The 57176-nt window shown below is 71.6% G+C and carries 54 protein-coding genes and 1 pseudogene (2 of these 55 only partly in view); 46 read left to right on the forward strand and 9 right to left on the reverse strand.

Annotated features, from left to right (window positions below):
• From ACE1OA_RS28735 to ACE1OA_RS28795, 13 genes are all read left to right on the forward strand, one after another.
• Nucleotides 1-382 carry the 3' portion of an MBL fold metallo-hydrolase gene (locus tag ACE1OA_RS28735; RefSeq protein ID WP_356778163.1) on the forward strand. It extends 260 nt beyond the left edge of the window, so the window shows 382 of its 642 coding nt (coding positions 261-642); the start codon falls outside the window, past its left edge; the stop codon is at nt 380-382.
• 11 nt (nt 383-393) lie between these two features.
• Entirely contained in the window at nt 394-936 is a 543-nt protein-coding gene (locus ACE1OA_RS28740; RefSeq protein WP_356600921.1) for a hypothetical protein, read from the forward strand.
• A gap of 116 nt (nt 937-1052) precedes the next feature.
• Nucleotides 1053-1976 carry a pyridoxal 5'-phosphate synthase lyase subunit PdxS gene (gene pdxS / locus ACE1OA_RS28745; protein WP_356600920.1) on the forward strand — a complete coding sequence of 308 codons (924 nt, stop codon included), beginning with the start codon at nt 1053-1055 and terminating at the stop codon, nt 1974-1976.
• Nucleotides 1976-2566, forward strand: coding sequence for a pyridoxal 5'-phosphate synthase glutaminase subunit PdxT (gene pdxT / locus ACE1OA_RS28750; protein ID WP_432753596.1), 591 nt, complete (start codon nt 1976-1978; stop codon nt 2564-2566). The genes pdxS and pdxT overlap by 1 nt, the downstream gene beginning before the upstream one ends.
• Before the next feature lie 62 nt (nt 2567-2628).
• Nucleotides 2629-3381, forward strand: coding sequence for a YebC/PmpR family DNA-binding transcriptional regulator (locus ACE1OA_RS28755; RefSeq protein WP_356600918.1), 753 nt, complete (start codon nt 2629-2631; stop codon nt 3379-3381).
• 169 nt (nt 3382-3550) lie between these two features.
• Nucleotides 3551-4087 (forward strand): crossover junction endodeoxyribonuclease RuvC, encoded by a 537-nt coding sequence (ruvC, locus tag ACE1OA_RS28760; RefSeq protein ID WP_356600917.1) that lies wholly within the window; start codon nt 3551-3553, stop codon nt 4085-4087.
• Complete coding sequence (gene ruvA, locus ACE1OA_RS28765; protein WP_147977122.1) at nt 4084-4716, forward strand: Holliday junction branch migration protein RuvA; 633 nt, start codon at nt 4084-4086, stop codon at nt 4714-4716. Before ruvC ends, ruvA begins: the two co-directional genes overlap by 4 nt.
• Nucleotides 4717-4824: 108 nt before the next feature.
• Nucleotides 4825-5904: a Holliday junction branch migration DNA helicase RuvB gene (ruvB, locus tag ACE1OA_RS28770; protein WP_356600916.1), complete on the forward strand. Its 1080-nt coding sequence runs from the start codon at nt 4825-4827 to the stop codon at nt 5902-5904.
• A gap of 165 nt (nt 5905-6069) precedes the next feature.
• Nucleotides 6070-6537, forward strand: coding sequence for a preprotein translocase subunit YajC (gene yajC, locus ACE1OA_RS28775; RefSeq protein WP_356600915.1), 468 nt, complete (start codon nt 6070-6072; stop codon nt 6535-6537).
• A gap of 146 nt (nt 6538-6683) precedes the next feature.
• Nucleotides 6684-8453, forward strand: coding sequence for a protein translocase subunit SecD (gene secD, locus ACE1OA_RS28780; RefSeq protein ID WP_356600914.1), 1770 nt, complete (start codon nt 6684-6686; stop codon nt 8451-8453).
• A 1-nt stretch (nt 8454) separates the two neighbouring features.
• Nucleotides 8455-9534, forward strand: coding sequence for a protein translocase subunit SecF (gene secF / locus ACE1OA_RS28785; protein WP_356600913.1), 1080 nt, complete (start codon nt 8455-8457; stop codon nt 9532-9534).
• Nucleotides 9531-10082, forward strand: coding sequence for an adenine phosphoribosyltransferase (locus ACE1OA_RS28790; protein WP_356600912.1), 552 nt, complete (start codon nt 9531-9533; stop codon nt 10080-10082). The genes secF and ACE1OA_RS28790 overlap by 4 nt, the downstream gene beginning before the upstream one ends.
• A 209-nt stretch (nt 10083-10291) precedes the next feature.
• Nucleotides 10292-12757, forward strand: coding sequence for a RelA/SpoT family protein (locus ACE1OA_RS28795; RefSeq protein WP_356778161.1), 2466 nt, complete (start codon nt 10292-10294; stop codon nt 12755-12757).
• A 103-nt stretch (nt 12758-12860) separates the two neighbouring features.
• Here the strand turns inward: ACE1OA_RS28795 and ACE1OA_RS28800 are convergent, their stop codons facing one another.
• Complete coding sequence (locus ACE1OA_RS28800) at nt 12861-14090, reverse strand: DUF349 domain-containing protein (RefSeq protein ID WP_432753597.1); 1230 nt, start codon at nt 14088-14090, stop codon at nt 12861-12863.
• A 187-nt stretch (nt 14091-14277) separates the two neighbouring features.
• Nucleotides 14278-15066: a peptidylprolyl isomerase gene (locus ACE1OA_RS28805; RefSeq protein ID WP_356600909.1), complete on the reverse strand. Its 789-nt coding sequence runs from the start codon at nt 15064-15066 to the stop codon at nt 14278-14280.
• A gap of 154 nt (nt 15067-15220) precedes the next feature.
• Between ACE1OA_RS28805 and ACE1OA_RS28810 the strand changes: the two genes are divergently transcribed.
• Both ACE1OA_RS28810 and hisS read left to right on the forward strand, forming a co-directional pair.
• A complete protein-coding gene (locus tag ACE1OA_RS28810; protein WP_356600907.1) occupies nt 15221-15928 on the forward strand; it encodes an MBL fold metallo-hydrolase in 708 nt (235 codons plus the stop codon).
• 11 nt (nt 15929-15939) lie between these two features.
• Nucleotides 15940-17202 (forward strand): histidine--tRNA ligase, encoded by a 1263-nt coding sequence (gene hisS, locus ACE1OA_RS28815; protein WP_386544230.1) that lies wholly within the window; start codon nt 15940-15942, stop codon nt 17200-17202.
• 123 nt (nt 17203-17325) lie between these two features.
• On the opposite strand, the gene ACE1OA_RS28820 is transcribed toward hisS, so the two are convergent.
• The 4 genes from ACE1OA_RS28820 to ACE1OA_RS28835 are packed head-to-tail and all read right to left on the reverse strand — an operon-like array spanning nt 17326 to nt 20901.
• Nucleotides 17326-17970, reverse strand: coding sequence for a response regulator (locus tag ACE1OA_RS28820; RefSeq protein ID WP_386544232.1), 645 nt, complete (start codon nt 17968-17970; stop codon nt 17326-17328).
• Entirely contained in the window at nt 17967-19172 is a 1206-nt protein-coding gene (locus ACE1OA_RS28825) for a sensor histidine kinase (RefSeq protein ID WP_356600901.1), read from the reverse strand. The genes ACE1OA_RS28820 and ACE1OA_RS28825 overlap by 4 nt, the downstream gene beginning before the upstream one ends.
• A complete protein-coding gene (locus tag ACE1OA_RS28830; RefSeq protein WP_432753598.1) occupies nt 19169-20038 on the reverse strand; it encodes an ABC transporter permease in 870 nt (289 codons plus the stop codon). The genes ACE1OA_RS28825 and ACE1OA_RS28830 overlap by 4 nt, the downstream gene beginning before the upstream one ends.
• Complete coding sequence (locus tag ACE1OA_RS28835) at nt 20035-20901, reverse strand: ABC transporter ATP-binding protein (protein ID WP_356600897.1); 867 nt, start codon at nt 20899-20901, stop codon at nt 20035-20037. The genes ACE1OA_RS28830 and ACE1OA_RS28835 overlap by 4 nt, the downstream gene beginning before the upstream one ends.
• Nucleotides 20902-21039: 138 nt before the next feature.
• On the opposite strand from ACE1OA_RS28835, the gene ACE1OA_RS28840 reads away from it, so the two are divergent.
• Nucleotides 21040-21663, forward strand: a complete 624-nt coding sequence (locus ACE1OA_RS28840; protein WP_356600895.1) for a vitamin K epoxide reductase family protein — start codon at nt 21040-21042, stop codon at nt 21661-21663.
• Nucleotides 21664-21781: 118 nt separating this feature from the next.
• Complete coding sequence (locus ACE1OA_RS28845) at nt 21782-23134, forward strand: replication-associated recombination protein A (RefSeq protein ID WP_356600893.1); 1353 nt, start codon at nt 21782-21784, stop codon at nt 23132-23134.
• Nucleotides 23135-23209: 75 nt separating this feature from the next.
• On the opposite strand, the gene ACE1OA_RS28850 is transcribed toward ACE1OA_RS28845, so the two are convergent.
• Nucleotides 23210-23914 carry a DUF2470 domain-containing protein gene (locus ACE1OA_RS28850; protein WP_356600891.1) on the reverse strand — a complete coding sequence of 235 codons (705 nt, stop codon included), beginning with the start codon at nt 23912-23914 and terminating at the stop codon, nt 23210-23212.
• 194 nt (nt 23915-24108) lie between these two features.
• On the opposite strand from ACE1OA_RS28850, the gene rpsD reads away from it, so the two are divergent.
• On the forward strand, nt 24109-24723 hold the full coding sequence (gene rpsD, locus ACE1OA_RS28855) for a 30S ribosomal protein S4 (protein ID WP_147977107.1): 615 nt from the start codon (nt 24109-24111) through the stop codon (nt 24721-24723).
• Nucleotides 24724-24757: 34 nt separating this feature from the next.
• Here rpsD and ACE1OA_RS28860 read toward each other — a convergent pair whose 3' ends face one another.
• Complete coding sequence (locus ACE1OA_RS28860) at nt 24758-26914, reverse strand: ATP-binding protein (protein WP_356600888.1); 2157 nt, start codon at nt 26912-26914, stop codon at nt 24758-24760.
• Nucleotides 26915-27084: 170 nt separating this feature from the next.
• Between ACE1OA_RS28860 and ACE1OA_RS28865 the strand changes: the two genes are divergently transcribed.
• The 14 genes from ACE1OA_RS28865 (at nt 27085) to nusB (ending at nt 40543) form a co-directional block, all read left to right on the forward strand.
• Nucleotides 27085-27516, forward strand: coding sequence for a DUF948 domain-containing protein (locus ACE1OA_RS28865; RefSeq protein WP_356600886.1), 432 nt, complete (start codon nt 27085-27087; stop codon nt 27514-27516).
• A 6-nt stretch (nt 27517-27522) separates the two neighbouring features.
• On the forward strand, nt 27523-27873 hold the full coding sequence (locus tag ACE1OA_RS28870; RefSeq protein ID WP_356600884.1) for a DUF6167 family protein: 351 nt from the start codon (nt 27523-27525) through the stop codon (nt 27871-27873).
• A complete protein-coding gene (alaS, locus tag ACE1OA_RS28875; RefSeq protein WP_356600882.1) occupies nt 27873-30542 on the forward strand; it encodes an alanine--tRNA ligase in 2670 nt (889 codons plus the stop codon). Before ACE1OA_RS28870 ends, alaS begins: the two co-directional genes overlap by 1 nt.
• Nucleotides 30543-30544: 2 nt before the next feature.
• Nucleotides 30545-31009 (forward strand): Holliday junction resolvase RuvX, encoded by a 465-nt coding sequence (ruvX, locus tag ACE1OA_RS28880; RefSeq protein WP_147979172.1) that lies wholly within the window; start codon nt 30545-30547, stop codon nt 31007-31009.
• 101 nt (nt 31010-31110) lie between these two features.
• The gene (mltG, locus tag ACE1OA_RS28885) at nt 31111-32889 is read left to right on the forward strand and encodes an endolytic transglycosylase MltG (RefSeq protein WP_356600880.1); all 1779 of its coding nucleotides are present in this window, start codon (nt 31111-31113) and stop codon (nt 32887-32889) included.
• Nucleotides 32889-33719 (forward strand): shikimate dehydrogenase, encoded by an 831-nt coding sequence (locus ACE1OA_RS28890; protein ID WP_356600878.1) that lies wholly within the window; start codon nt 32889-32891, stop codon nt 33717-33719. Before mltG ends, ACE1OA_RS28890 begins: the two co-directional genes overlap by 1 nt.
• A gap of 209 nt (nt 33720-33928) precedes the next feature.
• A complete protein-coding gene (gene aroC, locus ACE1OA_RS28895; RefSeq protein WP_147977102.1) occupies nt 33929-35113 on the forward strand; it encodes a chorismate synthase in 1185 nt (394 codons plus the stop codon).
• A gap of 44 nt (nt 35114-35157) precedes the next feature.
• Nucleotides 35158-35643, forward strand: a complete 486-nt coding sequence (locus ACE1OA_RS28900; protein WP_384871847.1) for a shikimate kinase — start codon at nt 35158-35160, stop codon at nt 35641-35643.
• Entirely contained in the window at nt 35640-36734 is a 1095-nt protein-coding gene (gene aroB / locus ACE1OA_RS28905; protein WP_356600876.1) for a 3-dehydroquinate synthase, read from the forward strand. Before ACE1OA_RS28900 ends, aroB begins: the two co-directional genes overlap by 4 nt.
• Complete coding sequence (gene aroQ, locus ACE1OA_RS28910; RefSeq protein WP_147977100.1) at nt 36731-37177, forward strand: type II 3-dehydroquinate dehydratase; 447 nt, start codon at nt 36731-36733, stop codon at nt 37175-37177. The genes aroB and aroQ overlap by 4 nt, the downstream gene beginning before the upstream one ends.
• A gap of 114 nt (nt 37178-37291) precedes the next feature.
• On the forward strand, nt 37292-38191 hold the full coding sequence (locus ACE1OA_RS28915) for an AAA family ATPase (RefSeq protein WP_356600874.1): 900 nt from the start codon (nt 37292-37294) through the stop codon (nt 38189-38191).
• Nucleotides 38192-38386: 195 nt separating this feature from the next.
• Nucleotides 38387-39493: an aminopeptidase P family protein gene (locus ACE1OA_RS28920; RefSeq protein ID WP_356600872.1), complete on the forward strand. Its 1107-nt coding sequence runs from the start codon at nt 38387-38389 to the stop codon at nt 39491-39493.
• 49 nt (nt 39494-39542) lie between these two features.
• The gene (gene efp, locus ACE1OA_RS28925) at nt 39543-40109 is read left to right on the forward strand and encodes an elongation factor P (RefSeq protein ID WP_147977098.1); all 567 of its coding nucleotides are present in this window, start codon (nt 39543-39545) and stop codon (nt 40107-40109) included.
• A gap of 2 nt (nt 40110-40111) precedes the next feature.
• On the forward strand, nt 40112-40543 hold the full coding sequence (gene nusB / locus ACE1OA_RS28930) for a transcription antitermination factor NusB (protein WP_356600869.1): 432 nt from the start codon (nt 40112-40114) through the stop codon (nt 40541-40543).
• Between the two features lie 292 nt (nt 40544-40835).
• Here the strand turns inward: nusB and bldD are convergent, their stop codons facing one another.
• Nucleotides 40836-41336 (reverse strand): transcriptional regulator BldD, encoded by a 501-nt coding sequence (bldD, locus tag ACE1OA_RS28935; RefSeq protein WP_030214967.1) that lies wholly within the window; start codon nt 41334-41336, stop codon nt 40836-40838.
• Between the two features lie 246 nt (nt 41337-41582).
• Between bldD and pyrR the strand changes: the two genes are divergently transcribed.
• The 14 genes and pseudogenes from pyrR to ACE1OA_RS29005 all read left to right on the forward strand — a co-directional run.
• Nucleotides 41583-42158, forward strand: a complete 576-nt coding sequence (pyrR, locus tag ACE1OA_RS28940) for a bifunctional pyr operon transcriptional regulator/uracil phosphoribosyltransferase PyrR (protein WP_147977096.1) — start codon at nt 41583-41585, stop codon at nt 42156-42158.
• Between the two features lie 115 nt (nt 42159-42273).
• Nucleotides 42274-43254, forward strand: coding sequence for an aspartate carbamoyltransferase catalytic subunit (locus tag ACE1OA_RS28945; RefSeq protein ID WP_147977095.1), 981 nt, complete (start codon nt 42274-42276; stop codon nt 43252-43254).
• 2 nt (nt 43255-43256) lie between these two features.
• On the forward strand, nt 43257-44543 hold the full coding sequence (locus ACE1OA_RS28950) for a dihydroorotase (protein ID WP_356600866.1): 1287 nt from the start codon (nt 43257-43259) through the stop codon (nt 44541-44543).
• Nucleotides 44540-45109: a hypothetical protein gene (locus ACE1OA_RS28955; protein ID WP_386544076.1), complete on the forward strand. Its 570-nt coding sequence runs from the start codon at nt 44540-44542 to the stop codon at nt 45107-45109. Before ACE1OA_RS28950 ends, ACE1OA_RS28955 begins: the two co-directional genes overlap by 4 nt.
• A complete protein-coding gene (gene carA, locus ACE1OA_RS28960) occupies nt 45106-46263 on the forward strand; it encodes a glutamine-hydrolyzing carbamoyl-phosphate synthase small subunit (RefSeq protein WP_356600862.1) in 1158 nt (385 codons plus the stop codon). Before ACE1OA_RS28955 ends, carA begins: the two co-directional genes overlap by 4 nt.
• Nucleotides 46256-49564 carry a carbamoyl-phosphate synthase large subunit gene (carB, locus tag ACE1OA_RS28965; RefSeq protein ID WP_356600860.1) on the forward strand — a complete coding sequence of 1103 codons (3309 nt, stop codon included), beginning with the start codon at nt 46256-46258 and terminating at the stop codon, nt 49562-49564. The genes carA and carB overlap by 8 nt, the downstream gene beginning before the upstream one ends.
• Before the next feature lie 261 nt (nt 49565-49825).
• Complete coding sequence (locus tag ACE1OA_RS28970; protein WP_356600858.1) at nt 49826-50935, forward strand: quinone-dependent dihydroorotate dehydrogenase; 1110 nt, start codon at nt 49826-49828, stop codon at nt 50933-50935.
• A 113-nt stretch (nt 50936-51048) separates the two neighbouring features.
• A pseudogene (gene pyrF, locus ACE1OA_RS28975) lies at nt 51049-51882 on the forward strand (orotidine-5'-phosphate decarboxylase); the annotation flags it as partial.
• A 309-nt stretch (nt 51883-52191) separates the two neighbouring features.
• Nucleotides 52192-52515, forward strand: a complete 324-nt coding sequence (locus tag ACE1OA_RS28980) for an integration host factor (protein WP_147977088.1) — start codon at nt 52192-52194, stop codon at nt 52513-52515.
• Nucleotides 52516-52564: 49 nt separating this feature from the next.
• On the forward strand, nt 52565-53128 hold the full coding sequence (gene gmk, locus ACE1OA_RS28985) for a guanylate kinase (RefSeq protein WP_356600856.1): 564 nt from the start codon (nt 52565-52567) through the stop codon (nt 53126-53128).
• Between the two features lie 71 nt (nt 53129-53199).
• Entirely contained in the window at nt 53200-53472 is a 273-nt protein-coding gene (rpoZ, locus tag ACE1OA_RS28990; RefSeq protein WP_005319902.1) for a DNA-directed RNA polymerase subunit omega, read from the forward strand.
• Nucleotides 53473-53574: 102 nt separating this feature from the next.
• The gene (gene coaBC, locus ACE1OA_RS28995) at nt 53575-54789 is read left to right on the forward strand and encodes a bifunctional phosphopantothenoylcysteine decarboxylase/phosphopantothenate--cysteine ligase CoaBC (protein WP_384870829.1); all 1215 of its coding nucleotides are present in this window, start codon (nt 53575-53577) and stop codon (nt 54787-54789) included.
• A 259-nt stretch (nt 54790-55048) separates the two neighbouring features.
• Nucleotides 55049-56257 carry a methionine adenosyltransferase gene (gene metK, locus ACE1OA_RS29000; protein WP_147977085.1) on the forward strand — a complete coding sequence of 403 codons (1209 nt, stop codon included), beginning with the start codon at nt 55049-55051 and terminating at the stop codon, nt 56255-56257.
• 161 nt (nt 56258-56418) lie between these two features.
• Nucleotides 56419-57176: the start of a primosomal protein N' gene (locus tag ACE1OA_RS29005; RefSeq protein ID WP_386544068.1), read on the forward strand. It continues 1396 nt past the right edge of the window; the window shows 758 of its 2154 coding nt (coding positions 1-758); it begins with the start codon at nt 56419-56421; the stop codon falls past the right edge of the window.

The raw sequence follows: 57176 nt of genomic DNA on the forward strand, positions 1-57176 counted from the left end.
CGGTGGCAACCCCGCCCTCGCCGGCACGCCCGTCCTCGTCCAGCGGAAGGAACTCGCGACCGCCCGGGCCGGCGGCCACACCCTCGACGCGCTGCTGGACGGCGTGCGGTACGAGGAGGTCGACGGCGAGCACGAGATCGCGCCCGGAGTCCGGATCGTGCCCACGCCCGGCCACACCGAGGGCCACCAGTCCCTCTTCGTCGACCAGGGCGACCGGGTGACCGTGCTCGCCGGGCAGGCGTACGACTTCGCCCACGAGTTCGGCGTCCCGCACCACCCCTGGCTCGGCCGGCTCGCCGAGCTCGCCGACGGCCGGCCCGCGTCCGTCCTGTTCGCGCACGACCGTGCCCGCCGCGAAGGCGTGCTGCCACCGCCCCGGTAGCCTGTGCGCCCGTGACCGAAACCCTGATCTGGACCGTCGTCGCGCTCATCGCGATCGGCATGTACCTCAGCTGGACCGCAGGACGGCTCGACCGGCTGCACTCCCGCATCGACGCCGCCCGCGCCGCACTCGACGCCCAGCTGCTGCGACGGGCCTCGGTCGCCCAGGAACTGGCCACCTCCGGCGTGCTCGACCCGGCCGCCTCGATCGTGCTGTACGAGGCCGCGCACGCGGCCCGCCAGTCCGAGGAGGACCACCGCGAGGTGGCCGAGAGCGAGCTGAGCCAGGCGCTGCGGGCCGTGTTCGGGGAGCCCGAGCAGGTCGACGCCGTACGTCGGGCGCCCGGCGGCGAGGAGGCCGCCGGGGAACTGGCGGCGGCCGTCCGCCGCGTCCCCATGGCCCGCAGGTTCCACAACGACGCCGTGCGCGCCGCCCGGGCGCTGCGCCGCCACCGCACGGTGCGCTGGTTCCGGCTCGCGGGACACGCGCCGTTCCCGCTGGCCTTCGAAATGGACGACGAACCGCCCGTGGCCCTTGCTGATCGTCCCGCCTGAGCCACCCGGCCTGGGAAAACGATCCACCGGCTGAATATTGGCCCTTGCTGTGGCCTGGTGGTGCCCTGTTTCCTCTCTCTTGTCTCAACACCGCTTTCACGAGTGAGGTCGCAGTCGTGTCCACCACGCTTCCCAACACCCCGCAGTCCGCAGAGTCCTCGGCGACTGGCACCTCGCGCGTCAAGCGCGGCATGGCCGAGCAGCTCAAGGGCGGCGTGATCATGGACGTGGTCAACGCCGAGCAGGCGAAGATCGCCGAGGACGCCGGCGCCGTGGCCGTCATGGCCCTGGAGCGCGTCCCCGCCGACATCCGCAAGGACGGCGGCGTCGCCCGTATGTCCGACCCGAACATGATCGAAGAGATCATCGGCGCGGTGTCCATCCCGGTCATGGCCAAGTCCCGCATCGGCCACTTCGTCGAGGCCCAGGTCCTGCAGTCCCTCGGCGTCGACTACATCGACGAGTCCGAGGTCCTGACCCCGGCCGACGAGGTCAACCACTCCGACAAGTGGGCCTTCACGACCCCCTTCGTCTGTGGCGCCACCAACCTGGGCGAGGCCCTGCGCCGCATCGCCGAGGGCGCGGCCATGATCCGCTCCAAGGGCGAGGCCGGCACCGGCAACGTCGTCGAGGCCGTCCGCCACCTGCGCCAGATCAAGAACGAGATCGCCAAGCTGCGCGGCTTCGACAACAACGAGCTGTACGCCGCCGCCAAGGACCTGCGCGCCCCGTACGAGCTCGTCAAGGAGGTCGCCGAGCTCGGCAAGCTGCCGGTCGTGCTGTTCTCCGCCGGTGGTGTCGCCACCCCCGCCGACGCCGCGCTGATGCGCCAGCTCGGTGCCGAGGGCGTCTTCGTCGGCTCCGGCATCTTCAAGTCGGGCGACCCGGCCAAGCGCGCCGCCGCCATCGTGAAGGCCACCACCTTCTACGACGACCCGAAGATCATCGCGGACGCCTCCCGCAACCTGGGCGAGGCCATGGTCGGCATCAACTGCGACACCCTCCCCGAGACCGAGCGCTACGCCAACCGGGGCTGGTGATGACCACTCCCGTGATCGGGGTCCTGGCACTCCAGGGCGACGTGCGGGAGCACCTGATCGCCCTGGCCGCGGCCGACGCCGTGGCCAGGCCGGTCCGGCGCCCCGAGGAGCTGGCCGAGGTCGACGGTCTCGTCCTGCCGGGCGGCGAGTCCACCACCATCTCCAAGCTGGCCGAGCTGTTCGGCCTCATGGGGCCGCTGCGTGAGCGCATCGCCGCCGGCATGCCGGTCTACGGCACCTGCGCGGGCCTGATCATGCTCGCCGACAAGATCCTCGACCCCCGCTCGGGTCAGGAGACCTTCGGCGGCATCGACATGATCGTCCGCCGCAACGCCTTCGGGCGGCAGAACGAATCCTTCGAGGCCGGCGTCACCGTCGCCGGGATCGAGGACGGACCCGTCGAGGGCGTGTTCATCCGCGCCCCCTGGGTGGAGTCCGTCGGCGCCACCGTCGTGGTGCTCGCCGAGCACGGCGGCCACATCGTCGCCGTACGGCAGGGCAACGCCCTGGCGACCTCGTTCCACCCCGAACTCACCGGCGATCACCGCATGCACGCACTCTTCGTCGACATGGTGCGCGCGGCAGGGTGACTCGGCCCCGGTAGGATCTCTGGGGTTCGTTCAGTAATGGGTTACGCGAAGGAGACAGGCAGATGTCCGGCCACTCTAAATGGGCTACGACGAAGCACAAGAAGGCCGTGATCGACGCCAAGCGCGGCAAGCTCTTCGCGAAGCTGATCAAGAACATCGAGGTCGCCGCGCGTACCGGCGGTGCCGACATCGACGGCAACCCGACGCTCTTCGACGCCATCCAGAAGGCGAAGAAGAGCTCCGTCCCGAACAAGAACATCGACTCCGCGGTCAAGCGCGGCGGTGGTCTCGAGGCGGGCGGCGTCGACTACGAGACGATCATGTACGAGGGCTACGGCCCGAACGGTGTCGCGGTCCTCATCGAGTGCCTCACCGACAACCGCAACCGCGCGGCCTCCGACGTCCGCGTCGCCATGACCCGCAACGGCGGCTCCATGGCCGACCCGGGCTCGGTCTCGTACCTGTTCAACCGCAAGGGCGTCATCGTGCTGCCCAAGGGCGAGCTGACCGAGGACGACGTCCTCGGCGCGGTGCTCGACGCGGGCGCCGAAGAGGTCAACGACCTGGGCGAGAGCTTCGAGGTCATCAGCGAGGCCACCGACATGGTCGCGGTCCGCACCGCCCTCCAGGAGGCTGGGATCGACTACGACTCCGCCGACTCCAACTTCGTCCCGACCATGCAGGTCGAGCTCGACGAAGAGGGCGCGCGCAAGATCTTCAAGCTGATCGACGCGCTGGAGGACAGCGACGACGTGCAGAACGTCTTCGCCAACTTCGACGTCAGCGACGAGGTCATGGAGAAGGTCGACGCCTGATCCGGGGATCGACACCGGATCCGGGACTCGTCGCCCGGTCCGGAGGCCGGCCACCACGGGCCGACGGGGACACACCCCCGTCGGCCCGTCGCCGTTCGTGCGGCATTGTCGGTGCGAGCCGATAGCCTGCACGAACAGATCAGCGAAGACGGGTCCAGGGAGGGGCAGCGTGCGCGTTCTCGGGGTGGACCCCGGCCTGACCCGGTGCGGTGTCGGCGTCGTCGAGGGCGTCGCCGGCCGGCCCCTGGCCATGCTCGGCGTCGGCGTGGTGCGGACCGCGGCGGACGCGGACATCGGCGTCCGGCTGGTGGGCATCGAGCGCGGCATCGAGGAGTGGCTCGACCGCTACTCGCCCGAACTGGTGGCCGTGGAGCGGGTGTTCAGTCAGCACAACGTCCGTACGGTGATGGGCACGGCCCAGGCGAGCGCCGTCGCGATGCTCTGTGCCTCGCGGCGCGGCATCCCGGTCGCCCTGCACACCCCCAGCGAGGTCAAGGCCGCCGTCACCGGCAGTGGACGGGCCGACAAGGCCCAGGTCGGCGCCATGGTGACGCGCATCCTGCGGCTCTCGGCCCCGCCCAAGCCGGCCGACGCCGCCGACGCGCTCGCCCTGGCCATCTGTCACATCTGGCGGGCCCCCGCCCAGAACCGCCTGCAGCAGGCGGTCGCCCAGCATGCCTCCGCACTGAAAGGCCGCACCCGATGATCGCCTTTGTGAGCGGCCCGGTGGCCGCCCTCGCCCCCACCACCGCAGTGATCGAGGTCGGCGGTGTGGGCATGGCCGTGCAGTGCACGCCGAACACCATCGCCGAGCTGAGGATCGGTCAGGAGGCGCGCCTCGCCACCTCGCTGGTCGTCCGCGAGGACTCCCTCACCCTCTACGGCTTCGCGGACGACGACGAGCGGCAGGTCTTCGAACTCCTCCAGACCGCCAGCGGCGTCGGCCCCCGCCTCGCCCAGGCCATGCTCGGCGTGCACAGCCCGGACGCCCTGCGTCTCGCCGTCGCCACCGGCGACGAGAAGGCGCTGACCACCGTCCCCGGCATCGGCAAGAAGGGCGCCCAGAAGCTGCTGCTGGAGCTCAAGGACAAGCTCGGCGCCCCGCTGGGCAGCAGCGGCCTGGTCGGCACCCAGCGGGCCGCCGCCTCCGGGCCGCCGCCGTGGACCGAGCAGCTGACCGCCGCGCTGATCGGGCTCGGGTACGCCTCCCGCGAGGCGGAGGAGGCGGTGACGGCCGTGACCCCGCAGGCCGAGGCCGCCCTCGCCGAGTCCGGGTCGGCCCCCGTCCCGCAACTGCTGCGCGCTGCCCTGCAGACGCTCAACCGCGCCCGATAGCCTCGACGGCCCGCGCCCCCGCCGACCGGGCGGAACACGGGGCGGGCGGCGCCGCGCGCCCCCACGACCGCCGAGAGACCACCGCACCACACCGAGAAGGCAGACACCGTGAACTGGGACGACGAGACGGCACCGGCAGCCGAGGACCGGATCGTCGGCGCCTCGGCCGAAGGCGACGACCAGGCCGTCGAGGCGGCTCTGCGCCCCAAGGACCTCAGCGAGTTCGTCGGTCAGGAGAAGGTCCGCCAGCAGCTCGACCTGGTCCTCAGGGCCGCCCGCCAGCGCGGTGCCACCGCCGACCACGTCCTGCTCTCCGGTGCCCCGGGCCTCGGCAAGACCACCCTGTCGATGATCATCGCGGCCGAGATGAACGCCCCGATCCGGATCACCTCCGGCCCCGCCATCCAGCACGCCGGCGACCTCGCCGCGATCCTCTCCTCCCTCCAGGAGGGCGAGATCCTCTTCCTGGACGAGATCCACCGCATGTCCCGGCCCGCCGAGGAGATGCTCTACATGGCGATGGAGGACTTCCGGGTCGACGTGATCGTCGGAAAGGGCCCCGGCGCCACCGCCATCCCCCTGGAGCTCCCGCCCTTCACCCTGGTCGGCGCCACCACCCGGGCTGGCCTCCTGCCGCCCCCGCTGCGCGACCGCTTCGGCTTCACCGGCCACATGGAGTTCTACGAGCCCGCCGAGCTCGAACGGGTCGTCCACCGCTCCGCCGGACTGCTCGACGTCGAGATCGACACGGCCGGCGCCGCCGAGATCGCCGGCCGCTCCCGGGGAACGCCCCGGATCGCCAACCGGCTCCTGCGCCGCGTCCGGGACTACGCCCAGGTCAAGGCGGACGGCGTGATCACCCGCGAGATCGCCGCCGCCGCCCTCGGCGTGTACGAGGTCGACGGCCGCGGGCTCGACCGGCTCGACCGCGCCGTCCTGCAGGCGCTCCTCAAGCTCTTCGGCGGCGGACCGGTCGGTCTGTCCACCCTCGCGGTCGCGGTCGGGGAGGAGCGCGAGACGGTCGAGGAGGTCGCCGAACCCTTCCTCGTGCGCGAGGGACTACTGGCGCGTACGCCCCGTGGCCGGGTCGCCACTCCCGCGGCATGGGCGCATCTCGGACTCGTTCCGCCGCAGGCCGGGGGCCCGGGAGCGGCGGGAAGCGGACAACAGGGGCTCTTCGGGGCGTGACGGCGCGCATACTCGCCGGGGCAGGAACCACGGTGCGATCCTGGACGTTGTTCCATCGATGCGGACTCGCCTAGACTCCGCCGATGCCGCCCTTTCCGGTCGGCGCGCCCACCCCCGAAGATCAGGCCGCGGTTTCTCCGCGACCGTGCGAAGGAAACCCGTCCCGTGAGCATCGTGACCCTCCTCCCCTTCATCGTCCTCATCGGGGCCATGTTCCTGATGACCCGCTCTGCGAAGAAGAAGCAGCAGCAGGCGGCGCAGATGCGCAATGAGATGCAGCCCGGCACCGGCGTACGGACGATCGGGGGGATGTACGCCACCGTCAAGGAGATCGGCGACGAGACCGTCCTCCTCGAGATCGCGCCGGGCACGCACGCGGTCTACGCCAAGAACGCGATCGGCGCAGTGCTCGAGGACGCGGAGTACAACCGCATCGTCCACGGCGACGACGACACCGTCGTGCCGGACGACGCCTCCTCGCTGACCGAGACGGACGAGACCGACGAGGCGGCCGAGGCCGCCGGCACGGACGAGACCGCCAAGGCCGACCTGACCAAGAAGGTGGACGCGGCCGAGGCCGACACCGAGGTCAAGAAGGACGGCAAGGCCGACGGCGAGACCGACGCGAAGTAGTCGCGGCCGGGGATCGCGGTGAACGCCCACCGGCGTCCGCGATCCCCGGGACGGTTCCACGTCTGCGGGGGCAGGTCCCCACACATACTCAGTGGCCGCACCGCGCACACCCGGCGCGGTCCGGTTGGACAGGGAGAAACGACAAGGTGGCAGCACCGAAGAAGGGCCGAAGGCCGGCGGGGGGACAGGGCAGGCCGGGGCGTGCCCTGGCACTGATCCTGATCGCCATGGTCGCGCTCACCGGCGGGATGTTCTGGTCGGGTCACACCACGCCGCGTCTGGGCATCGACCTCGCGGGTGGTACCTCGATCACGCTCAAGGCGAAGGCGGACCCCGGCAAGGAAAGCGCCGTCAACGAGACCAACATGAACACCGCGGTCGGCATCATCGAGCGCCGTGTCAACGGTCTGGGCGTCTCCGAGGCCGAGGTCCAGACCCAGGGCGTCGAGAACATCATCGTCAACATCCCCAAGGGTGTCGACGAGAAGCAGGCCCGTGAGCAGGTCGGTACCACCGCCCAGTTGTACTTCCGGCCCGTCCTGACCTACGCGCCGTCGGAGCAGCCGGCGCCGAGCGCGAGCTCCTCCGCGTCCCCGAAGCCCACGGCTTCCGGTGCGACCGCGGACAAGGGCAAGGACGATGGCAAGAAGGACGAGAAGTCCGCCACTCCCTCGTCGAGCGCCTCCACCCAGGGCCGCGCGGTCTCCGAGGCCCTCAAGGCCCCGAGCCCCACGCCGACGCCGAGCGGGTCCGCCTCGTCGAAGCCGAAGACCTCCGCGAGCCCCGAGGCCACGCCCCCGGTGGACCCCGCGACCGCGGCGCTCCAGCAGAAGTTCGCGGCCCTGAACTGCCTCGACCCCAAGCAGCGCGCAGCCGCGGGTGAGGGCGTCCTGCCGACCGACACCACGGTCGCCTGCGGCAAGAACGGCGCCGGCCAGTGGGAGAAGTACATCCTCGGCCCGGCCGAGGTGGACGGCAGGGACGTCGACGACGCCAAGGGCGTCTTCGACCAGCAGCGCGGCATGTGGATCGTCAACATGGACTTCACGAGCAGCGGCTCGAAGAAGTTCCAGAAGATCACCGGCAAGCTCTCGCAGCAGCAGGAGCCGCAGAACCAGTTCGCCATCGTCCTGGACGGCGAGGTCGTCTCCGCGCCCTCGGTGCGCCAGACGCTGAGCGCGAGCGCCGAGATCTCCGGCAGCTTCACCCAGAAGTCCGCCCAGGACCTGGGCAACATCCTGTCGTACGGCGCCCTGCCGCTGTCCTTCGACACCCAGAGCGTCACGACCGTGACCGCCGCCCTCGGTGGCGAGCAGCTCGAGGCGGGTCTGATCGCCGGTGCGATCGGTCTGGCCCTGGTCGTCCTGTACCTGGTGGTCTACTACCGCGGCCTGTCGCTGATCGCCCTGCTCAGCCTCCTGGTCTCGGCGATCCTGACCTACGTGATCATGGCCCTGCTCGGCCCGGCCATCGGCTTCGCGCTGAACCTGCCGGCCGTCTGCGGCGCCATCGTGGCCATCGGTATCACCGCGGACTCGTTCATCGTCTACTTCGAACGCATCCGCGACGAGATCCGCGAGGGCCGCACCCTCCGCCCGGCCGTCGAGCGCGCCTGGCCGCGTGCCCGTCGCACGATCCTGGTCTCCGACTTCGTGTCGTTCCTCGCCGCCGCCGTGCTCTTCGTGGTCACCGTCGGCAAGGTCCAGGGCTTCGCGTTCACGCTCGGCCTGACCACCCTGCTCGACGTGGTCGTGGTGTTCCTCTTCACCAAGCCGGTCATGACGCTGCTGGCGCGGACCAAGTTCTTCGGCAACGGCCACGCGTGGTCCGGCCTGGACCCGAAGCGGCTCGGCGCCAAGCCGCCGCTGCGTCGCGCCCGCCGTGCCTCCGCCCCCATCGACCCGAAGGAGGCGTGAGATGTCGAAGCTCGGCAATCTCGGCGCCCGGCTCCACCGTGGTGAGGTCGGCTACGACTTCATCGGGAACCGCAAGATCTGGTACGGCCTGTCGATCCTGATCACCATCACGGCCATCCTCGGCCTGACGGTGCGCGGCCTGAACATGGGCATCGAGTTCCAGGGCGGCGCGGTCTTCACCACCCCGAAGACGTCCGTGTCGGTCTCCCAGGCCCAGGAGTACGCGGAAGAGGCCTCCGGCCACGACGCGATCGTCCAGGGACTCGGCAACGGCGGCCTGCGCATCCAGGTCGGCGGCCTGGACACCGCGCAGTCCGACCAGGTCCGCACGGAGCTGGCCAAGGACCTCGGCGTCACCGAGGACAAGATCGCCGCGGAGCTGGTCGGACCCAGCTGGGGCGAGCAGATCGCCGCCAAGGCGTGGACGGGCCTCGCGGTCTTCATGATCCTCGTGGTGATCTACCTCGCCATCGCCTTCGAGTGGCGGATGGCGGTCGCGGCGCTCATCGCGCTGATCCACGACATCACCATCACCGTCGGCATCTACTCGCTCGTCGGGTTCGAGGTCACGGTCGGCACGGTGATCGGTCTGCTGACCATCCTCGGATACTCGCTCTACGACACGGTGGTCGTCTTCGACTCCCTCAAGGAGGGGACGAAGGGGATCACCAAGCAGACCCGCTGGACGTACAGCGAGATCGCGAACCGCTCGATCAACGGCACCCTGGTCCGTTCGATCAACACGACGGTCGTGGCCCTGCTGCCGGTCGCCGGCCTGCTGTTCATCGGTGGCGGCGTCCTGGGCGCCGGCATGCTGAACGACATCTCGCTGTCGCTGTTCGTCGGCCTCGCGGCCGGTGCCTACTCCTCGATCTTCATCGCCACCCCGCTCGTCGCCGACCTCAAGGAACGCGAGCCGGCCATGAAGGCCCTCCGGAAGCGGGTGCTCGCCAAGCGCGCGAACGCGGCGGCCAAGGGCGAGCCCCTGGACTTCGACGAGCGCGACGACTTCGAGGACGAGGCCGCGGTCGTGGGCCAGCGCGCCCGTCGCGGCGGCCGTGCCCCGGAGCACCGCGGATGACCGCCGACGTCCAGGACACCGCAGGACTGCTGCTCAGCCGGATCCGTGACGTCCCCGACTACCCGAAGCCCGGTGTGCTGTTCAAGGACATCACGCCGCTGCTCGCGGACCCGGAGGCGTTCACGCTCCTGACCGACACCCTCGCCACGCTGTGCGCCACGCACGGCGCGACGAAGATCGTCGGCCTGGAGGCACGCGGCTTCATCCTCGCCGCGCCCGTCGCCGTCCGCGCGGGCCTGGGCTTCGTGCCGGTCCGCAAGGCCGGCAAGCTGCCCGGCGCGACGCTGAAGCAGGCGTACGAGCTGGAGTACGGCACCGCCGAGATCGAGGTGCACGCCGAGGACCTGGCGGCGGGCGACCGCGTCATGGTCATCGACGACGTCCTCGCCACCGGCGGCACGGCCGAGGCGTCCATCGAGCTCGTCCGGCGGGCCGGCGCCGAGGTCGCGGGTGTCGCGGTCCTCATGGAGCTCGGCTTCCTGCCCGGCCGGGCCCGGCTGGAACCGGTCCTGCGCGGCGCCCCGCTCGAGGCGCTGATCACGGTCTGACACCGTGCGGCGGCGACGCCGTACGGAACGGGGCGCCCCGGGGATCTCCCGGGGCGCCCCGTTCGTTCGCCGGATATGCCCCGGTACGCGGCCCTTCCCGTACGTGGCGGGCGTCTCACGGACCGCGCGCGTGAGCACGGTGGCTCCCGGGTCGATACCATGGGCTTTCCGGGCCTGACCGGGGACCCGGTACCGCACGAGGAGCGCTCTTGCCAGACGAGGCCCAGCCACTCTCCGCCGCGAAGCCCGAGCAGCAGGCCGAGAAGCCCGCGGCGGGACCCGCCACGCCCCAGGACAAGCCCGCGGAGAACAGGCCCGCCCCCGTGGCCTCCGCGCCGGCCCCCGCGCCCAAGCCCGCGCCGGCCCCGCCGACCCGTTCCGGCGGCTCCTCCAACCGCGTGCGCGCGCGTCTCGCCCGGCTGGGCGTCCAGCGGTCCTCCCCGTACAACCCGGTCCTCGAACCGCTGCTCCGGATCGTCCGCTCCAACGACCCGAAGATCGAGACGGCCACCCTGCGCCAGGTCGAGCGGGCCTACCAGGTCGCCGAGCGCTGGCACCGCGGCCAGAAGCGCAAGAGCGGCGACCCGTACATCACGCACCCGCTCGCCGTCACCACCATCCTGGCCGAGCTGGGCATGGACCCGGCGACGCTGATGGCCGGGCTGCTGCACGACACCGTCGAGGACACCGAGTACGGCCTCGACACCCTGCGCCGCGACTTCGGCGACCAGGTCGCCCTGCTCGTCGACGGCGTCACCAAGCTGGACAAGGTCAAGTTCGGCGAGGCCGCCCAGGCCGAGACCGTGCGCAAGATGGTCGTCGCCATGGCCAAGGACCCGCGCGTCCTGGTCATCAAGCTCGCCGACCGCCTGCACAACATGCGCACCATGCGGTACCTCAAGCGGGAGAAGCAGGAGAAGAAGGCCCGCGAGACCCTCGAGATCTACGCGCCCCTGGCCCACCGCCTGGGCATGAACACCATCAAGTGGGAGCTGGAGGACCTCGCCTTCGCGATCCTCTACCCCAAGATGTACGACGAGATCGTCCGGCTCGTCGCCGAGCGCGCGCCCAAGCGCGACGAGTACCTCGCCATAGTGACCGACGAGGTCCAGTCCGACCTGCGCGCCGCGCGCATCAAGGCCACCGTCACGGGCCGGCCCAAGCACTACTACAGCGTCTACCAGAAGATGATCGTCCGCGGCCGGGACTTCGCGGAGATCTACGACCTGGTCGGCATCCGCGTCCTCGTGGACACCGTCCGCGACTGCTACGCGGCACTCGGCACCGTCCACGCGCGATGGAACCCGGTCCCCGGCCGGTTCAAGGACTACATCGCGATGCCGAAGTTCAACATGTACCAGTCGCTGCACACGACGGTCATCGGCCCCAACGGCAAGCCCGTCGAGCTGCAGATCCGCACCTTCGACATGCACCGCCGGGCCGAGTACGGCATCGCGGCGCACTGGAAGTACAAGCAGGAGGCCGTCGCCGGTGCCTCCAAGGTGCGCGCCGACGTGCCGAAGAAGACCGGCAAGGACGACCACCTCAACGACATGGCGTGGCTGCGCCAGCTGCTCGACTGGCAGAAGGAGACCGAGGACCCCGGCGAGTTCCTGGAGTCCCTGCGCTTCGACCTCTCGCGCAACGAGGTCTTCGTCTTCACCCCCAAGGGCGACGTCATAGCGCTGCCCGCCGGGGCGACCCCCGTCGACTTCTCGTACGCCGTCCACACCGAGGTCGGTCACCGCACCATAGGAGCCCGGGTCAACGGACGGCTCGTGCCGCTCGAGTCGACCCTCGACAACGGCGACCTGGTCGAGGTCTTCACCTCCAAGGCCGCCGGCGCCGGACCGTCCCGCGACTGGCTCGGCTTCGTCAAGTCCCCCCGGGCCCGCAACAAGATCCGGGCGTGGTTCTCCAAGGAGCGCCGCGAGGAGGCCATCGAGCAGGGCAAGGACGCCATCGCGCGGGCCATGCGCAAGCAGAACCTGCCGATCCAGCGGATCCTCACCGGCGACTCGCTGGTCACCCTGGCCCACGAGATGCGCTACAGCGACATCTCCTCGCTCTACGCGGCGATCGGCGAGGGCCATGTCACTGCCCAGTCCATCGTCCAGAAGCTCGTCCAGGCCCTCGGCGGCGAAGAGGCCGCGAACGAGGACATCGCCGAGTCCGCACCGCCCTCGCGCAGCCGGGCCAAGCGCCGTTCCAGCGCCGACCCCGGCGTGGTCGTCAAGGGTGTCGAGGACGTCTGGGTCAAGCTGGCCCGCTGCTGCACCCCCGTGCCCGGCGACCCGATCATCGGATTCGTCACCCGCGGCAGCGGCGTGTCGGTTCACCGCAGCGACTGCGTGAACGTCGACTCGCTCTCCCGCGAGCCGGAACGGATCCTCGAGGTCGAGTGGGCACCGACCCAGTCGTCGGTCTTCCTGGTCGCCATCCAGGTCGAGGCCCTGGACCGCTCCCGGCTCCTCTCGGACGTCACCCGCGTCCTGTCGGACCAGCACGTCAACATCCTGTCGGCGGCCGTCCAGACCTCCCGCGACCGCGTCGCCACCTCGCGCTTCACCTTCGAGATGGGCGACCCGAAGCACCTCGGGCACGTCCTGAAGGCCGTGCGCGGCGTGGAGGGCGTGTACGACGTCTACCGGGTCACCTCGGCCCGCAGGCCCTGACCCGCCCCCGTACGACCCCGGCCCCGGCGACGGGCCACGGAAAGGGGCCCCGGTACCTCCGCGAGGTACCGGGGCCCCTTTCCGTGGAGCGGGCGGCGGCGGATCAGCCGCCGAACTCCTGCAGACCCTTCAGCGCCTGGTCGAGGAGCGCCTGGCGGCCCTCCAGCTCACGCGCCAGCTTGTCGGCCTTGGCGTCGTTGCCCGCCGCGCGGGCCGTGTCGATCTGCTTCTGCAGCTTGTCCACGGCGTCCTGCAGCTGGCCCGTCAGACCCGCGGCACGCGCGCGTGCCTCCGGGTTCGTCCGGCGCCACTCCGACTCCTCGGCCTCCTGGAGCGCGCGCTCCACCGCGTGCATCCGGCCCTCGACCTTCGGGCGGGCGTCGCGCGGCACGTGGCCGATGGCCTCCCAGCGCTCGTTGAGGGCGCGGAAGGCCGCCCGGGCCGCCTTCAGGTCGGTCACCGGCACCAGCTTCTCGGCCTCGACCGCGAGCTCCTCCTTCAGCTTGAGGTTCTCGGTCTGCTCCGCGTCCCGCTCGGCGAAGACCTCGCCGCGTGCGGCGAAGAAGACGTCCTGGGCGCCGCGGAAGCGGTTCCACAGGTCGTCCTCGTGCTCGCGCTGCGCACGGCCCGCGGCCTTCCACTCCGTCATCAGCTCGCGGTAGCGGGCGGCCGTCCCACCCCAGTCGGTGGAGTTCGACAGCGACTCGGCCTCGGCGACCAGCCGCTCCTTGGCCTTGCGGGCGTCCTCGCGCTGCGCGTCCAGGGCGGCGAAGTGCGCCTTGCGGCGCTTGGAGAACGCCGACCGGGCGTGCGAGAAGCGGTGCCACAGCTCGTCGTCGGACTTCCGGTCGAGCCGGGGCAGGCCCTTCCAGGTGTCCACGAGGGCGCGCAGACGCTCGCCGGCGGACCGCCACTGCTCGCTCTGCGCGAGCTCCTCGGCCTCCTTGACCAGCTCCTCCTTGGCGGCACGCGCCTCGTCGGTCTGCTTGGCCTTCTGGACCTTGCGCTCCTCACGGCGCGACTCGACCGTCTCCACCAGCTTGTCGAGCCGGGTGGTGAGCGCGGCGAGGTCACCCACGACGTGGTGCTCGTCGACCTGGTGCCGGATGTGGTCGATCGCGGCGGTCGCGTCCTTGGCCGAGAGGTCGGTGGTCTTCACCCGCTTCTCGAGGAGGCCGATCTCGACAACCAAGCCCTCGTACTTGCGCTCGAAGTAGGCCAGAGCCTCCTCGGGACTGCCGGCCTGCCACGATCCGACGACCTTCTCGCCCTCGGCGGTACGCACGTACACGGTGCCCGTCTCGTCGACGCGGCCCCACGGGTCGCTGCTCACAGCGCCTCCTCCACATGATGCCGACGAGGGGGTTGTGCCCCCTGGGCATCGTCCACAGTTTCCTGACGGGCCTCGCCCGCCTTCCACAGCGCGAGACCCGGCCCGCACTGCACAACGCCAATCTAGGCGAACGGCCGCCCGGCTGTCCGCTCTCAGCGCGACCGAAATTGAACGGTCGCGCTGCGCGTCACTTCTTGACGACGGTGGCCTTCTCGACGGTGACGGCCTTCTTGGGCGCGCCGTCCTTGGCGCCGCCCTCCACGCCGCCCGCGGCCACGTCCTTCACGACCGCGAGGCCGACCGCGTCGATCGTGCCGAAGGGGGTGTAGCTCGGCGGCAGCTTGGTGTCCTTGTAGACGAGGAAGAACTGGCTGCCACCGGTGCCGGGCTGGCCGGTGTTGGCCATCGCCACCGTGCCGGCCGGGTAGGTCACCGCGCCGTCGGCGCCCGCCTTGCCCAGCGCGCCCAGGTTCTCGTCCGGGATGGTGTAGCCCGGGCCGCCGGTGCCGTCGCCCTTCGGGTCACCGCACTGCAGGACGAAGATGCCCTCCGTGGTGAGCCGGTGGCACTTCGTCCCGTCGAAGTACTTCTTGTCCGCCAGGTGCTTGAACGAGTTCACCGTCCGCGGGGTCTTCGCCGCGTCCATGGCGAAGGAGATCTCGCCCAGGTTCGTCTTCAGGGCCATCGTGTACGTGGCCTTCTGATCGATGGACAGCTTGGGCTCGGGCGCCTGCGACTCGGTCTCCGTGGGCTCCGGGGTGTTGCTCGGCGCCGCGTTGTCCGCGCCCTTGTCCTTGTCGTCCGTCAGGGCCACCGAGGCGTACACCGCGCCGCCCGCGGCGAGGACCACGGCCAGCGCGGCCGCGATGACGGTGTTGCGGCGCCGTGCCTTCTGCTGCGCCTCCTGCCGCCGCTGCTGCTGCCGCTGGTACTTCTCCCTGGCGAGCTGCCGCCGCCGCTGATCGCTGCTGACCACCGGGTCTGCTCCTTGTCGCTCGTATGTTCCTGCCCGGGCCGGGTGTGCCCGTACCGTATACGGGTTGGCTGTGGAATACGCAGCGCCGGTAGGCTCTGAGCTGTCGCCTTTCGACAAGGCGGCCTTCCCGTCGGACGACACACTGAGGACGATCGTGCTTATTGCCGGGTTCCCCGCCGGGGCCTGGGGGACCAACTGCTATCTGGTCGCCCCCGCCGCAGGCGAGGAGTGCGTGATCATCGACCCGGGCCACCAGGCCGCCCAGGGAGTCGAGGAGACGCTCAGGAAGCATCGGCTCAAGCCCGTCGCCGTCGTGCTCACCCACGGCCACATCGACCATGTCGCCTCGGTCGTCCCGGTGTGCGGAGCCCATGACGTGCCCGCCTGGATCCATCCCGCCGACCGCTACATGATGAGCGACCCGGAGAAGGCCCTCGGCCGCTCCATCGGGATGCCGCTCATGGGTGAGCTGACCGTGGGCGAGCCGGACGACGTGCACGAGCTCACCGACGGCGCGAAGCTGGACCTGGCCGGTCTGGAGTTCTCCGTCGCGCACGCGCCCGGTCATACCAAGGGGTCGGTGACCTTCCGGATGCCCGAGAGCACGGAGATCCCCTCCGTGTTCTTCTCCGGGGATCTGCTGTTCGCCGGCTCCATCGGACGCACCGACCTGCCCGGCGGTGACATGGACGAGATGCTCGAATCGCTGGCCCGCGTGTGCCTGCCGCTCGACAACTCGACCGTGGTGCTGTCGGGACACGGTCCCCAGACGACCATCGGCCAGGAGCGCGCCACGAACCCCTATCTGCGGGACGTGGCCGCCGGCCTCGGGAGCGCGAAGGCTCCCCGACGAGGAATGTGACGAAGATCCACGTGAGCACCTTCAAGGCCCCCAAGGGCACGTACGACCTGACCCCGCCCCGCTCCGCCACGTTCCTGGCGGTGCGCGAGGCGATCTCGGCTCCGCTGCGGAACTCCGGGTACGGCTACGTCGAGACCCCCGGCTTCGAGGACGTGAAGCTGTTCTCCCGCGGCGTCGGCGAGTCCACCGACATCGTGACCAAGGAGATGTACACCCTCACGACCAAGGGCGGCGACGAGCTCGCCCTGCGGCCGGAGGGCACCGCGTCCGTCCTGCGCGCCGCGCTCCAGGGCAACCTGCACAAGCTCGGCAACCTGCCGGTCAAGCTCTGGTACTCCGGCTCGTACTACCGCTACGAGCGGGCCCAGGCGGGCCGCTATCGCCACTTCTCGCAGGTCGGCGCCGAGGCGATCGGTGCCGAGGACCCGGCCCTGGACGCCGAGCTGATCATCCTGGCCGACCAGGCCTACCGTTCGCTGGGCCTGCGGAACTTCCGCATCCTGCTGAACTCCCTGGGCGACAAGGAGTGCCGCCCGGTGTACCGCGAGGCCCTCCAGTCCTTCCTGCGCGGCCTCGACCTCGACGAGGAGACGCTGCGCCGCGCCGAGATCAACCCGCTGCGCGTGCTCGACGACAAGCGCGAGTCCGTGCAGAAGCAGCTGGTGGGCGCGCCGCTGCTGCGCGACTACCTGTGCGACGCCTGCAAGGCGTACCACGAGGAGGTGCGCGGGCTGGTCGGCGCCGCGGGCGTCGTGTTCGAGGACGACGAGAAGCTGGTCCGCGGTCTCGACTACTACACGCGCACGACCTTCGAGTTCGTCCACGACGGTCTGGGCTCCCAGTCCGCGGTCGGCGGCGGCGGGCGCTACGACGGCCTCTCCGAGATGATCGGTGGCCCCGCGCTCCCGTCGGTCGGCTGGGCCCTCGGCGTGGACCGCACGGTCCTCGCGCTGGAGGCGGAGGGCGTCGAGCTCGACCTCCCCGCGGCCACCACCGTCTACGCGGTGGCGATCGGCGACGAGGCGCGCCGGGTGCTCTTCGGCAAGATCACGGAGCTGCGCAGGGCCGGCGTGGCGGCGGACTTCTCCTTCGGCGGCAAGGGCCTGAAGGGCGCGATGAAGGACGCCAACCGCTCCGGCGCCCGCTACGCGGTCGTCGCCGGCGAGCGCGACCTCGCCGACGGCGTCGTCCAGCTCAAGGACATGGAGTCCGGCGAGCAGAGCGCGGTCGCCCTCGACGAGCTGGTCGAGGCGGTCCGGGCGAAGCTGGCCTGACCACGGCGTACGCCCGAGGGGCCCGGACCGCGACCGCGGCCCGGGCCCCTCGGCCGTCCCGGCGGGGAGCGGCCCTCGCATCCCGTCAGGCCGCTCCCGGGAGCGCGTTTCCTGCCGCCCGGCTCAGCCGTCGAGCAGGCCGTGCCGCAGCGCGCTCGTCACCGCCGCCGTGCGGTCGTCCACCCCGAGCTTGCCGAAGGCCCGCAGGAGGTGGGTCTTCACCGTCGACTCCCCGATGTGCAGCCGGCGCCCGATCTCGGCGTTCGTGCAGCCCTCCGCGACCAGCCGGAGCACCGCCCGCTCGCGCTCCGACAGCCGCGGGCGCTCCGGTCTGGCCCGGAGCTGGTCGACCAGACGGGCCGCCACCGACGGGGCCAGGACGGTCTCGCCCCGGGCCGCCGCCCTGATCGCGTCGGCGAGCTCGCCCCGGGCCAGGTCCTTCAGCAGGTAGCCCGCCGCCCCCGCCTCGACGGCCCGCAGGATGTCCCCGTCCGTCTCGTAGGTGGTCAGCACGATCACCCGGCACGGCAGTCCCGCCGCCGTGATCCGCCGGATCGAGTCGACACCCCCGCCCCCCGGCATCCGCAGGTCCATCAGCACGATGTCGGGCATGAGCTCGGCGCACAGCGCCTCCGCGACGGGCCCGCTGGACGCCTCGCCGACCACGTCGAGGCCGGGTTCGGCGGCGAGCATGCCGCGCAGCCCCTCCCGCACGACGGGATGGTCGTCGGCGAGCAGGACACGGATGGGGGAGAGGGGCGTGGTCATGCGGGACTCCAGGCAGGGACGGGCAGTTCGACGGTGACGGTGGTGCCCTGGCCCGGACCGCTGCGTACGGCCGCGGCCCCGCCGACCTCCGTCGCGCGCGCCCGCAGTCCGCTCAGCCCGTACCCCCCGTGCGGTGCCGCGGGATCGAACCCGCGCCCCTCGTCCCGTACGGAGAGGAGCAGCGACCGCTCGGCGTAGTGCAGGGACACGGTGACGGCGGCCGAAGGCCCGGCGTGCTTGCGGGCGTTGGACAGTGCCTCCTGGCAGGAGCGCAGGGCGACCACTTCGAGGGCGGCCGGCAGGGCGCGTTCGGTTCCGGTGACGGTCAGGGCCGCGGCCGCCTCGTGACGGCCGGTCAGGCGGCGCAGGGCCTCGGCGAGCGAGCCGCCCGCGAGGTCCGCCGGGGCGCCGTCCGCGACCAGGGCGCGCGCCTCGGCGAGGTTCTGCCGGGCGGTGTCCGCCATCAGGTCCAGGTGGCGCCGGGCCGCCCCGGGGTCCCGGTCCAACTCCGACTGCACGGCCTGCACCAGCATCAGCAGGCTGGTGAACCCCTGGGCGAGGGTGTCGTGGATCTCCCGGGACAGCCGCGCCCGCTCCGCGAGCGCGCCGTGCTCCGCCGACAGCCGGGCCACCTCCTCCCGGCTCGCGTCCAGCTCCGCGATGAGCCGGCCCCGCTCCTCGCTCTGGTCCACGACCCGGATGATCCAGGTGCCGAGCACGACCGAGAAGCAGCAGGTGACGGCGGCGAAGACGGAGTTGAGGAAGACGTCGGCCGCCGCGGGCCGCCACACCAGCGCCCAGCCGGCCACCGGCACCAGATTGACGACGGTCACCGCGAGCCGGGCGGAGCCGACCCGCAGCAGCATGAAGCACTGCGGCACCAGGAGGAAGGCGGCCAGCCGGGTCTCCCCGACCAGGACCGCCGCCGTCAGGTACACCGCGAGCGCCCCCGCGAGGTACCGCCGCACGGCGGCGGTGTCGTCCTGCCGGCCGGCCACCATCAGCGGCCGGCCCGCCAGCAGGTACCAGGGCACCAGCAGGCAGAACACGCCGGCGGCCGCCAGCCGGACGGGCCACGCCGGGTGCTCCGCGCCGAGCGCGAAGGCCAGCGTGCCCACCCAGACGACGGCGAAGTACGCGTCCCAGTTCCAGAACGTCCGGTCGTGGACGTCCGAGTCCCGGGCACCGGCGGGCTCGCTCATGCGTCGTCGCGGTTCTTCCAGCGGAATGTCAGCAGGCACAGCAGCAATCCTCCGACGCACCACGCGCCCAGGACCAGGGCGATGCGGCCGAATTCCCAGCTGCCCGCCGGTTCCAGCACCGCCGCCGCGTCCGGCAGGAACACCCCGCGCAGCCCCTGCACCATCCATTTCAGCGGGAAGACCGAGCCGGCGGTCAGCATCCAGTCCGGCAGCGCGTCGACGAGGATGTACACCCCGGACACGAACTGCAGGACCAGGAAGGGCAGGACGACCACCGAGGTGGCGCTCTTCGCCGACCGGGGCACGCTGCTGATCGCGATGCCCAGCAGCGAACAGCCCGTCAGGCCGAGCAGGAAGATCCAGCCGAAGGTCAGCCAGCCCGTCAGGTCGCCCGGCAGGTCGACGTCGTACAGCGTGGTGCCGAAGGCGAGCAGCACCGCCGTCTCCAGCAGGCAGGTGACGAGGACCAGCCACACCTTGCCGAGGAAGTACGCGGCCGGGGGCATCGGCGTGCCGCGCAGACGGCGCAGCTGCTTCTCGTCCCGCTCGACCGCGATCGAGATCCCCAGCGACTGGAAGCTGGTCGACATGATGCCGGCGGCGATCATCGACGCCACGTAGTGCTGGGCGGCCGTCGTGCCCGTGCCCTCCATCTCGTCGCCGAAGATCGACGCGAAGAGGAAGAGGAAGACGATCGGGAAGGCGAAGGTGAAGACCACCTGCTCGCGCATCCGGAAGAACTGCTTCAGCTCCAGTGCGCCCCGGCTCAGTCCGAGGGACCACGCGAGCGCCGAGGTGCCGCGCCCCGCCCGTCCCGGCGCGGTGGCCTCCGCCGCGGCGCCCTTCCCTGTCGTCGTGGCGGTCATCGGGCCACCTCCTGTCCGGTCAGGCGCAGATAGACGTCCTCGAGCGTGGGCCGGCCGATCGCCAGCCCGGGGATCTCGCCGTCGAAGCGCGCCATGAGCGCGGCGACGGTGCGGGTGGGCGTGACCGTGTCCTCGCTCCGCGGCGAGCCGTCGGCCTCGGTCCAGGAGACCGTCGCGCCGGAGCCGTGCTCGTCGCGCAGCCGCCCGGGCGGTCCCTCGGCCACCACCCGGCCGGCCGAGACCACGGCCAGCCGGTCCGCGAGCGCCTCCGCCTCCTCCAGGTAGTGCGTGGTGAGCAGGATCGTGGTGCCCTCGGCCGCCAGCCGCCGGATCAGCTCCCAGAACTGCCGGCGGGCCGCCGGGTCGAACCCGGTCGTCGGCTCGTCGAGCAGCAGCAGCTCCGGTCCGCCGATCACCCCGAGCGCCACGTCCAGCCGGCGCCGCTGGCCGCCGGACAGCGCCTTGATCCGGCTGTCCGCCTTCTCCGCCAGGCCGACCAGGGCGATCGTCTCCTCCGGGTCCCGGGGCGAGGGGTAGTAGCGGGCGAAGTGCCCGACCGTCTCCCGCACCGTCAGCTCGGCCGGCGCCGACTCGTCCTGCCAGACGATGCCGACCCGCGCGCGCCACGACCGGTTCCCCTCGGCCGGGTCGGCGCCGAGCACCGACACCTCGCCCGCGTCGCGGGACCGGTGTCCCTGGAGGATCTCGACCGTGGTGCTCTTGCCCGCCCCGTTGGGGCCCAGGATGCCGAAGACCTCGCCGTGGCGGATGCCCAGGTCGAGACCGTCCACCGCGGTGACGTCGCCGTACCGCTTGCGAAGCCCCCGTACCCGTACCGCGAATTCCGTGTCCGTGTCCGTCATGGGTCGAGCGTCCTGCGGAATGCGGGATTCCCTGCCCGTCCACCGGTCCTTCTTCTGTCCACCGAACGGTGGACAGCGCCGCCCGTGCGGCAGAATGACCGTGCCCAGAGGCAGGCAGCGAGCGACGGAACGGCGGATATGACGAACGCAGCGGTTGACCAGGTGTCCGGGGAGCGCGACGGCCGCACGATCGGGGCGAGCCGGGCCTTCGCCTGGCTGCTGGTGATCACCGGCGCCGCCGGGCTGCTCGCCGCGTGGGTCATCACGATCGACAAGTTCAAGCTGCTGGAGGACCCGAACTTCACGCCGGGCTGCAGCCTGAACCCGGTCGTCTCCTGCGGCAACATCATGAAGAGCGACCAGGCGTCGGTGTTCGGCTTCCCGAACCCCATGCTCGGCCTCGTCACCTACGCCATGGTCGTCGCGATCGGCGTCGCGCTCCTCGCCGGCGCCCGCTACCGCCGCTGGTACTGGCTCGGCCTGAACGCAGGCACGCTGTTCGGCGTCGGCTTCTGCACCTGGCTGATGCAGCAGTCGCTGTACGAGATCAACTCGCTGTGCCTGTGGTGCTGCCTCGCCTGGGTCGCCACCATCGTCATGTTCTGGTACGTCACCTCGCAGAACGTCCGCTCGGGGGTCATCCCGGCTCCCCGGGGCCTGCGGACCTTCTTCGACGAGTTCACCTGGGTGCTGCCGGTGCTGCACATCGGGATCATCGGCATGCTGATCCTGACCCGCTGGTGGGACTTCTGGACCAGCTGAGGCCGGACCGGCGCCGCCGGGCGGTCCTGGCCCGGCCCGGCGACCCGCGCCCTGGACGCCCCTCGCGGGGCGGTCCGCCGGGCGGGGTTGTCGGTGCCCTGACTTAGGCTTCATCACTGTGGAGCCCGACCTCTTTACCGCAGCCGCCGAAGAACGCCAGGAGAAGGACCCGTCCAGCAGCCCCCTGGCCGTCCGGATGCGCCCGCGCACCCTGGACGAGGTCCTCGGCCAGCAGCATCTGCTGAAGCCCGGATCGCCGCTCCGCCGCCTGGTCGGCGAAGGCGGCGGCGGACCGGCCGGCGCCTCGTCGGTGATCCTCTGGGGGCCGCCCGGCATCGGCAAGACGACCCTCGCGTACGTGGTCTCCAAGGCCACCAACAAGCGTTTCGTGGAGCTCTCCGCGATCACCGCGGGGGTCAAGGAGGTCCGCGCCGTCATCGACGGGGCGCGGCGTGCGGCCGGCGGCTACGGCAAGGAGACCGTCCTCTTCCTGGACGAGATCCACCGCTTCTCCAAGGCCCAGCAGGACTCGCTGCTCCCGGCGGTGGAGAACCGCTGGGTGACGCTGATCGCGGCGACCACGGAGAACCCCTACTTCTCGATCATCTCCCCGCTGCTCTCGCGCTCCCTGCTCCTCACCCTGGAGTCGCTCACCGACGACGACCTGCGCGACCTGCTGCGGCGGGCCCTGACGGACGAGCGCGGGCTCGGCGGGGCGGTCACCCTGCCCGAGGACGCCGAGGCGCACCTGCTGCGGATCGCCGGAGGGGACGCCCGGCGGGCGCTGACCGCCCTGGAGGCGGCCGCGGGCTCGGCGCTCGCCAAGAGCGAGCAGGAGATCACCCTCCAGACGGTCGAGGAGACCGTCGACCGCGCCGCGGTGACGTACGACCGGGACGGCGACCAGCACTACGACGTGGCCAGCGCGCTGATCAAGTCGATCCGCGGCTCGGACGTGGACGCGGCACTGCACTACCTGGCCCGGATGATCGAGGCGGGGGAGGACCCCCGGTTCATCGCCCGGCGCCTGATGATCTCGGCCAGCGAGGACATCGGCCTCGCCGACCCGACGGCTCTGCCGACGGCCGTCGCCGCGGCCCAGGCCGTCGCGCTGATCGGCTTTCCGGAGGCCGCCCTCACGCTGAGCCACGCCACGATCGCCCTCGCCCTGGCCCCCAAGTCGAACGCGGCGACCACCGCGATCTTCGCGGCCCGGGCGGACGTGCGGAACGGCCTGGCCGGTCCGGTCCCGGCGCATCTGCGGGACGGCCACTACAAGGGCGCGGCCAAGCTCGGCCACGCGCAGGGGTACGTGTACCCGCACGACGTGCCGGGCGGCATCGCCGCTCAGCAGTACGCCCCGGACGCGGTCCACGGCAGGCGGTACTACGAGCCGACGCGCTACGGCGCGGAGGCGCGTTACGCGGACGTCGTGGAGAAGGTCCGCGAGCGCCTGAAGGGCGACGGCTGAGGCCGGGTGCGGGCTCCCCTTCGCCTCCGCCGGGGGCGGGCGTCGCGGGGACTGCCGGCCGGATGCCCCTGACGGTCAGGAGCGGTCGGACCGGGCCGCGTCGAAGAGGCGGTGCATCTCGCGGCGCAGGCCGGAGACGTCCCGTACCGGCTCGGGGAAGTCGAAGCGCGCGTCGAAGCACTGCTGGGGTCCCGAGGAGAAGCGGACCCGGAGGCCGAACCGGTCCAGGGCCAGGGGGGCCACGTCGCGCGTCGGGGCCATCGCCGCCGAGCGCTCGCCGAGCAGGCCGCTCAGCGCGCGCACCTGCTCGCCGTGTGCCGCATGCAGGTGCTGGAGGAGCTCGGTCTCGTGGGCGTGCAGCGGGTCGGGAGCCGCCGCGGCGAACGCCTCGGCGTCGACCGGGGCGGTGCCCCACAGGTCGTCCACGCTCGCCTCGCCCACCTCAAGGCGCAGCATCATGCTGCCGGGCTCGGCGACCCCGGGCAGGCAGGTCAGCCACCCGGAGACCCAGGCCCGCCCCCGGATACGGTGCGGGACGGAGACCGGCGCCACGTCCGTGAGCTCCAGCACGACGGCCAGTTCGTCGTCCTGGGCATGGGTCGCGGCCCGCACCGGCGGTGCGTCGGCCGGGAACAGCAGGAGGATCTCGCCGTCCGGGCCGATCGCCCGGGCCTGGGGGGTCAGCTGCTCGGGACGGGCGGCCGAGGCCCCGGGGACGAGCAGCACCGCGGAGCATGTACTCTGTACGAGAGTTCGTGTGCGCTCGGCTGCTGACGGCATCCGTGCGATTTCAAGCCCGCTGGGACGCGGCTGACCATGAGCTGATCGGACCTCCGTCACATCGATGCCATCCAAGGATGAAGCATCGTTCTTTGTGCTGCTGTCTGTGATGCGCGTGGTGTTCCCAGGGCGAGACATGCGATCTCCTTGAGTAAGGTGAGCCTAACCTAACCTACAACGGAGGTCTGGAGAACGTGCCTAACCAGTCGCGTCCCAAGGTCAAGAAGTCGCGTGCGCTCGGTATCGCGCTGACGCCGAAGGCTGTCAAGTACTTCGAAGCCCGCCCGTACCCGCCGGGCGAGCACGGCCGTGGCCGCAAGCAGAACTCGGACTACAAGGTCCGTCTGCTCGAGAAGCAGCGCCTGCGTGCGCAGTACGACATCAGCGAGCGCCAGATGGCGCGCGCCTACGACCGCGCCAAGAAGGCCGAGGGCAAGACGGGCGAGGCGCTGGTCGTCGAGCTCGAGCGTCGCCTCGACGCCCTGGTCCTGCGTTCGGGCATCGCCCGCACCATCTACCAGGCCCGCCAGATGGTCGTGCACGGTCACATCCAGGTCAACGGTGGCAAGGTCGACAAGCCGTCGTTCCGCGTCCGTCCCGACGACGTCGTGATGGTCCGCGAGCGCTCGCGCGAGAAGCCGCTCTTCCAGGTCTCCCGTGAGGGTGGCTTCGCCGCCGACGGTGAGACCCCGCGCTACCTGCAGGTCAACCTGAAGGCCCTGGCCTTCCGCCTCGACCGCGACCCGAACCGCAAGGAAATCCCGGTCATCTGCGACGAGCAGCTGGTCGTCGAGTACTACGCCCGCTGATCCAGGCGTAGGAGCTCCGCGCACCTCGCGGTCCTCAGCCCGCCGCTTCCCCGCCCTTACCGGTGGGGGAGCCGGCGGGCTTCCGCGTGTCCGGGACCGTCGTACGGAAGGGGCGCGGATACGCGGGTCCCCTCGCGCCCGTGGCCGGATCCCGCCGCTCCAGCAGCGCCCGCTCCACCGCGACGTGCAGCGGGAGGGACATCCCCTCGCGCAGGGACGCCGCGTAGCGCTCCACCCCGAGCCGCCGGCCCGCCTCGCGCTCGCACAGCGCGCGCGGCCCGCCGAAGGACACCGAACCGAACAGCCGCAGACCCACCGCGTCCCACATCGGGATCGTGGCCCCCTGCAGCACCGCGGCCTCCGCCGCGTCGCCCTCGCTCGCCGTCACCAGGGCCAGCAGCTCGATCGCGAGGACCAGCCCCACCAGGTCGTGGAAGGCGTGGTCGATGGTGATGCACTCGGACAGCAGCCGGCGCGCCTCGCCCTGGTCGTCCCGGGTCCACGCCGCGTAGGCCAGCACGTAGAGCGCGTACGCCCGGGTCCAGCGCTCGCCGCGCTCCTCGCAGATCTCCCGGACCTCCTCGCACAGCGCCGCCGCGCCCTCCAGGTCCCCCTGGAACACCCGGGCCATCGCCAGCTCGACCTGGCCCATCAGCACGTTGCTGTTCAACTCGCCCAGTTCCCGGTACGCCGCCAGCGCCTCGCCGATCAGCCGCTCCGCCCGGGGCATGTCGTCCGAGAGCAGCGCCAGGCAGCCCATCCGGTGCGTGGCGTACGCCTGCGCCAACCGGTTCCCGGTGGCCCGCGCCCGCTCGCCGCACTCGTGGAGCGCCGCCACCGCCGCCGTGCCGTCCCCCTGCAGGATCGCCACGTAGCCGAGCACCCACAGGGCCTTCAGCCGGGCGTCCTCGTGCTCCGAGTCGAACGTCAGCGCGCGGTCCAGCCAGAGCCGGCCCTCCGAGAGCCGCCCGCAGCCCGCCCAGTAGAACCACAGCGTGCCCGCCAGGTGCTGCGCCAGGTGCGCCTCGTCCGGCTGCTCCAGACACAGCTCCAGGGCCGCCCGGAGGTTGGGCAGCGCGACCTCGGTGCAGGCCGCGACCTCGGCCTGCCGCGGGCTGAACCACTCCAGCTCGCACCAGGTCGCCAGCCCCATGTACCAGTCGCGGTGCCGGCGGCGCATCCGCTCGCCGTCCCCCAGCTCCGCCAGCCACTGCGCCCCGTACGCGGCGACCGTGCCCAGCATCCGGTAGCGCGGCCCCGCGGGCGTGTCCACCCGCGACACCAGCGACTGCGCGAGCAGCTCGCCCAGCACCTCCAGGACCCGCTCGGCCGGGAGGTCGGGGCCCCCGCAGACGTACTCCACCGCGTCCAGGTCGAAGGGCCCGGCGAACACCGAGAGCCGCGCCCAGAGCAGCCGTTCCCCGGGCGTGCACAGCTCGTGGCTCCAGCCGATCGCCGTACGCAGCGTCTGGTGGCGGGGCAGGGCCCCGCGGGTGCCGGCCGTGAGCAGCCGGAAGCGGTCGTCGAACCGGTGCAGCATCTGCTCGACCGTGAGCAGCGGCATCCGGGCGGCCGCGAGCTCCAGGGCCAGCGGGATCCCGTCGAGCCGCCGGCACAACTCCCGTACGGCGCCGGCGTCCCCGCCCGACGTGGCCGGCGGGGCCGCGCCCGTCGCCGCGACCCGTTCGGCGAACAGGGCGAGCGCGTCCTCGTCGCCCATCGGCGGCAGGGTGAAGACCGCCTCCCCGTCCAGCCGCAGCGGCCGGCGTCCCACCGCCAGCACGGTCAGCCCGGGGCAGGCGGTCAGCAGGTCCCGGAGCAGCGGGGCGCACGCCTCGACGAGGTGCTCGAAGCCGTCCACGACCAGCAGCAGCCGGCGGTCGGCCAGGTGTTCCACGAGCAGTTCGCGCGGCGCGCGCAGCGTGTGGTCCGTCAGGCCCAGCGCCTCGACCAGGGCATGGGCCACCAGGCCCGGATCCCGCAGCGCCGACAGCGCGGCCACCCGCACCCCGTCGGCGTGCCGCCCCTCCGTCCCGGCGGCCACGGAGAACGCCAGCCGCGTCTTGCCGACGCCGCCCACGCCCACCACGGTGACCAGGCGGAATTCACCGAGCAGCCGGGCCAGTTCGCTCCGCTCGCCCGACCGTCCGACGAACCGGTTCAGCTCCGCGGGGAGGTTACTCCTTCGCATGGGACACGGAGCGTACCCAGCCGCACGCGCTCCGTACAATCGGATCGCGCGATCCCCCTCCCACGAGCCGCGATGCCCGCCGTAATGCGGTACGGCGCAAGACCACGGGCGCGATAGGGTCGGAGGACGACTTTTGGCAAGTGCCCGACGACAGCAGAGAGTGGTGCGGAGTGACCGGTGGAGAGGTTGCCGGGATCCTGGTGGCCGTGTTCTGGGCGATTCTCGTCTCCTTCCTCGCCGTGGTGCTGGTGAGGCTGGCGCAGACGCTCAAGGCGACCACCAGACTGGTGGCCGACGTGACCGAACAGGCGGTGCCGCTGCTCGGCGACGCCTCCGCGACCGTGCGGTCGGCGCAGACGCAGCTCGACCGGGTCGACGCGATCACCTCGGACGTCCAGGAAGTCACCTCGAACGCCTCGGCACTCTCGACCACGGTCGCCTCCACCTTCGGCGGTCCCCTCGTGAAGGTCGCCGCGTTCGGCTACGGCGTGCGCAAGGCGCTCGGCCGGAACCGGGACGGGGCACCCCAGGCACCCTCGCCACGTACCGTCTTCGTCGGTCGCACGGTGCCGCCGGCGCGGCGCCGGAAGCAGAAGGGCTGAGCCTCGATGTTCCGCCGTACGTTCTGGTTCTCCGCTGGCGCAGCCGCCGGCGTGTGGGCCACCACCAAGGTCAACCGGAAGCTCCGGCAGCTGACGCCCGAGAGCCTCGCCGCGCAGGCGGCGAACAAGGCGGTCGAGGCGGGCCACCGTCTCAAGGACTTCGCCCTCGACGTCAGGGCCGGCATGGCCCAGCGCGAGGCCGAACTCGAGGAGGTGCTGGGCATCGAGGCACAGCCCGGGCGGGAACTCCCCGCGCAGCGCCGTCTCTTCGCCCTCGACAAGCCGCCGCAGCGTTCCCCGCAGAACCCCCCGCACATCCCACGCACGATCCCGTACAACCGGAATGAGGACCACTGATGGAGTCGGCTGAAATCCGCCGCCGCTGGCTGAGCTTCTTCGAGGAGCGCGGTCACACCGTCGTCCCTTCGGCGTCGCTCATCGCGGACGACCCGACTCTGCTGCTCGTCCCCGCGGGCATGGTGCCGTTCAAGCCGTACTTCCTCGGCGAGGTCAAGCCGCCGTTCTCGCGCGCCTCCAGCGTGCAGAAGTGCGTCCGGACGCCGGACATCGAAGAGGTCGGCAAGACCACCCGCCACGGCACGTTCTTCCAGATGTGCGGCAACTTCTCCTTCGGCGACTACTTCAAGGAAGGCGCCATCAAGCTGGCCTGGGAGCTGCTGACCACCTCGGTGGAGCACGGCGGCTACGGGCTGGACCCGGAGCGGCTCTGGATCACCGTCTACCAGGAGGACGACGAGGCCGAGCAGATCTGGCGCGACGTCGTCGGTGTCCCCGCCGAGCGCATCCAGCGCCTCGGCAAGAAGGACAACTACTGGTCCATGGGCGTCCCCGGACCCTGTGGCCCGTGTTCCGAGATCAACTACGACCGCGGCCCCGAGTTCGGCGTCGAGGGCGGCCCGGCCGTCAACGACGAGCGGTACGTGGAGATCTGGAACCTGGTCTTCATGCAGTACGAGCGCGGTGAGGGCTCCGGCAAGGACGACTTCCCGATCCTCGGCGAGCTGCCGTCGAAGAACATCGACACGGGCCTCGGCCTGGAGCGCCTGGCGATGATCCTCCAGGGCGTCCAGAACATGTACGAGACGGACACCCTCAAGGTCGTCATCGACAAGGCCACCGAGCTGACCGGCGTCGACTACGGCAAGTCCCACGAGAGCGACGTCTCGCTGCGCGTGGTCGCCGACCACATGCGCACCTCCGTGATGCTCATCGGCGACGGCGTGACCCCCGGCAACGAGGGCCGCGGCTACGTCCTGCGCCGCATCATGCGCCGCGCCGTCCGCAACATGCGCCTGCTCGGCGCCACCGGCCCGGTCGTCCGGGACCTCGTGGACACCGTCATCGGGACGATGGGCGAGCAGTACCCGGAGCTCGTCACCGACCGCAAGCGCGTCGAGACCGTCGCCCTCGCCGAGGAGGCCGCGTTCCTCAAGGCCCTCAAGGGCGGCACCAACATCCTCGACACCGCCGTGACCGAGACCAAGGCCGCCGGCGGCACGGTCCTCTCCGGCGACAAGGCGTTCCTGCTCCACGACACCTGGGGCTTCCCGATCGACCTCACCCTGGAGATGGCCTCCGAGCAGGGCCTCTCCGTGGACGAGGACGGCTTCCGCCGCCTGATGAAGGAGCAGCGGGACCGCGCCAAGGCCGACGCCAAGGCCAAGAAGACCGGCCACGCCGACATGACGTCGTACCGGGAGATCGCCGACAGCAACGGCGCCACCGAGTTCACCGGCTACACGAACACCGAGGGCGAGAGCACCGTCGTCGGCCTCCTCGTCAACGGTGTCTCGTCGCCGGCCGCCTCCGAGGGCGACGAGGTCGAGGTCGTCCTCGACCGCACCCCGTTCTACGCCGAGGGCGGCGGTCAGATCGCCGACCAGGGCCGGATCAAGCTGCACAGCGGCGCGGTCATCGAGGTCCGCGACGTCCAGCAGCCCGTTCCCGGTGTCTCCGTGCACAAGGGATCCGTGCAGGTCGGCGAGGTGACCGTGGGCTCCACCGCCTACGCCACCATCGACGTGCGCCGCCGCCGGGCCATCGCCCGTGCCCACTCCGCCACCCACCTGACCCACCAGGCGCTGCGCGACGCCCTCGGCCCGACGGCCGCCCAGGCCGGTTCCGAGAACCAGCCCGGTCGCTTCCGCTTCGACTTCGGTTCGCCGAACGCCGTTCCCGGCGCCGTCCTCACCGACGTCGAGCAGAAGATCAACGAGGTCCTCACGCGCGAGCTGGAGGTCCACGCCGAGGTCATGCCGATCGACGAGGCCAAGCGCCAGGGCGCCATCGCCGAGTTCGGCGAGAAGTACGGCGAGAAGGTGCGTGTCGTCACCATCGGCGACTTCTCCAAGGAGCTGTGCGGAGGCACGCACGTCGGCAACACCGCCCAGCTGGGTCTGGTGAAGCTGCTCGGCGAGTCCTCCATCGGCTCCGGCGTGCGCCGGATCGAGGCCCTCGTCGGTGTCGACGCGTACAACTTCCTCGCCAAGGAGCACACGGTCGTCGCCCAGCTCCAGGAGCTGGTCAAGGGCCGTCCCGAGGAGCTGCCGGAGAAGATCTCCGCCATGCTCGGCAAGCTGAAGGACGCCGAGAAGGAGATCGAGAAGTTCCGCGCGGAGAAGGTCCTCCAGGCCGCCGCCGGTCTCGTCGAGGGCGCCCAGGACATCCGCGGCGTCGCCCTCGTGACCGGTCAGGTCCCGGACGGCACCGGCGCCGACGACCTGCGCAAGCTGGTCCTCGACGTGCGCGGACGCATCTCGGGCGGCCGTCCCGCCGTCGTCGCCCTGTTCACCACGGCCAACGGCAAGCCGCTGACGGTCATCGCCACCAACGAGGCGGCCCGTGAGCGCGGTCTCAAGGCCGGCGAGCTGGTCCGCACGGCCGCCAAGACCCTCGGCGGCGGTGGCGGCGGCAAGCCGGACGTCGCCCAGGGCGGCGGCCAGAACCCGGAGGCCGTCGGCGAGGCCATCGCCGCCGTCGAGCGCCTCGTGACGGAGACGGCGTGACGATGCGCCGCGGTCGCCGTCTCGCGATCGACGTCGGGGACGCCCGGATCGGGGTCGCCTCGTGCGACCCCGACGGGGTCCTCGCCACCCCGGTGGAGACCGTGCCGGGACGTGACGTCCCGGCCGCCCACCGGCGGCTGAGGCAGATCGCCGAGGAGTACGAACCGATCGAGATCGTGGTCGGCCTCCCTCGCTCCCTCTCCGGGGGCGAGGGGCCGGCCGCGGCCAAGGTGCGGGCCTTCGCCCAGGTGCTGGCCCGGGGGATCGCCCCCGTTCCCGTCCGGCTGGTGGACGAGCGGATGACGACCGTGACGGCGAGCCAGGGGCTGCGGGCCTCCGGCGTGAAGTCGAAGAAGGGGCGGTCCGTCATCGATCAGGCCGCCGCTGTGATCATCCTTCAGAACGCTCTTGAGTCCGAACGGGTATCAGGTAATCCGCCCGGCGAGGGCGTCGAAGTGGTCACCTGATCGCGATACGGTAACGTTCCGCGCGATGCGGCGGCATTCGAACAGCTGCCGCACTACGTAGAGGCGGACCGTCCGGACGTCTCGCGGCTGTTTGGGGATCGATGACTGAGTATGGCCGGGGCTCCGGCTCCGAACCGTGGCATCCCGAGGACCCGTTGTACGGGGACCAGGGATGGGGAGGCCAGCAGCAGCAGTACCCGCAGCAGGCGCAGTACGGCCAGCAGGACCCGTACGGTCAGGGGCAGCCTCAGGGCCCGGACCAGGGCCAGGGCTACCACCCCCAGTACCAGCAGCCGCAGCATCCCGAGCAGCAGGCGTACCAGCAGCATCAGCAGTACAACGATGCCCAGTACAACGATCCTCGGTACGCCGATCCCGCGTACGGCGACCAGACGTACGGCGGGCAGCAGCAGGGCGCGTACGGACAACAGCAGGGGCAGCAGGGCCAGGGCTACGACACGCCCGGGTACCCCGCACAGCAGTACGACACGAGCTGGGAGACGGGCCAGGCGGCGATGCCGTACGGCACCACCCCCGCCGATCCCTACGGGGGCCAGAGCCCGGACCTCTACGGCACCCCGGAGGCGTACCCGCCGCCGCAGCCCCCCGGCCGGCGGCAGGCACCGCCCGCCCGGCCGGCCGAGCCCGAGCCGGCGACCGACTGGGACGCGGAGGTCCCGGAGGAGGAGAAGCACCCCTTCTTCACCGGCGACGACGACGGCGACGACGCGTACGACGACGACCCGGCCGAGTCCCGCTCCCGCACGGGCGGCCGTGAACGCCGCGGCAAGGACAAGGGCAAGAAGAAGAGCAAGAACGGCTGCGCCTGCCTCGTCGTGGCGCTCGTCCTCGCGGGCGGCGTCGGCGGCGTGGGCTACTTCGGCTACCAGTTCTGGCAGGGCCAGTTCGGTGCGGCGCCCGACTTCGCGGGCGCGGGCTCCGGCTCGGTCCAGGTCGAGATCCCCAAGGGTGCCGGCGGCTACGAGATCGGCAACATCCTGAAACGGGCCGGCGTCGTCAAGAGCGTCGACGCCTTCGTCTCCGCACAGGGCAAGAACGCCAAGGGCAACACCATCCAGGCGGGTGTGTACACGCTGAAGAAGGAGATGTCCGCGGAGAGCGCCGTCTCGCTGATGCTGAACCCGGCGAGCCAGGCCAACTTCGTCATCCCCGAGGGCCGCCGCAACGTCTGGGTCTACGAGCAGATCGACAAGAAGCTCGAACTCGAGGCCGGCACCACGCAGGGCGTGGCCAAGGCGCAGGCCGCGAAGCTCGGCCTGCCGGCCTGGGCCGCCGGCCACTCCGAGCTCAAGGACCCGCTGGAGGGCTTCCTCTTCCCCGCGAGCTACCCGGTCGCCAAGGGCCAGAAGCCCGAGGACGTGCTGCGCAAGATGGTCGCGCGGGCGAACCAGGAGTACGCGAAGTTCGACCTGGAGGCCAAGGCCAGGGAGCTCGGCGTCAAGGGACCGTGGGAGCTCGTCACGATCGCGAGCCTCGTCCAGGCGGAGGGGACCTCGCACGACGACTTCCGGAAGATGGGCGAGGTCGTCTACAACCGCCTGAAGCCGGGCAACGTGCAGACCAACGGCATGCTCGAGTTCGACTCCACGTACAACTACGTGAAGAACCAGAGCAAGCTCGACCTCAGCCTCGAGGAACTGCGGAAGTACGACAACCCGTACAACACGTACTACTACCGCGGGCTGCCGCCCGGCCCGATCGGCAACCCGGGGGCCGAGGCCATGCAGGGTGTGGTCAACCCGACGCACGACGGCTGGTACTACTTCATCTCCCTCGACGGGAAGTCGTCCAAGTTCACCAAGACCAACGCCGAGCACCAGAAGCTGGTCGAGCAGTTCAACAAGTCGAGGAAGAACTGATGCCCGCACCACGGCGCGCAGCCGTCCTCGGCTCCCCGATCGCCCATTCGCTCTCCCCGGTGCTGCACCGGGCCGCGTATGCCGCGCTCGGGCTCACGGACTGGTCGTACGACCGCTTCGAGGTGGACGAGGAGGCGCTGCCCGGCTTCGTCGCCGGTCTGGACCCCTCCTGGGCCGGGCTCTCGCTGACCATGCCGCTCAAGCGGGCGATCATCCCGCTGCTCGACGGGATCAGCGACACGGCGGCCTCGGTGGAGGCCGTGAACACGGTCGTCCTCACCGAGGACGGCCGCCGGCTGGGCGACAACACGGACATCCCCGGCATGATCGCGGCCCTGCGCGAGCGGGGCGTGGAGAAGGTGGAGTCCGCCGCCGTCCTCGGCGCGGGCGCCACCGCGTCCTCGGCGCTGGCCGCCCTCGCCCGGATCTGCTCCGGCCCCGTCACCGCGTACGTCCGCAGCGAGGCCCGTGCGGCCGAGATGCGGGGCTGGGGCGAGCGGCTGGGAGCGGACGTCCGCACCGCCGGCTGGGCGGACGCCGCGGAGGCGTTCGCCGCGCCGCTGGTGATCGCCACCACCCCGGCCGGGACCACCGACGCGCTCGCGGCGCAGGTGCCGGACGCGCCCGGCACCCTCTTCGACGTGCTCTACGACCCCTGGCCGACCGCGCTCGCGGCGGCCTGGGAGGAGCGCGGCGGAGCGGTCGTCGGCGGCCTCGACCTCCTCGTCCACCAGGCCGTCCTGCAGGTCGAGCAGATGACGGGCCGCGCGCCGGGGCCCCTGGCGGCGATGCGGGCGGCGGGCGCCGCCGCGCTGCCCTCCGCCCACTGACCCCGGAACCCGCCGCACACCGGTCCGGCGCCCCGTCGAACCGGTGTGCCACGCCCCGACGATTGCCCGGGCTTCTCGTTCGGCATCGTCCGACTAATGGACCGGCTATCAGGTCGGGGCCCCGGACGTGGGAGGATCGAGGTCGGCGGGCCAGGGCCGCGCACCCGGTCGTGCCGTTGCAGTGCCAGGCGCGAGCATGAGGAGCATCGTTGAGCAGGTTGCGTTGGCTGACTGCGGGGGAATCCCACGGACCCGCCCTGGTCGCGACGCTGGAGGGCCTTCCCGCCGGCGTCCCGGTCACCACTGAACTGGTGGCCGACCACCTCGCGCGGCGGCGTCTCGGCTACGGACGCGGCGCGCGGATGAAGTTCGAGCAGGACGAGATCACCTTCCTCGGCGGCGTCCGCCACGGGCTCTCGCTCGGTTCCCCGATCGCCGTGATGGTCGGCAACACCGAGTGGCCCAAGTGGGAGAAGGTCATGTCGGCCGACCCGGTCGACCCCGCGGAACTCAAGGAGACGGGCCGCAACGCGCCCCTGACCCGGCCCCGCCCCGGCCACGCCGACCTCGCCGGCATGCAGAAGTACGGCTTCGACGAGGCCCGGCCGATCCTGGAGCGCGCCAGTGCCCGGGAGACCGCCGCCCGCGTCGCCCTCGGTGCCGTCGCCCGCTCCTTCCTCAAGGAGGCCGCGGGCATCGAGATCGTCTCCCACGTCGTCGAGCTCGCGGCGGCCAAGGCCCCGTACGGCGTCTACCCGACGCCCGCCGACGTGGAGAAGCTCGACGCCGACCCGGTCCGCTGCCTCGACGCCGACGCCTCGAAGGCGATGGTCGCCGAGATCGACCAGGCCCACAAGGACGGCGACACCCTCGGCGGCGTCGTCGAGGTCCTGGCCTACGGGGTGCCCGTCGGCCTCGGCTCCCACGTCCACTGGGACCGCCGGCTGGACGCCCGGCTGGCCGCCGCCCTCATGGGCATCCAGGCCATCAAGGGCGTCGAGGTCGGCGACGGCTTCGACCTCGCCCGGGTGCCCGGATCGCAGGCGCACGACGAGATCGTCACCACCCCCGAGGGCATCAGGCGCACCTCCGGCCGCTCCGGCGGCACCGAGGGCGGCCTGACCACCGGCGAGCTGCTGCGCGTCCGCGCGGCGATGAAGCCCATCGCCACCGTCCCGCGCGCGCTGGCCACCGTCGACGTCGTCACCGGCGAGGCCGCCCAGGCCCACCACCAGCGCTCCGACGTCTGCGCCGTGCCCGCCGCCGGCATCGTCGCCGAGGCCATGGTCGCGCTCGTCCTCGCGGACGCCGTCGTCGAGAAGTTCGGCGGCGACAGCGTCCCGGAGACCCGCCGCAACGTCCGGTCGTACCTCGACAACCTGCACATCCGGTGACGGCTCCCGTGCCGCACGGACCGCTGGTCGTCCTGGTCGGGCCGATGGGCTCCGGCAAGTCCACGGTGGGCGCGCTCCTGGCCGAGCTGCTCGGCGCGCCCTACCGGGACACCGACGCCGACATCGTCGCCGCCCAGGGGCGCGAGATCTCGGACATCTTCGTCGAGGAGGGCGAGGAACACTTCCGCGCCCTGGAGCGGGCGGCCGTCCGCACCGCGGTCGCCGAGCACGAGGGCGTCCTCGCCCTCGGCGGCGGCGCGATCCTGGACGCCGGCACCCGTGAACTCCTCAGCGGCCTGCCCGTCGCCTATCTCTCGATGGACGTCGAGGAGGCGGTCCGCCGTGTGGGCCTCAACACCGCGCGGCCGCTGCTCGCCGTCAACCCGCGCCGGCAGTGGCGCGAGCTGATGGAAGCGCGCCGCCACCTCTACACCGAAGTCGCACGCGTCGTCGTCACCACCGACGACCGCACCCCCGAAGAGGTCGCGAGCGCGGTCCTCGACGCACTGGAGCTGAAGAAGGACGTATGACGGACCAGGAAGTCACCCGCATCGAGGTCGGCGGTTCGGCGGGCACGGATCCGTACGAGGTGCTGGTCGGCCGGCAGCTGCTCGGCGAGCTCCCCACCCTGATCGGCGCCCGGGCCAGGCGCGTCGCCGTGATCCACCCCGAGGCGCTCGCCGAGACCGGCGAGGCCCTGCGCGCCGACCTCGCCGACCAGGGCTACGAGGCCGTCGCCATCCAGGTGCCGAACGCCGAGGAGGCCAAGACCGTCGAGGTCGCGGCCTACTGCTGGAAGGCGCTCGGCCAGACCGGCTTCACCCGCACCGACGTCATCGTCGGCGTGGGCGGCGGCGCGACCACCGACCTGGCCGGCTTCGTCGCCGCGAGCTGGCTGCGCGGCGTGCGCTGGATCGCCGTCCCGACGACCGTGCTGGCCATGGTCGACGCGGCGGTCGGCGGCAAGACGGGCATCAACACCGCCGAGGGCAAGAACCTCGTCGGCGCCTTCCACCCGCCCGCCGGCGTGCTGTGCGACCTCGCCGCACTGGACTCGCTGCCCGTGCACGACTACGTCAGCGGCCTCGCGGAGATCATCAAGGCCGGCTTCATCGTCGACCCGGTGATCCTCGACCTCATCGAGGAGGACCCGCAGGCCGCCCGTACCCCGGCCGGCCCCCACACCGCCGAGCTGCTCGTCCGCTCGATCAAGGTGAAGGCCGAGGTCGTCTCCGGCGACCTCAAGGAGTCCGGCCGTCGCGAGATCCTCAACTACGGCCACACCCTCGCGCACGCCATCGAGAAGAACGAGCGCTACAAGTGGCGGCACGGCGCCGCCGTCTCCGTCGGCATGGTCTTCGCGGCGGAGCTCGGCCGGCTGGCCGGACGGCTGGACGACGCCACCGCCGACCGGCACCGCAGCATCCTGGAGTCGGTCGGCCTGCCGCTGACCTACCGGGGCGACCAGTGGCCCAAGCTGCTGGAGACGATGAAGGTGGACAAGAAGTCCCGCGGCGACCTGCTGCGCTTCATCGTCCTCGACGGGCTCGGCAAGCCGACCGTGATGGAGGGCCCCGACCCGGCCGTGCTGCTCGCCGCCTACGGCGAGGTGTCCGCGTGAGCGAGCTCCGGCGGGTCCTCGTGCTCAACGGCCCGAACCTCGGCCGGCTCGGCTCCCGCGAGCCCGACATCTACGGCGCCACGTCGTACAAGGGCCTGGTCGAGTCCTGCCGGGCCCTCGGCGAGGAGCTGGGCTTCGACGTCGACGTGCGCGAGACCAACGACGAGGGCGAGATGATCCGCTGGCTGCACGAGGCGGCCGACGGATCCGTGCCGGTCGTCCTCAACCCGGGGGCGTTCACGCACTACTCCTACGGGATGCGCGACGCGGCCGCCCAGCGGACCGCGCCGCTGATCGAGGTGCACATCTCGAACCCGTACACGCGGGAGGAGTTCCGGCACACCTCGGTCGTCGCGGCCGTGGCGACCGGGACCATCGCCGGCTTCGGCATCGGCTCCTACCGGCTCGCCCTGCGCGCGCTCGCCGAGGAACTCACCGCCTGACGCACCCGAGGCGGCCTTCGGGCACGTCGAACCGCCCCCGCCCGTTCCCTTGTTCGGGGCCGGGGGCGGTAACGTTCCCCGGAGTATCGGCCGTACGAGACGGAGTGGCGCCGGATGCAGCACAGCGTGGGGGCTCCGTTGCCACCGCCCGAACAGCACGGATGGGCCTCGGGCGGGCCGGGAGGACACCACCCCGTGCCCCCCGCGCCCCCGCACGGGCACCAGCCCCCGCACCCTCCGCAGCCCGCCGCGCCGCATCAGGCGCCGCCCGGTCCGCCGCCGGCCCCGGGCTGGGTTCCCGGCGCGGTCCCCCCGCACGCCGGCCCGCCGCACCCCTCTGCCTCCCGCCCGGGCGCCGCGCACCCGGCGGGCCCGCCCGCCGGGGACGCCACCGGGTACGTCCAGCTGCCGCCGGTCCCGATGCCGGCCGCGCCGCCCGCCGAGCCCGGCACCGGAGCCGCCACCCTGGCCGTCCTGCTGATCGGCCCCGCCGGAGCGGGCAAGACGACCGTCGCCCGGCACTGGGCGCGCAGCCGCCGCGTGCCCACCGCGCACATCAGTCTCGACGACGTGCGCGAGTGGGTGTGCTCGGGCTTCGCGGACCCGCAGTCGGGCTGGAACGAGCACTCCGAGGCCCAGTACCGCCTGGCCCGCCGCACCTGCGGCTTCGCCGCGCGCAACTTCCTCGCCAACGGCATCTCCTGCATCCTCGACGACGCCGTCTTCCCCGACCGGCCGGTCGTCGGCCTCGGCGGCTGGAAGCGGCACGTCGGCCCGGGCCTGCTTCCCGTCGTGCTGCTGCCTGGTCTGGAGATCGTCCTGGAACGCAACGCCGAGCGCAGCGGCAACCGGCGCCTCTCGGACGAGGAGGTCGCCTCCATCCACGGCCGGATGGCGGGCTGGTACGGCTCCGGGCTGCCGATCATCGACAACTCCAAGTACGACGTGGAGACCACCGCCCGCGTCCTGGACGAGGTCCTGGCGCGGTCCATAGCCAGCCCGCCCACCTGGTAGCCGCCCGGCCGGACGGTCCCGGTGACCGGGCGGCGGTCCCGCCGCACCGCTCACCGGACCGGTCCGCCTCGCCGTCCGTCCGCCGGCCGAGCACCCTGGACGAACCGCGGGGGCGAGGCGTCCGGGCGCCTCGCCCGTGGCCCGGTCGGCGGCGCTGAGCAGGACGGGCCGTCCGGGCCGACCTAGGCTCGGAACATGTCAGAGGTGTATGCGGACCGTCGAGTGCGGCTGCGGGACCGGTGCGTGGCGGCCGGCAGCCCGGCGGCCCTGGTCTCCCGCCCCGCCAACGTCCGCTATCTCGCGGGCGGTTCGCCCGTCGGGTCCGTCCTCCTGGTCGGGCCGGACGAGGACGTCCTGCTCTGCCCCGTCGCGCCCGGCGGCGATCCCGCCGACGGGCGGCTCGACGAACGGCTCAGGCAGGCCGTGCTGCCCGCGGGCGGCGGTGATCCGGCCGTCGCGGCGGTGGACTTCGCCCGCAAGGCCGGCGCGGACGCCCTCGCCGTCGAGGAGCACCATCTGACGGTGGCCCGGCACCGTGCGATGGGGTCGGTCGCGCCCCGGCTGCGCCTGGCCGACCTCGGCGGGGCCGTCGAGCAGCTGCGGATCGTCAAGGACGAGGACGAGATCGCCTGCCTGCGGATCGCCGCCGAGATCGCCGACCAGGCGCTCGGGGAACTCCTCGAGTCGATCCTGGTCGGGCGGACCGAGCGCCATCTCGCCCTGGAGCTGGAGCGCCGGCTGGTCGACCACGGCGCTGACGGCCCCGCCTTCCCGACCTCCGTGGCCACCGGCCCGAACTCGGGCCGGGGCGGCCACCGGCCCTCCGACCGCCGGGTCGAGGAGGGCGATTTCCTCTCCGTCTGCCTCGGCGCGAACTACCGCGGCTACCGCTGCGAGATCGGCCGCACGTTCGTCATCGGCACGACCCCGGCGGACTGGCAGATCGAGCTGTACGACCTCGTCTTCGCCGCTCAGCGGGCCGGACGCGAGGCGCTGGCCCCCGGCGCCGAGTGCCGCGACGTGGACCGCGCGGCCCGCCAGATCCTGGCCGCGGCGGGCCACGGCGAGGCCGTTCCCGTCCTCACCGGCCACGGTGTCGGTCTGGAAATCGACGAGGACCCGCAGCTCGCACCCTCGGCCATGGGTAAACTGGACGCTTGTGTGCCGGTCACCGTCGAACCGGGGGTCCACCTCCCGGGCCGGGGCGGGGTCCGGATCGATGACACGCTCGTCGTGCGCCAGGAGGCGGACGGCGGACCCGAGCTACTCACCATTACGACCAAGGAGCTGCTCGCGCTCTAGGGCGCGTACGCCTCCCTGGTCCCACGTCAGTCCAGGAGATTCCGCAACCGTGGCTTCCACGAACGACCTCAAGAACGGCATGGTGCTCAAGCTCGACGGGGACCAGCTCTGGTCCGTCGTCGAGTTCCAGCACGTCAAGCCCGGCAAGGGCCCGGCCTTCGTGCGCACCAAGCTCAAGAACGTGCTCTCCGGCAAGGTCGTCGACAAGACGTTCAACGCCGGCGTGAAGGTCGAGACGGCCACCATCGACCGCCGCGACATGCAGTTCTCGTACATGGACGGCGACTACTTCGTCTTCATGGACATGCAGACCTACGACCAGCTGCACGTCGACCGCAAGTCCGTCGGCGACGCCGCGAACTTCCTGATCGAGGGCTTCACCGCCTCGGTCGCGCAGCACGAGGGCTCGGTGCTCTACGTCGAGCTCCCCGCCGCCGTCGAGCTCACCATCCAGCACACGGACCCGGGCGTCCAGGGCGACCGCTCCACCGGTGGCACCAAGCCCGCCACGCTGGAGACCGGCCACGAGATCCAGGTCCCGCTCTTCATCACCACCGGTGAGAAGATCAAGGTCGACACCCGCTCGAGCGACTACCTCGGCCGGGTGAACAGCTAACCGTGGCTGCCCGGAGCAAGGCCCGTAAGCGGGCCTTCCAGATCCTGTTCGAGGCCGACCAGCGCGACGCGTCCGTGCAGGAAGTGCTCGCCGACTGGGTGCGGCACGCGCGGTCCGACGACCGCCAGCCGCCGGTCAACGAGTTCACGATGGTGCTGGTCGAGGGGTACGCGGACCACGCGAACCGGATCGACGAGCTCATCGCCACCTACGCGGTGGACTGGGACCTGGACCGGATGCCCGTCGCGGACCGGAACATCGTCCGGCTCGGCGCGTACGAGCTGATCTGGCTGGACGAGACCCCGGACGCGGTGGCGATCGACGAGGCGGTGCAGCTCGCCAAGGAGTTCTCCACCGACGAGTCCCCGTCGTTCGTGAACGGCCTGCTGGGCCGCTTCAAGGACCTGAAGCCGCGCCTGCGCCGGGACGCCTGAGAGGCGATCTCCCGGCATACGAAGGGGCCCGCAGCACGAGGTGCTGCGGGCCCCTTCGTATGACCGGACACGGCCCCTCGCGCCGTCTCCCGGGGGTTGTGGGGGTCTGAGCTGCCGCCTGGGGCCCGCGGGGCTCCCAGGGCCTCCTGGGGCCGGTGGGGCGCGAGGGGGGACCCAGGCCGGGGTCCCGAGCCCGGCCAGGGTCGGAAAAGACCGCCAGGGTGACGGAAGGCCCGCGGGCCTTCCGTCACCCTGGCGGCAACGTTTCTGCTGAGTGTTCAGCGCGTGTGGTTCAGCTGTCCTCGTGAGCTACGGCGCGGCGCGCGTCCGCGTCCAGCACGCCCCAGCTGATGAGCTGCTCGGTCAGCACCGACGGCGACTGGTCGTAGATGACGGCGAGCGTGCGCAGGTCGTCCTGGCGGATCGACAGCACCTTGCCGTTGTAGTCGCCGCGCTGGGACTGGATGGTCGCCGCGTAACGCTGCAGCGGGCCGGCCTTCTCCTGCGGGACGTGGGCCAGGCGCTCCAGGTCCAGAACGAGCTTCGGCGGCGGCTCGGCGGCCCCGCCGGGGGTCGTGCCGGGCAGGAGCTCCTGCACCGGGACGCCGTAGAAGTCCGCCAGCTCGGCGAGGCGCTGCACGGTCACCGCACGGTCGCCGCGCTCGTACGAGCCGACCACGACGGCCTTCCAGCGGCCCTGGGACTTCTCTTCCACACCGTGGAGGGAGAGGCCCTGCTGAGTGCGGATCGCGCGGAGCTTGGCCCCGAGCTGCTTTGCGTATTCGCTGGACATATAGCTCCCCGGACGCTGTGACAACGTGCGGCTCCGCCGCGTGGCTGGTAACTCACTGTGAGGTTACGCAGCGTTACTTGGCTCCGTCAAGCCGAATGGTCCGTACCGGCCCCTCCCGAGCGACGGCGCCCGGAGGGTCGGCAGGGTGGTGAGCAGGGCACTCACCCGCCCCTGGTAAAGTCGAGGACGCAATTCCGACGTCCTTTAAGATCCGTCCCGTGAGGCGGAGAAGGAGGTCCGTTTCATATGGACGCACCGCAGCACGACACGCAGCAACCTCTGGACGAGGCCCGCCCCGTTCTGGAGGGCCCCGACATCGCACGGGTACTGACCCGTATCGCCCACGAGATCGTCGAACGCGCCAAGGGCGCCGACGACGTGGTCCTCCTCGGCATCCCGACCCGCGGCGTCTTCCTCGCCCGCCGGCTGGCCGACAAGCTCGCCGGGATCACCGGACGCACGATTCCGGTCGGTTCCCTCGACATCACCATGTACCGCGACGACCTGCGGATGAAGCCGGCCCGCGCCATCGGCCGCACGGAGATCCCCGCCGACGGCATCGACGGCCGCCTGGTCGTCCTCGTCGACGACGTGCTCTTCTCCGGACGCACCATCCGCGCGGCCCTCGACGCCCTCGGCGACATCGGCCGCCCCCGCGCCGTGCAGCTCGCGGTCCTGGTCGACCGCGGCCACCGGGAACTGCCGATCCGCGCCGACTACGTCGGCAAGAACCTCCCCACGTCGCTGCGCGAGACGGTCAAGGTGCAGCTCGCCGAGGAGGACGGTCGCGACACCGTGCTGCTCGGCGGCAAGCCCGCCTGACCCGACCGGCACCACCGGCGGGTCCCGGGGCACACCCCTGCGCACCCGCACGTCCGACGGACCTTCTGGGGGCCACCCCGGACCCCCGACCTCCCCACCCCGGAGAGACATCCCGATGATGCGTCACCTCATCTCGGCCGCCGACCTCACCCGCGACGACGCCGTCCTCATCCTCGACACCGCCGAGGAGATGGCCCGGGTGGCCGACCGGCCGATCAAGAAGCTGCCCACCCTGCGCGGCCGCACGATCTGCAACCTCTTCTTCGAGGACTCCACCCGCACCCGGATCTCCTTCGAGGCCGCCGAGAAGCGCCTCTCCGCCGACGTCATCAACTTCGCGGCCAAGGGATCCAGCGTCTCCAAGGGCGAGTCGCTCAAGGACACCGCGCAGACCCTGGAGGCGATGGGCGTCGACGCCGTCGTCATCCGGCACGGCGCCTCCGGCGCCCCCTACCGCCTGGCCACCTCCGGCTGGATCGACGCCCCCGTCGTCAACGCCGGCGACGGCACCCACCAGCACCCCACCCAGGCGCTCCTGGACGCCTTCACCATGCGGCGCCGGCTCGTCGGCCGCGACGCCGGGCTCGGCAAGGACCTGGCCGGCCGGCGCATCACGCTCGTCGGCGACATCCTGCACAGCCGGGTCGCCCGCTCCAACGTCGACCTGCTGCACACCCTCGGCGCCGAGGTCACCCTGGTGGCCCCGCCCACCCTGGTCCCGGTCGGCGTCGAGACCTGGCCCTGCGAGGTCAGCTACGACCTCGACCGCGTGCTTCCGAAGTCCGACGCGGTGATGATGCTGCGTGTGCAGCGCGAGCGGATGAACGCCGCCTTTTTCCCGACCGAACGCGAGTACTCGCGCCGGTACGGGCTGGACGGCGACCGGATGGCCAAGATGCCCGAGCACGCCATCGTGATGCACCCCGGACCCATGGTCCGCGGCATGGAGATCACCGCCGAGGTCGCCGACTCCGACCGCTGCACGGTCGTCGAGCAGGTCGCCAACGGCGTCTCCATCCGCATGGCGGTCCTCTACCTGCTTCTGGGCGGAAACGACTCCGCCGTCACCCACACCCGTACCGAGGAGAGCAAGTGACCATGAGCAAGATCCTTATCCGGGGTGCGAAGGTGCTGGGCGGCGAGGCCCAGGACGTCCTGATCGACGGCGAGACGATCGCCGAGGTCGGCACCGGCCTGTCGGCCGAGGGCGCGACCGTGATCGAGGCCGAGGGGCGGATCCTGCTGCCCGGGCTGGTCGACCTCCACACCCACCTGCGCGAGCCCGGCCGTGAGGACTCCGAGACGGTCCTCACCGGCACCCGCGCCGCCGCGTCCGGCGGCTACACGGCCGTCTTCGCCATGGCCAACACCTTCCCGGTGGCCGACACGGCCGGCGTCGTCGAGCAGGTCTACCGCCTCGGCAAGGAGCACGGCTACTGCGACGTGCAGCCGATCGGCGCCGTCACCGTCGGCCTGGAGGGCAAGAAGCTCGCCGAGCTCGGCGCCATGCACGACTCCGCCGCGGGCGTCACCGTCTTCTCCGACGACGGCAAGTGCGTCGACGACGCCGTGATCATGCGCCGCGCCCTGGAGTACGTGAAGGCCTTCGGCGGCGTCGTCGCCCAGCACGCCCAGGAGCCCCGCCTGACCGAGGGCGCCCAGATGAACGAGGGCGTCGTCTCTGCCGAGCTGGGGCTCGGCGGCTGGCCGGCCGTCGCCGAGGAGTCGATCATCGCCCGCGACGTCCTCCTCGCCGAGCACGTCGGCTCCCGCGTCCACATCTGCCACCTCTCCACCGCCGGCTCCGTCGAGATCGTCCGCTGGGCCAAGTCCCGCGGCATCGACGTCACCGCCGAGGTCACCCCGCACCACCTGCTGCTGACCGACGAGCTGGTCCGCTCGTACAACCCGGTCTACAAGGTCAACCCGCCGCTGCGCACCGAGCGTGACGTGCTCGCCCTGCGCGAGGCCCTGGCCGACGGCACGATCGACATCGTCGCCACCGACCACGCCCCGCACCCGCACGAGGACAAGGACTGCGAGTGGGCCGCCGCCGCCATGGGCATGGTCGGCCTGGAGACCGCGCTCTCCGTCGTCCAGCAGACGATGGTGGAGACCGGGCTGCTCGACTGGGCCGGCGTCGCCGACCGGATGTCCGTCACGCCCGCCCGGATCGGACGGGCCACCGGACACGGACGCCCCGTCTCGGCAGGTGAGCCCGCGAACCTGACGCTGGTGGATCCGGCATACCGTGGAGCCGTGGACCCCGCGGGCTTCGCCTCCCGCAGCCGCAACACCCCGTACGAGGGCCGCGAGCTGCCGGGACGCGTCACCCACACCTTCCTGCGGGGCCGGGCAACGGTCGTGGACGGGAAGCTGGCGTGACACCTCTCATCGCATTCGCTGCGGAACAGAAGTCGGCGGAGGTGACCGACTGGGCCGGGCGGCTCGGCTGGGTCGCCGGACTGCTCCTCTTCGTCGCCTTCGTCTACTGGCTGATGCGCCAGGGATGGAAGTGGCGCGGCAGCCTCCAGTCGGACCTCCCCGCCCTGTCCGTCGTGCCGGAGACCGCCGGTGACGCCACACTGACTCTCAGCGGGCGCTACCACGGCTCGACCACGGCCGGGCAGTGGCTCGACCGGATCGTCGCCCACGGCCTCGGCGTCCGCAGCCGGGTCGAGCTCCGGCTGACCGAGGCGGGGATCGAGGTCGTGCGCCCCGGCGCGAACGACTTCCTCATCCCGAAGGCGGCCCTGCGCGAGGCCCGGCTCGACAAGGGCATCGCGGGCAAGGTCCTCGCCGAGGGCGGGCTGCTGATCGTCACCTGGGCACACGGCGACAAGCTCCTCGACTCCGGCTTCCGGTCCGACCGCGCGGCGGAGCACGCCGCCTGGGTCGAGGCCGTCAACTCCATGAACCAGATCAATCCGACGGAAGGCATCGCACGATGACGACCTCCATCCAGGGAGCGGCCTCGCAGAGGCACAAGGCCGCGCCCGCCGTACTCGTCCTGGAGGACGGCCGCATCTTCCGCGGCCGCGCCTACGGGGCCGTGGGGGAGACCTTCGGCGAGGCCGTGTTCTCCACCGGCATGACCGGCTACCAGGAGACCCTCACCGACCCGTCCTACCACCGGCAGGTCGTCGTGATGACCGCGCCGCACGTCGGCAACACCGGAGTCAACGACGAGGACCCCGAGTCGCAGCGGATCTGGGTCGCCGGCTACGTCGTCCGCGACCCCGCCCGGGTCCCCTCCAACTGGCGCTCCCGCCGCTCGCTGGACGAGGAGCTGGCCGCCCAGGGCGTCGTCGGCATCTCCGGCATCGACACCCGCGCCCTCACCCGCCACCTGCGCGAGCGCGGCGCCATGCGCGTCGGCATCTTCTCCGGCAACGCGCTGCCCGACGAGGGCACCATGCTCGCCGAGGTCCGCCAGGCCCCCGAGATGAGCGGTGCCGACCTCTCCGCCGAGGTCGCCACCAAGGAGACCTACGTCGTCCCGGCGATCGGCACCAAGCGGTTCACCGTCGCGGCCGTCGACCTCGGCATCAAGGGCATGACCCCGCACCGGATGGCCGAGCGCGGCATCGAGGTCCACGTCCTGCCCGCCACGGCCACCGCGGAGGACGTCTACGCCGTCCAGCCCGACGGCGTCTTCTTCTCCAACGGCCCGGGCGACCCGTCCACCGCCGACGGTCCCGTCGCCGTCATGCGCGAGGTCCTCGGCCGGCGGACGCCGCTCTTCGGCATCTGCTTCGGCAACCAGATCCTCGGCCGCGCGCTGGGCTTCGGCACGTACAAGCTGAAGTACGGCCACCGCGGCATCAACCAGCCGGTGCAGGACCGCACCACCGGCAAGGTCGAGGTCACCGCGCACAACCACGGCTTCGCCGTCGACGCGCCCCTCGACAAGGTCTCCGACACCCCCTTCGGGCGTGCCGAGGTCTCCCACGTGTGCCTGAACGACCAGGTCGTCGAAGGTCTCCAGCTGCTCGACCAGCCGGCCTTCTCCGTCCAGTACCACCCCGAGGCGGCCGCGGGCCCGCACGACGCCGCGTACCTCTTCGACCGTTTCGTATCCCTGATGGAGGCCGAGCGTGCCTAAGCGCACCGATATCCAGTCCGTCCTGGTCATCGGCTCCGGCCCGATCGTCATCGGCCAGGCCGCCGAGTTCGACTACTCCGGCACCCAGGCCTGCCGCGTGCTCAAGGCCGAGGGCCTGCGGGTGATCCTGGTCAACTCCAACCCGGCCACGATCATGACCGACCCGGAGATCGCCGACGCCACCTACGTCGAGCCGATCACCCCCGAGTTCGTCGAGAAGATCATCGCCAAGGAGCGCCCGGACGCCCTCCTGCCCACCCTCGGCGGCCAGACCGCGCTCAACACCGCGATCTCCATGCACGAGCAGGGCGTGCTGGAGAAGTACGGCGTCGAGCTCATCGGCGCCAACGTCGAGGCCATCAACAAGGGCGAGGACCGCGACCTCTTCAAGGGCGTCGTCGAGGCCGTCAAGGCCAAGATCGGCTACGGCGAGTCCGCCCGCTCGGTCATCTGCCACTCCATGGAGGACGTCCTCCAGGGCGTCGACACCCTCGGCGGCTACCCCGTCGTCGTCCGTCCCTCCTTCACCATGGGCGGCGCCGGCTCCGGCTTCGCCCACGACGAGGACGAGCTGCGCCGCATCGCCGGCCAGGGCCTCACGCTCTCCCCGACCACCGAGGTGCTCCTGGAGGAGTCCATCCTCGGCTGGAAGGAGTACGAGCTGGAGCTGATGCGCGACAAGGCCGACAACGTCGTGGTCGTCTGCTCCATCGAGAACTTCGACCCGATGGGCGTCCACACCGGTGACTCGATCACCGTCGCGCCGGCGATGACCCTCACCGACCGCGAGTACCAGCGTCTGCGGGACATCGGTATCGCGATCATCCGCGAGGTCGGCGTCGACACCGGCGGCTGCAACATCCAGTTCGCGATCGACCCCGAAGACGGCCGGATCATCGTCATCGAGATGAACCCGCGCGTCTCCCGCTCCTCGGCCCTCGCCTCCAAGGCGACCGGCTTCCCGATCGCCAAGATCGCCGCCCGGCTCGCCGTCGGCTACACGCTGGACGAGATCCCGAACGACATCACGGAGAAGACCCCGGCCTCCTTCGAGCCCACGCTCGACTACGTCGTGGTCAAGGCCCCGCGCTTCGCCTTCGAGAAGTTCCCCTCCGCCGACTCCACGCTGACCACGACCATGAAGTCGGTCGGCGAGGCCATGGCGATCGGCCGCAACTTCACCGAGGCGCTCCAGAAGGCCCTGCGCTCCCTGGAGAAGAAGGGCTCGCAGTTCGCCTTCACCGGCGAGCCGGGCGACAAGGCCGAGCTGCTGCGCGAGGCGGTCCGCCCCACCGACGGCCGGATCAACACCGTCATGCAGGCGATCCGCGCCGGCGCCACCCCGGAGGAGGTCTTCGACGCCACGAAGATCGACCCGTGGTTCGTCGACCAGCTCTTCCTGATCAAGGAGATCGCCGACGAGCTGGCCGCCGCCGAGAGGCTCGACCCCGAGCTCCTGGCCGAGGCCAAGCGCCACGGCTTCTCCGACGCCCAGATCGCCGAGATCCGCGGCCTGCGCGAGGACGTCGTCCGCGAGGTCCGGCACGCGCTCGGCGTCCGCCCGGTCTACAAGACGGTCGACACCTGCGCCGCCGAGTTCGCCGCCAAGACCCCGTACTTCTACTCCTCGTACGACGAGGAGAGCGAGGTCGCCCCGCGCGAGAAGCCCGCCGTGATCATCCTGGGCTCCGGCCCGAACCGCATCGGCCAGGGCATCGAGTTCGACTACTCCTGCGTCCACGCCTCCTTCGCGCTCAGCGACGCGGGCTACGAGACCGTGATGGTCAACTGCAACCCGGAGACCGTCTCCACCGACTACGACACCTCCGACCGGCTCTACTTCGAGCCGCTCACCCTGGAGGACGTCCTGGAGATCGTCCACGCCGAGACGCTGGCCGGCCCCGTCGCCGGTGTCGTCGTCCAGCTCGGCGGCCAGACCCCGCTGGGCCTGTCGCAGGCGCTCAAGGACAACGGCGTGCCGGTCGTCGGCACCTCCCCGGAGGCGATCCACGCCGCCGAGGACCGCGGCGCCTTCGGCCGCGTGCTCGCCGAGGCCGGCCTGCCCGCGCCCAAGCACGGCACCGCGACCACCTTCGCCGACGCCAAGGCCATCGCCGACGAGATCGGCTACCCGGTCCTCGTCCGCCCGTCGTACGTGCTCGGCGGCCGCGGCATGGAGATCGTGTACGACGAGGCCCGCCTCGAGTCGTACATCGCCGAGTCGACCGAGATCAGCCCCACCCGGCCGGTCCTGGTCGACCGCTTCCTCGACGACGCCATCGAGATCGACGTCGACGCCCTCTACGACGGCACCGAGCTCTACCTCGGCGGCGTCATGGAGCACATCGAGGAGGCCGGCATCCACTCCGGCGACTCGGCCTGCGCCCTGCCCCCGATCACCCTCGGCGGCTTCGACATCAAGCGCCTGCGCGCCTCCACCGAGGCGATCGCCAAGGGCGTCGGCGTGCGCGGCCTGATCAACATCCAGTTCGCGATGGCCGGCGACATCCTCTACGTCCTGGAGGCCAACCCGCGCGCCTCGCGGACCGTGCCCTTCACCTCGAAGGCCACCGCCGTTCCGCTGGCGAAGGCCGCCGCCCGCATCTCGCTGGGCGCCACCGTCGCCGAGCTGCGCGCGGAGGGCCTGCTCCCGAAGACCGGCGACGGCGGCACCCTGCCGCTCGACGCGCCGATCTCCGTCAAGGAGGCCGTGATGCCGTGGTCGCGCTTCCGCGACGTGCACGGCCGCGGCGTGGACACCGTCCTCGGCCCGGAGATGCGCTCCACCGGCGAGGTCATGGGCATCGACGCGGTCTTCGGCACCGCCTACGCGAAGTCGCAGGCCGGCGCCTACGGCCCGCTGCCCACCAAGGGCCGTGCCTTCATCTCCGTCGCCAACCGCGACAAGCGCTCGATGATCTTCCCGGCCCGCGAGCTGGTCGCCCACGGCTTCGAGCTGCTGGCCACCTCCGGCACCGCCGAGGTCCTCAAGCGCAACGGCATCAACGCCACGATCGTGCGCAAGCAGTCCGAGGGCGAGGGCCCGAACGGCGAGAAGACGATCGTCCAGCTGATCCACGACGGCCAGGTCGACCTGATCGTCAACACGCCGTACGGCACGGGTGGCCGCCTCGACGGCTACGAGATCCGTACGGCGGCGGTGGCCCGCAGCGTCCCGTGCCTCACCACGGTCCAGGCGCTCGCCGCGGCCGTCCAGGGCATCGACGCGCTCAACCACGGCGACGTGGGCGTCCGCTCGCTCCAGGAGCACGCGGAACACCTGATCGCGGCCCGCGACTAGGGTCTTCCGTTCGGATCGGGCCGGATCAGTGAGCGGGGTCCGGTGCCGTGCATCGCAAGGCGGAGGTGGGTACCTCCCACGCCGCAGGCTGTGGGGGCGGAGCCATGCCGACCCACGACAGCGCGGCGAGGCGCGGCACCAGGGCACGCGAGCCCGGCAAGATCCGAAGGAGACGGCCCCTGGCAGTCGAACGAAGCAGGGGGGACACCGGCAGGCCCGCGGTGTCCCCCTCTTCATGAGCAGACCTGGATCTGAACAGACATGTACAAGTTCTTCTTCGACCTCGTCTTCAAGCGCATGGACCCGGAGCAGGCCCACTACCTGGCCTTCCGCTGGATCCGCCTGGCGGCCCGCGTCCCGGTCCTGCGGACCTTCGTCGCCGCCGTCCTCGCGCCCCGGTACAAGGAGCTGCGCACCGAGGCCCTCGGCCTGCGGATGCACGGCCCCTTCGGTCTCGCGGCCGGCTTCGACAAGAACGCCGTCGCCATCGACGGGATGTCCATGCTCGGCTTCGACCACGTCGAGATCGGCACGGTCACCGGCCAGGCGCAGCCCGGCAACCCCAAGAAGCGGCTCTTCCGGCTGGTCCCCGACCGCGCCCTGATCAACCGCATGGGCTTCAACAACGAGGGCTCCGCCGCCGTCGCCGCCCGTCTCAGCGCCCGCGTGCCGGTCTTCAAGACGGTGGTGGGCGTCAACATCGGCAAGACCAAGGTCGTCCCGGAGGCCGAGGCGGCAGGCGACTACGTCACGTCCACCGAGCGCCTGGCCGCTTACGCCGACTACCTGGTCGTCAACGTCTCCTCGCCGAACACGCCCGGCCTGCGCAACCTCCAGGCCACCGAGTCCCTGCGCCCGCTGCTCACGGCGGTGCGCGAGGCGGCCGACCGTACGGTCACCGACCGCCGGGTCCCGCTCCTGGTCAAGATCGCCCCCGACCTGGCCGACGAGGACGTCGACGCGGTCGCGGACCTGGCCCTGGAGCTCGGCCTCGACGGCATCATCGCCACCAACACCACCATCGCCCGCGAGGGCCTCGGCCTGAAGTCCGACCCGGCCCTGGTCCAGGAGACCGGCGGTCTGTCCGGAGCCCCCGTCAAGGAGCGCTCGCTGGCCGTCCTGCGCCGCCTCCACGCGCGGGTCGGCGACCGGATCACCCTGGTGGGCGTCGGCGGCATCGAGAACGCCGAGGACGCCTGGCAGCGCATCCTCGCCGGTGCCACCCTGATCCAGGGCTACAGCGCCTTCATCTACGAGGGTCCGTTCTACGCCCGCGCGATCCACAAGGGCCTCGCCGCCCGCCTGGCGGCCTCCCCGTACGCCACCCTCGCCGAAGCCGTCGGCGCCGACACCCGAAAGGCCGCGCAGTGACCGCCCACCCGTCGCCCGACCACCGCCCCCCATCGACGCCCTCCGGGCGACCCACCGCCCACCCGTCGCCCGACCACCGCCCCCCATCGACGCCCTCCGGGCGGCCCCCGACGTTCGGTACCCGCCTCCGTTCCGCCATGGACGAGCGAGGGCCCCTCTGCGTCGGTATCGACCCGCACGCCGCCCTGCTCGCCTCCTGGGGCCTGGACGACGACGTCGCCGGCCTGGAGCGCTTCTCCCGGACCGTGGTCGAGGCCCTGGCCGACCAGGTCGCCGTCTTCAAGCCGCAGGCCGCCTTCTTCGAGCGCTTCGGCTCCCGGGGCATCGCCGTGCTGGAGCGCACCGTGGCCGACGCCCGGGCGGCCGGCACGCTCGTCCTCATGGACGCCAAGCGCGGCGACATCGGCTCCACCATGGCCGCCTACGCCGAGACCTTCCTCCACAAGGACTCGACCCTCTTCTCGGACGCGCTCACCGTCTCGCCCTACCTCGGGTACGGCTCGCTGCGGCCGGCGGTCGACCTGGCGCGCGAGAGCGGCGCGGGGCTGTTCGTCCTGGCCCTCACCTCCAACCCGGAGGGCGCGGAGGTCCAGCGGGCGGTACGCACCGACGACCCGGCGGGCCTGACGATCGGCGCGACGATGCTGGCGCACCTGGCGGCGGAGAACGCGGGGGAGACCCCGATGGGCTCCTTCGGCGCGGTCGTCGGTGCCACCCTCGGCGATCTCTCGTCCTTCGACCTCGACATCAACGGCCCCCTCCTGGCCCCCGGCATCGGCGCCCAGGGCGCGACCGCGGCCGACCTTCCCGCGGTCTTCGGCCCGGCGGTCCGCAACGTCGTCCCGAACGTCAGCCGCGGGGTCCTGCGGCACGGCCCGGACGCGTCCGCGCTGCGGGCCTCGGCGGAGCGCTTCGCGGACGAGATCCGCGAGGCCGTCGGCGCCTGACGGGACCCGATCCGCAGGCCCGGCGGAGGGCTCCGGCCCGCTTTCGGCCAATCCGCAGGTCGGAGCTGTCTCACTCCTTGGTAAGAACTTGGCCGAAAAGCCGGTCCTTATGCCGGAAATGTCCTGGTCGGTCGATGCTGACCAGGACTTTTCGTCTGTTCTCGCTGACTGGAGAGGCGCGGGCCGCTAGTCTCCGGGGCAGAGTCAGCGTTCAACGGCGCAGCTGTTGTCCGCTGCTCCACTGGTGTGGGGCGACCAGCCTCCTCACCGGTCCGTATCCGACAGTTCGACATCCGAGGTGACGTAGGCGTGGCTCTTCCGCCCCTTACCCCTGAACAGCGCGCAGCCGCGCTCGAAAAGGCCGCCGCGGCTCGCCGGGAGCGGGCCGAGGTCAAGAATCGACTCAAGCACTCCGGCGCCTCCCTCCACGAGGTCATCAAGCAGGGCCAGGAGAACGACGTCATCGGCAAGATGAAGGTCTCCGCGCTGCTCGAGTCCCTGCCCGGCGTCGGCAAGGTCCGCGCCAAGCAGCTCATGGAGCGGCTCGGCATCTCCGAGAGCCGGCGCGTGCGCGGTCTCGGTTCCAACCAGATCGCCTCCCTGGAGCGCGAGTTCGGCAGCACCGGTTCCTGAGCCGGGGTGGCCGTCCCAGGCACTCCCGTAAAGCTGGAATAATCGCTGCATGGCAGCAGAGGTACGTCCGCGGCTGACCGTGCTCTCCGGCCCCTCCGGGGTGGGCAAGAGCACGGTCGTCGCTCATATGCGCAAGGTCCACCCCGAGGTCTGGCTCTCGGTGTCGGCCACGACACGAAAGCCGCGACCCGGCGAGAAGCACGGCGTCCAGTACTTCTTCGTCGCGGACGACGAATTCGACAAGCTGGTCGCCAACGGCGAGCTCCTCGAATGGGCCGAGTTCGCGGGCAACCGCTACGGCACGCCCCGCGGCGCCGTCCTCGACCGGCTTGAGGCCGGCGAGCCGGTCCTCCTGGAGATCGACCTCCAGGGCGCCCGGCAGGTCAAGGACTCCATGGCGGAGGCGCAACTGGTCTTCCTGGCCCCGCCGAGCTGGGACGAACTGGTCCGCCGGCTCACCGGCCGCGGCACCGAGTCGCCCGAGGTCATCGAGCGCCGGCTGGAGGCCGCCAAGGTCGAGCTGGCCGCGGAGGCCGAGTTCGACACCACCCTGGTCAACACCTCCGTCGAGGACGTGGCGCGTGAGCTGCTAGCCTTGATGAACGTTGTTTGATCGATTTCTGATCACCTGGACCTGATCACTCCGGATCAGCTCACCCAGAAGTTTCTTCGGAAGGCTAGAGCGTGTCCTCTTCCATCACCGCGCCCGAGGGCATCATCAACCCGCCGATCGACGAGCTGCTCGAGGCCACCGACTCGAAGTACAGCCTCGTGATCTACGCGGCCAAGCGCGCGCGCCAGATCAACGCGTACTACTCGCAGCTCGGCGAGGGCCTGCTCGAGTACGTCGGTCCGCTCGTCGACACCCACGTCCACGAGAAGCCGCTCTCGATCGCCCTGCGCGAGATCAACGCGGGTCTGCTGACCTCCGAGGCCATCGAGGGCCCGGCGCAGTAAGCACGTATCGCTTTTCACCACAGGCCCGGCGGAACATCCGCCGGGCCTGTGGTGTCTCATGGAGTCGTACGCATCCGAGTGCGGGGAGTGAAGTTGAGCGCCGTGGCAAAGCCGAAGGTCGTCCTGGGGGTCAGCGGCGGGATCGCCGCGTACAAGGCCTGTGAACTGCTGCGGCGGCTGACCGAGTCCGGTCACGACGTCCGCGTCGTCCCGACCGACTCCGCCCTGAACTTCGTCGGCGCCGCCACCTGGTCCGCCCTGTCCGGCAACCCCGTCTCCAGCGAGGTCTGGGAGTCCGTCCACGAGGTCCCGCACGTGCGGATCGGCCAGGCCGCCGACCTCGTCGTGGTGGCCCCGGCCACCGCCGACATGCTCGCCAAGGCCGCTCACGGCCTCGCCGACGACCTGCTCACGAACACGCTGCTCACCGCCCGCTGTCCGGTCGTCTTCGCACCCGCCATGCACACCGAGATGTGGGAGCACCCGGCCACCCAGGAGAACGTGGCGACCCTGCGCCGCCGCGGCGCCGTCGTCATCGAGCCCGCCGTCGGCCGCCTCACCGGCGTCGACACCGGCAAGGGCCGCCTGCCCGACCCCGCCGAGATCTTCGAGGTCTGCCGACGCGTCCTCACGCGCGGAACGGCCGGGCCCGACCTGGCGGGCCGGCACGTCCTGGTGACCGCCGGCGGTACCCGCGAGCCCCTCGACCCCGTCCGCTACCTCGGCAACCGGTCCTCGGGCAAGCAGGGCTACGCCCTGGCCAGGGCCGCCGCCGCCCGCGGCGCCCGGGTCACGCTCATCGAGGCGAACACCGGCATCCCGGACCCCGCCGGCGTCGACGTGGTCCACGTCGGCACCGCCGTCCAGCTGCGCGAGGCCGTCCTGAAGGCGGCCGGTGACGCCGACGCCGTGGTGATGGCCGCGGCCGTCGCCGACTTCCGCCCCGCGGCCTACGCGGCCGGCAAGATCAAGAAGAAGGACGGCGTCGAGGCGCCCACGGTCGAGCTCGTCCGCAACCCCGACATCCTGGCCGAGATCTCCGCCGAGCGCGCCCTGCCCGGACAGGTCGTCGTCGGTTTCGCCGCCGAGACGGACGACGTGCTGGCCAACGGTCGGGAGAAACTCCGCCGCAAGGGCTGCGACCTGCTCGTCGTCAACGAGGTGGGGGAGCGCAAGACCTTCGGATCCGAGGAGAACGAGGCTGTGGTGCTCGCGTCCGATGGTGCGGAGACCCCCGTGCCCCATGGACCGAAGGAAGCTCTCGCCGAGACGGTCTGGGATCTGGTCGTTCCCCGCCTCCGTCCCGCCGTCGCGTAGGATTCCCGAGACTCTTCTTCCGGAGTTCACCGTCATGGGTGGCTGAGAATCCGGTGGAACCGGCCGCGGCCGGGCGGACGGGGCGGGTGTACGCGAGGAGCGAGGGCCGGAGATCGGCCGTGATCAGGCTCCCATCTTGCGAGACACCTGGCCCAACGCCCGATCGTGACCGATAGACTGGTCTCGGTACGACGCGGGGCGCAGCCCCCTGCCGTCCGACCTTGTTCAGCCAGCAGCCGCTGCAACCATTGGGAGCGTTGTGTCCCGTCGTCTCTTCACCTCGGAGTCCGTGACCGAAGGTCACCCCGACAAGATCGCTGACCAGATCAGCGACACCATCCTCGACGCACTCCTCCGTGAGGACCCCACCTCGCGCGTGGCCGTCGAGACGCTGATCACCACCGGCCTCGTGCACGTCGCCGGTGAGGTCACGACCAAGGCGTGGGCCGACATCCCCACCCTGGTCCGCAACAAGATCCTCGAGATCGGGTACGACTCCTCGAAGAAGGGCTTCGACGGCGCGTCCTGCGGCGTCTCGGTCTCCATCGGGTCGCAGTCCCCGGACATCGCGCAGGGCGTCGACACCGCCTACGAGAAGCGGGTCGAGGGTGACGAGGACGAGCTCGACAAGCAGGGCGCCGGCGACCAGGGCCTGATGTTCGGCTACGCGTCGGACGAGACCCCGGAGCTCATGCCGCTCCCGATCTTCCTCGCGCACCGCCTCTCGCGCCGCCTCACCGAGGTCCGCAAGAACGGGACCATCCCGTACCTGCGCCCCGACGGCAAGACCCAGGTCACCATCGAGTACGACGGCGACAAGGCCGTCCGCCTCGACACGGTCGTCGTCTCCTCGCAGCACGCCTCCGACATCGACCTCGAGTCGCTGCTCGCCCCCGACGTCCGCGAGTACGTCGTCGAGCACGTCCTCAAGGAGCTGCTCGAGGACGGCATCAAGCTGGACACCGACGGCTACCGCCTGCTGGTCAACCCGACCGGCCGCTTCGAGATCGGCGGCCCGATGGGCGACGCCGGCCTCACCGGTCGCAAGATCATCATCGACACCTACGGCGGCATGGCCCGCCACGGTGGCGGCGCCTTCTCCGGCAAGGACCCGTCCAAGGTCGACCGCTCGGCCGCCTACGCCATGCGCTGGGTCGCCAAGAACGTCGTGGCCGCCGGCCTCGCCTCGCGCTGCGAGGTCCAGGTCGCGTACGCGATCGGCAAGGCCGAGCCCGTCGGTCTCTTCGTCGAGACCTTCGGCACCAACACGATCGAGACCGAGAAGATCGAGAACGCCATCGGCGAGGTCTTCGACCTCCGCCCGGCCGCGATCATCCGCGACCTCGACCTGCTGCGCCCGATCTACTCGCAGACCGCGGCGTACGGCCACTTCGGCCGCGAGCTTCCCGACTTCACCTGGGAGCGCACGGACCGCGTGGACGCGCTGAAGAAGGCCGCCGGCGTCTAGTCCTGACCGGACGGACCACGCGACAGACGCACGAACGAGAGCCCGGTACCCCGCAGGGGGTGCCGGGCTCTCGCGTATCCGCCCGCCGGAGCCGCGCCGGCGCCCCGGCCCGGCCGTCGGCGCACACCGGCTTGTCGGAGCGGTCTGGTAGGAATTCAGCTGTGAGCAGCGAGAACGAGAAGTCCGAGGAGCCGGCCGAGGAGCCGCCCGAGCAGCTCGCGCTCATCCGGGAGACCGTGCGCACGGCGAAGGTGCCGCGGGCCAAGCCCCGGACCTGGCGCGGCGCCGCGCTGGCCAAGGAGCTGCCCGTGGCCCGGGTGGTGGTCAACAAGGGCGTGCTCCACCTCGACCAGTTCTTCGACTACGCCGTCCCGGAGGAACTGGACGCCGTCGCGCAGCCCGGCGTCCGGGTGCGGGTGCGCTTCGGGGCCGGCAAGCACCAGGTGCGTGAGGGCCGGCGCGAGGGCGGACGCCTCATCGACGGCTTCCTCGTCGAGCGTCGGGCGGAGTCCGACTACCGGGGCGCCCTCGCCGCCCTCGCCGACGTCGTCTCCCCGGAGCCCGTCCTCAGCCCCGAGCTGCTCGGCCTCGCCCGGGCCGTGGCCGACCGCTACGCCGGCAGCCTGGCCGACGTGCTCCAGCTGGCCGTCCCGCCGCGCAGCGCCCGGGCCGAGGGCAGGCCCTCGCCCGACCCGCTGCCCCCGCCGACGGCTCCCGAACCCGGTACCTGGGCGCGCTACGGACAGGGACCGGCCTTCCTCGACGCCCTCGCCCGGGGCGGCGCGCCCCGGGCCGTGTGGAACGCCCTGCCCGGCCCCCACTGGGCCGAGGAACTGGCCCGCGCGGTCGCGGCCACCCTCGCCTCCGGCCGCGGCGCCCTCGTCGTGGTCCCGGACGGGCGTGCCGTCGGCCGGGTCGA

Source organism: Streptomyces sp. JL2001, from assembly GCF_050917515.1.
GTDB lineage: Bacteria > Actinomycetota > Actinomycetes > Streptomycetales > Streptomycetaceae > Streptomyces.

Bases quoted from the DNA above. Each gene is read 5' to 3' on its own strand.
- ACE1OA_RS28835 (WP_356600897.1), bottom strand. From the start codon at position 20,901: ATGACGGACACGGACACGGAATTCGCGGTACGGGTACGGGGGCTTCGC.
- alaS (WP_356600882.1), top strand. From the start codon at position 27,873: ATGGAGTCGGCTGAAATCCGCCGCCGCTGGCTGAGCTTCTTCGAGGAG.
- bldD (WP_030214967.1), bottom strand. From the start codon at position 41,336: ATGTCCAGCGAATACGCAAAGCAGCTCGGGGCCAAGCTCCGCGCGATC.
- ACE1OA_RS28915 (WP_356600874.1), top strand. From the start codon at position 37,292: ATGCAGCACAGCGTGGGGGCTCCGTTGCCACCGCCCGAACAGCACGGA.
- ACE1OA_RS28820 (WP_386544232.1), bottom strand. From the start codon at position 17,970: ATGACCACGCCCCTCTCCCCCATCCGTGTCCTGCTCGCCGACGACCAT.
- ACE1OA_RS28950 (WP_356600866.1), top strand. From the start codon at position 43,257: ATGAGCAAGATCCTTATCCGGGGTGCGAAGGTGCTGGGCGGCGAGGCC.
- pyrR (WP_147977096.1), top strand. From the start codon at position 41,583: ATGGACGCACCGCAGCACGACACGCAGCAACCTCTGGACGAGGCCCGC.
- ACE1OA_RS28900 (WP_384871847.1), top strand. From the start codon at position 35,158: ATGGGCTCCGGCAAGTCCACGGTGGGCGCGCTCCTGGCCGAGCTGCTC.
- ACE1OA_RS28825 (WP_356600901.1), bottom strand. From the start codon at position 19,172: ATGAGCGAGCCCGCCGGTGCCCGGGACTCGGACGTCCACGACCGGACG.
- ACE1OA_RS28920 (WP_356600872.1), top strand. From the start codon at position 38,387: ATGTCAGAGGTGTATGCGGACCGTCGAGTGCGGCTGCGGGACCGGTGC.
- mltG (WP_356600880.1), top strand. From the start codon at position 31,111: ATGACTGAGTATGGCCGGGGCTCCGGCTCCGAACCGTGGCATCCCGAG.
- ACE1OA_RS28850 (WP_356600891.1), bottom strand. From the start codon at position 23,914: ATGCCGTCAGCAGCCGAGCGCACACGAACTCTCGTACAGAGTACATGC.
- pdxT (WP_432753596.1), top strand. From the start codon at position 1,976: ATGACCACTCCCGTGATCGGGGTCCTGGCACTCCAGGGCGACGTGCGG.
- ACE1OA_RS28870 (WP_356600884.1), top strand. From the start codon at position 27,523: ATGTTCCGCCGTACGTTCTGGTTCTCCGCTGGCGCAGCCGCCGGCGTG.
- ruvX (WP_147979172.1), top strand. From the start codon at position 30,545: ATGCGCCGCGGTCGCCGTCTCGCGATCGACGTCGGGGACGCCCGGATC.
- ACE1OA_RS28945 (WP_147977095.1), top strand. From the start codon at position 42,274: ATGATGCGTCACCTCATCTCGGCCGCCGACCTCACCCGCGACGACGCC.
- ACE1OA_RS28890 (WP_356600878.1), top strand. From the start codon at position 32,889: ATGCCCGCACCACGGCGCGCAGCCGTCCTCGGCTCCCCGATCGCCCAT.
- aroB (WP_356600876.1), top strand. From the start codon at position 35,640: ATGACGGACCAGGAAGTCACCCGCATCGAGGTCGGCGGTTCGGCGGGC.
- ACE1OA_RS28860 (WP_356600888.1), bottom strand. From the start codon at position 26,914: ATGCGAAGGAGTAACCTCCCCGCGGAGCTGAACCGGTTCGTCGGACGG.
- ruvA (WP_147977122.1), top strand. From the start codon at position 4,084: ATGATCGCCTTTGTGAGCGGCCCGGTGGCCGCCCTCGCCCCCACCACC.
- ACE1OA_RS28840 (WP_356600895.1), top strand. From the start codon at position 21,040: ATGACGAACGCAGCGGTTGACCAGGTGTCCGGGGAGCGCGACGGCCGC.
- ACE1OA_RS28830 (WP_432753598.1), bottom strand. From the start codon at position 20,038: ATGACCGCCACGACGACAGGGAAGGGCGCCGCGGCGGAGGCCACCGCG.
- gmk (WP_356600856.1), top strand. From the start codon at position 52,565: ATGGCAGCAGAGGTACGTCCGCGGCTGACCGTGCTCTCCGGCCCCTCC.
- ACE1OA_RS28970 (WP_356600858.1), top strand. From the start codon at position 49,826: ATGTACAAGTTCTTCTTCGACCTCGTCTTCAAGCGCATGGACCCGGAG.
- ACE1OA_RS28790 (WP_356600912.1), top strand. From the start codon at position 9,531: ATGACCGCCGACGTCCAGGACACCGCAGGACTGCTGCTCAGCCGGATC.
- carA (WP_356600862.1), top strand. From the start codon at position 45,106: ATGACGACCTCCATCCAGGGAGCGGCCTCGCAGAGGCACAAGGCCGCG.
- ACE1OA_RS28755 (WP_356600918.1), top strand. From the start codon at position 2,629: ATGTCCGGCCACTCTAAATGGGCTACGACGAAGCACAAGAAGGCCGTG.
- secF (WP_356600913.1), top strand. From the start codon at position 8,455: ATGTCGAAGCTCGGCAATCTCGGCGCCCGGCTCCACCGTGGTGAGGTC.